Raw genomic sequence first — 57,671 nt, 5'->3', positions numbered from 1 at the left:
AAAATTACATTGAAATGCTACGGTTTAATTTAGCAAGTTCAAGATCAGCTTTATGTGGATTATTGACAATAATCTTACCGTCTTCTGTTAAACTAAACAAAGCACCTTCTTCTGCTGTGCCAAGGATTGGATTTTCAACCATTTGTTCGTTGCGAATACCAACCGCAACACCACCAATGCCCTTTTTAAGAAGGCTAACAGCATGAGCACCCATACGTGAAGCAAGAACACGGTCACGTGCAGTTGGTGAACCACCACGTTGAATATGTCCAAGTTCGGTTACACGAAGGTCGCTCAAATCACCAGCTTCTTTCAATTTCTTGCCAAACTCATTCGCCGACATGACACCTTCTGCAAGAACGATAATGTTATGCTTCTTTCCTTCTTCATAGCCACGTTTGATACTAGCTACGATGTCTTCAATTTTGAAGTTTTCTTCGGGAACGATGATTTCATCGGCACCTGTAGCAATACCAGCGCAGAGAGCGATGTCTCCAGCATTGCGTCCCATTACTTCAACAACAAAAGTACGACGGTGACTAGATGATGTGTCACGAATCTTATCAATGGCATCCATTGCAGTTGTGACAGCTGTATCAAAGCCGATTGTGAAGTCTGTACCAACAATATCATTGTCAATTGTACCAGGAAGTCCGACAGCTGGGAAACCATGTTCTGTCAGGCGCATAGCACCATGGTAAGAGCCGTCTCCACCGATAACCACAACTCCTTCGATGCCATGTTTTTTAAGTTGCTCAATCCCTTTTAATTGTCCTTCTAATTGGGCAAATTCTGGATAACGAGCTGAGTGAAGGAAAGTACCACCACGTGAAATAATATCTCCAACTGATGCAGCATCAAGTGGATAGATCTCACCAGCAACCATACCGGCATAACCGTCATAGATACCGTAAACTTCCATTCCTTCTGAAATTGCTTTACGAACAACTGCACGGATAGCAGCATTCATACCAGGGGCATCACCACCACTAGTCAAAACAGCAATACGTTTCATTCGTTTGTGCTCCTTTTTCTTTTTACATTCACCCTTGATTATACCACAATCAAAACCAAAATTCTTCTTTTTTCCTAATTTTTTATTGATAAATCGTTTTCATGGTTATTTTTTTCAATTCTTCTTGTAATTTCTCTGATTTTTGAACACGATATTGCGTAATTGCTACCGTCTTTCTTTCATTTTCATATCGAACAACGACCGGAATATCTCCTCGGAATTGCTGTAAAATAGCGGATATTTCGGCATCACTCTCATGATTTTCTACTTGTATCCAAAAACGTTCGGTGATAGCTTCCTGCAAATGATTTAAAATCAGCTGCAAACGATCCTCGCGTTTTTGAACCCGACCAGTCAGATAATAAAAGCCTTTTTCGTGCAAACCTTTGCCGAACTGTTTAAAAGCATCTGGAAAGACTGTCACTTCTATTTTTCTTTTAGCATCACTTACTTGCAAGAATGCCATATTTTCACCCGTTTTGGTACGAATGACACGAATAGACAAAATCTCTACTAAAATCGTCGCATGATTGTTTTCAACCAAGTCTTGAATAGGGGTAAAGGCTTGAGTAGCAGCTTTTGCAAGTTTTACCAAGGGATGCTCGCTCAAACCGACGCCGATAATTTCTTTTTCTAACTCAAATTTTTCTGCTTCAGTATAATCCTCTGCTTCTGTCCAGCTATAATTTGTATTTGCAAAAAGGCTACCCAGCTCGTCCGCAAAGACAAATAAATTCGGAAGATTTTGCAGGATTTTTTGACGATTTTTTTCAAATACATCAAATAAACCAACTTGCACTAAAGGAGTTAGCATCTGAACCTTATGATATTGTGTTGGCAACTTCAAAACGAAGTCTTCTACATTTGTAAATGGGCGGTTTTCAATAATCCAATAAGCAAAATCTCGTGGTAAACCTTTGATATTTTTCAGCCCTAAATAAATCTGCTTGTCTTGAAATTTATCTCTATAAGGTATGTTATTGATATTTAAAGAAGCGACTTGGAAGTCGAATTCTAACGCATCTGTGATGTAGTCACTGCTTGAATAATTCAACATAATATCAAAGAAAATGTCAGGATAATGCGCCTTAAAGTAAGCCAACTGAAAAGCAAGCGCAGAGTAAGCATAGGCGTGGCTGCGGTTAAATCCGTAACCTGCAAACTTTTCCATAACTGCAAACACTTCTTTTGCTTTGGCTTCAGAATGTCCAAGTTCAAGCGCTCCCGTGACAAACTCTGCTTCCATTTTGTGCATTTCGGCAACATTTTTCTTCCCCATAGCACGACGTAAAATATCAGCCTTTCCCAGTGAAAATCCTCCAAATCGTTGCGCCACTTGCATTACTTGCTCTTGGTAAAGCATAATACCGTAAGTTGGCGCCAAAATGTCTTCCAAACTTGGATCCAGCATTTCTACCTTTTCTTGTCCGTGTTTTCTTTTTACAAAATTATCTATGTAGTCACTAGCTCCCGGACGATTGAGCGAGGTTGTTGCGACAACTTCTTCAAAGTGGATAGGTTGTACACGCTTCAAAAGGTTAATAGCACCTGCTTGCTCAAATTGAAAAATTCCTTTGGTTCTACCGGCAGAAAAGAGCTGCAAGGTTGCCGTGTCCTCTAAGTCAATCTTTGCAATGTCAATAGCAACACCGTATTTCTCTAAAGCTGCTTCTTTCATTCGTTGGACAAAAGTCAGATTGCGCAAGCCAAGGAAATCCATCTTGAGCAGACCATTACTCTCAACACCATGCGCATCGTATTGCGTGATGTACATATCTTCCCCATATTTAAGTGGAATGTGAACTGTCAAATCATTATCACTCATCACGACACCTGCCGCATGAATAGAGGTCTGACGAGGGTTCCCTTCGATTTTTTTCGCAATTTCAAAAGCTTTTTGATATTCCAGCTTACTGTTGATAATCTGACGAAATGACATATTTTTTTCATAAGCCGATGTCAGATTGTCTCGAAAACTAATTTTACGGGTAATATTGGTCAATTCATACTCTGGAACACCGTAGCGTTTAAAAACATCACGAATTGCTTGCTTTGCCCCAAAAGTTGAATAGGTCACAATTTGAGCAGCATGCATGGTTCCATAACGATCGCGGACATAGCGGATAAATTCTGGACGATAGACATCAGGAATATCAATGTCAATATCGGGCATAGTATAACGTTCTACATTTAAAAAACGCTCAAAAAGGAGGTTCTTTTCGACAGGATCGATCCCTGTAATCTCTAGCGCATAGGCAACCAGGCTTCCAACGGCAGAACCACGTCCCATGCCCATATAATAGCCCTGACTGCGACCAAAGCGCAACAAATCCCAGACAATCAAAAAGTAGTCGTCAAAGCCCATTTGGTGGATGACAGACAGCTCCTGCTGCAATCGTTCTTTATAAGCAGAAGTCACTAAACCTTTTTTCTCTAATCCTATTTCTGCCCGTTCTCGTAATTCTTCTACCGCTGATCGTTCTGGATTAAAGCGCGGTAATTTTAACTCTGTATTGATTTCATAATGAATGCCTGCAACTAGCTCCTTCAAATTATCCAGACTTTCTGGAAAATTTTCTTGAAAGGCTTGTGTGAATTGCTCAGGTGATAAGAGGTACTCGTGATTTGGCAAATTTCCAACTTCCCGCAAACTGCTATTTTCACGAATAGCACGCAACATTTGAAGTGTTTCCAAATCCCCTGTGTCAAAATAGCGAACTGTGTGCAAAGGCAAGGTTGCATGAGAAAACGCCTGCTTGGGAGTATTAGGAAATACGCCAATATAAAATTCTTGTCCCAAGTCCAAGTCTTCAATCCCCTCAAACACGGGTACAATAATCGCTATTCCTTCTATTGACTGCTGAAATTCTTCCCACTTGCTTTTTCCAATCATTTTTAAAGTAGAAAGTTTCATTAAATTGCGATATCCTTGACTATCAAGAGCTAGGAAACGGAGATTAAGAGGAAATCCAGCATAATCCAAGGTCATTTCTATACCTAAAAGCGGCTGAATACCTTGCTCAGTCGCAGTTTCCATGAAATGATAAGCTCCATAGAGATTGTCAATATCCATCATCCCTAGAGTTTGATATCCTAAAATTTTAGCTGTTTCTACATATTTCTTTATAGAAATCAAACTATCCATAAAAGTATAAACAGTTTTGGTATCTAGTTGAGCAACCACGGCATTCTCCTTTGATTCATCTCTTTTCTATTATACTAAATTTCTGTTTTGCTTGCTAAAGAAAAAAATTATTGAAATTTTTTTAAAAAAAGCTTGCATTTTTCAAAAAGATATTGTATTATTTAATTAGTACAAAAATACAACAGAAAGGAGAAATTATGAGTTGGACTTTTGATAACAATCTACCCATTTATCTACAGATTATGGATAAGATTAAATTGCAAATCATCTCTAATCAATTACAGGCTGGAGAAAAATTACCTGCCGTTAGAGAATTGGCTGCTGAAGCGGGGGTCAATCCAAATACAATCCAACGGGCTTTATCTGACTTGGAACATGAAGGATTTGTCTACTCTCAACGCACAGCCGGACGCTTTGTTACAGATAATCATGATTTGATTTTAAAATCAAGACAAAAGCTTTCTGAAGAGGAAGTAAGAAACTTTGTGGAACATATGACTCGCTTCGGCTATCACAAAGAAGAATTACCAACTATTGTTGCAGATTATATAAAAGGAGTTTAGGAAATGGTATTACTTGCATTTAAAAATGTCTCAAAATCATACGGCAGCACACCTGCTTTAGAGCACATCAATTTTGAAATTGAAGCTGGAAAAATTATCGGATTGCTTGGTCCAAATGGCTCTGGAAAAACAACCCTGATTAAACTTATCAACGGTTTGCTCCAGCCAAATGATGGAAAAATCCTCATCAATGGACTTCAACCGTCTTCAGAAACCAAGAAAATCGTATCTTATTTGCCAGATACGACCTACCTGAATGAAAATATGAAAGTCAAAGATGCTTTGCAGTATTTTCAATCTTTCTATGCAGACTTTGAGATAGAGCGTGCACAGGCACTCTTGCAAGATCTTCATATTGACGAAAATCTGGCATTCAAAAAATTATCCAAAGGAAATAAAGAAAAAGTTCAGTTGATTTTGGTCATGAGCCGTCAAGCCAAACTTTATGTTCTGGATGAGCCAATTGGAGGGGTTGATCCAGCAGCGCGGGACTACATTTTAAAGACGATTATCAACAATTACTCACCTAGCGCTTCCGTTCTCATTTCAACGCATTTGATTTCAGATATTGAACCAATCCTAGATGAAATCATCTTTATTGATAACGGTAAGATTGTTCGACAAGGTAATGTAGATGATATTCGCTATGAGTCTGGTGAATCCATTGACCAGCTCTTCCGCCAAGAATTTAAAGCTTAAGCTAAAAGAAGGAGATTAACTATGTTTTGGAATTTATTAAAATACGAATTTAAAAATGTGAACAAGTGGTATTTAGGTTTATACGGAATCGTGCTATTTTTATCCGTTAGTATCGGGCTTTGGCTTGGACAGTTGGCAAATGGAAGGAATCTTCTCGATCGACTGCAGTCTTCAACGAGCGAAGCAAGCAGTGCAATGAATACTATATTTAGCTTTACAATGTTAGTGTTCTCAAGCCTCCTTGTAGCACTTGCCATTTCAACACTCTTTCTGATTATTCGTCGTTTTAAAAATAGTGTTTATGAAAGAGAAGGATATCTAACGCTCACTTTACCAGTTAACGAACATCAAATTATCCTCTCAAAATTACTCGGTGCTGTTATATGGACGATTCTTAGCACACTTGCACTGTTTCTTAGCTTTGGAATCATTGTTCTTATCGTAGGGGTAGCTTCTCATACACAATTTGAAATGGGAACAGTTCTACAATTATTCGGCAAGCACTTTTGGGAAATTACTAGTGAATTATTGAAATCATTTGGATACTATCTTGTAGCTCTTATTCCAAATATCCTATTGATTTATCTTTCTATCTCTATTGGTCAACTCTTCCAAGACCACCGCGCCGCTATAGCCTTTCTAGCTTATTTTGGAATTCAATTTGCTCTGATTATCGCTGCTAATCTATACGTTTCAGCCTTCCCATCACTTTCAACTTCTTTAGGTAGTTTGAGCGGAGTCATAACCTCTCTTCTTTTAGGGCTTATCTACTATGCCGGAACGTATTATATCCTCAAAAATAAAGTGAATTTGCAGTAGGTAACACAATCTGATAACCATACTTACATAAAAAGAAAGAGCTGGGCAAAAAGTGTCCCAGCTTCTATCAGATTTAGTAATAAACGAATAACGCAGTAGGTGATTGGACTCTTCATTCGCTTTTCAAGCTCGGAAGAGCACCTAATCACCCTTGCGGGGGTGGGACTACGAACTAAAAATTTTCGATTTTTAGTTCTGTCCCACTCCCTTTTCATTCTTCAATAAATTTTAGTCCGGCTCATAGCTTGACTACAAAAACTAACTCCTCAAAGCAGATAGTTCATCTGAAATTTAGTTTGAAAATTCATCTTTTTCTATCAGATAATCATAAATTTCCTGCACTGTTCCTAGAGCCATAAGCTCCTGCTCCTTGACTGTTTTCTTGAGTTCTTGATAAATATGGCTGTTTTCAATAGCCTTTTTTGCTGCTTTTTTGTTTACCTGCATCACTCCATCTTGAATCGTAACAAAGTCCAACTCTTCAAATATCTGAATCATCTTGATGAGTAAGATGGAGTCAATCTTGAGATAAGCAGCTAGTTCTTTGAGTTTATAACGGATGTCAAATTCTGGAAACTGATAAATCGTTTTATAGAGTTTAGCAAATTGGTCTCTCGTTCCGAAACCTGTCAGATAATAGGGCTGAGTAATCTCATTTTTAAAGTAAATTGCTTCAAAATGTCCTTGCTGAATGATTGCTTTGAGCTGATTTAGGTGCTCAGGTAAGTCATACACCACAACTGCTCTGCTCTTTTCCAAATTAGGCATTTCTTCTGAAAAACGCAGGACGGGCACATTTTCAGGCAAAGGAGCATTTTTACCTCGGATATTAAAAAGCTGAATCCCATTGACCCTAGCATCCACTAGCATAAGCTGGAGACTGGTTTGACCATTCCATTTGTTGACTGACAGAGTAACTGCCAACTCTAAGTTGTTAGTTTGGGAAAATTCTGTCGCAAGATTACCTAGACCAAAAGCTACGACTTCAAAAGTTGCGTCAGCCTGAGAAATTTTCAGCTTAAGGTGAGTATCCCCCGCCCCCATGGTGCGAGCATTTTCAACCTTAAAATCTTTCAAATAAAAAATAGGCTTTTTATTGTCCATGCCAAAGGGAGCTAATTTTTCAAAGTTTTTGAGGGTCTCTAGTGTCAAATCTGGCAAAGACAATTCTTCATCCAAAAAGAGCTCATTCTTAGTGGATAAATCTACTTGATTATCTTCAATATAAGCTGCCAAAACCTGACTGAGAACTTCTAACTTGCTGACCTCAAGAGTCATACCCGCTGCCCCTGCGTGTCCGCCAAAAGCCACAAATAAATCTCGATGAGAGTCTAAGGCTTCAAAAATATCGACTGCTTCAATGCTGCGAGCGCTGCCTTTTGCCAAATCATTTTCAATATTCAGGACAATGACTGGCTGATGCAATTCTTCTAAAAGTCGACCTGCCACAATTCCCAAAACACCTGGATTCCAATCTTTGCCAGCTAGAACCTGAATAGGTTTATTGAGATCAATCATGGTTTTTGCTTCATCATAGATCTTCTGAACAATCTCTTTGCGCTCTTCATTTTTCTGGTTGATCATCAGGGCAATGTCACGCGCTTCTTCCTCATCAAAGCCCGTCAGAAGTTCAATAGCAGGATTTGGATCATCAAGTCGACCTAGAGCATTGAGTCTAGGGGCTATCTGAAAACCAACCGTTTCTTCATCCACTTCGTTTTCCTGAATACCTGCAATCTTAAAAAGCTCCTGCAAGCCAACCCGCTGCGTATTTTTTAAAATGGATAAGCCATATTTGACCAGAATACGATTTTCATCCGTTAGGCTGACCATATCTGCGATAGTTCCAATAGCGACTAGATCCAGCAATTCTACTTGTACTTCCTCTAAAAGAGCAGTCGCTAGCTTAAAAGCTACACCGCAGCCAGCTAAATGCTTAAAAGGATAATCAGCTTCCGAATGTTCTGGGTGAATAATTGCATAAGCGTCGGGAAGTACCTCTGGCATAGAATGGTGATCCGTCACAATGACATCCACTCCCATAGACTGAGCTAGTTCGATTGCTTCATGCCCTGCAACGCCATTATCCACCGTGACGATGAGTGAAATTCCTTGATTTTCAATAAAATACTTGTAAACACTCGCGTTAGGACCATAACCATCTGTAAATCGATTGGGCAAATAGACCTGACACTCTGCTCCAAGTTGTTCTAACGCTTCTTTAACAATGGAAGCTGAAGTCATGCCATCCGCATCATAATCTCCATAAATTAAGATCTGCTCATAGTTTTCAATTGCTTGACGAATGCGCATCACTGCCTTTTCCATATCATGCAGTTCATAAGGATCATGCAGTTGGTCCAAACTAGGCTCTAGAAAATCTCGCAACGCTTCTTCTGTCTGGATTCCCCTCTGGTAAACCAAATTAGCTACCGAAGCCTCCAAGCCAAGTTTTTTAGCTTTTTTAATAAAGTCCTCATCTGAAAAATTTGTGGCAATCTGCCAATCATATTTTGATGTAATCATGCTTTTATCTTTCTGTTACAATATAAAGTCTATTATAACATGAAAAGACTAGCTTTCACTAGCCTAAACCTTCAATTTTACACACAAGCATTTATCTAATAGCTTTTACCACTATAAATCAAACCCGTGCAATTCAAATTCGACAGTTCTCGAAATCCTAAAGAGCGATAAAAGGCTAAATTTTTATCTGACTGCTCTGTTACTAGCTGAATCTGATAAACATCTGCAAATGTCTCCAGCGTTTGTCGAACCAATTCGCGACCGATACCTTGACGTTGATAAGACGGGAAAACTAACAAGTCCTGAATGAAAACACTAGAAAATCCGTCTCCGACTGCTCGAAGGAGACCAACTAGCTGTTCCTCATCATAGGCCGATACCGTAAACAGTGAGTGCTGAAATGCTTGCTCTAACATATCTGACCGTTCTGTATAGTTGGTCCAGCTAACAGATTGGTAAAGCGGAAGCAAGTCTTCAATAGCAATTTGTCTATTTGCAAAGTAACGAATCATTCTTGTCTCCTTTTTGCAACCAGATATGCTGAAAAGCCGCAATGTCCCGATAAGGAGACTGTTGGCAAACCGAAAGCTCTATCTCCAGCATCTTTTCTCGCCAAGCCGCTGCCGTCTTTACTGCATTGTCTTGCAGACCATAGAAAATTCGGATTCCTTGATAGTCTTGAACAGTCAGTTCAGTGTCAGCCTTTTGTAATACGTCTGTTATTTCATAACAGGTCGCTTGTCCCATTGAATGCGATTGATAGGACTTACCTGATAAGAAATCCAATGCTAAATTTGTATCATTTGCAAACACAACCGTCTGCATAATCCGCCCCACTTCATTGTGCTTGACGAGAGAAATCTGTCCGCCTTTTTTCAGCAATCTGCTAAATTCAGCTAGGTAAAGAGCTGGCTCATCCACATACTCCAGAACATTGTGGCAAACGATAAGGTCAAAACGAGCATGCGGAATATCTTTCAACATTTCCAGACTGCCTTGTAGTTGATGATAATGAAAATTCTGCTTTCGCTCTGCAATCATCTCGTCATTTGGCTCTATGGCTGTCACCTGATTGTTTTGTGCTAAAAAATCCGCTACCAGACCAAAACCACTACCGAAATCTAGTACTTCCTTATTTTTTATATGAGCTAGCTGAGCAAAAAGAATATCATAATAAAGTTTGCCCCAAGGTTGTTCAAGCTGTTCTTTATAGATTTGTAGATTTGCTGCCATGATTCTCCTTACTTATAATTAAACATTTTACTAGCTAGTTTATCACCAATGTTTGGAAAAAGCGTATAAAGTTTGTGGGCTGCTTTCAGAGCGAAGGGCATCGTCAGCTCCCGCTTCTTTTTTCCAAAATTGTCCACAATTTGCTTAGCAACGACATCCGCTTCTAAAATATACTTATCAACTGCCTTAACATAACTGCCGCCAGGGTCAGCTTTGTCGAAGAAAGCTGTCTTAATCGGACCCGGATTAACCGTGGTCACATAGACATTGTAAGTCATGAGCTCTAAGCGCAGGGCGTTGGAGAAACCAATCCCAGCAAACTTGGTAGCTGAGTAAAGACTGGATTTGGCGCTGGCAATCAGCCCAGCTGTGCTAACAAGATTGACAATATGCCCATGACCCGCTTGCTTCATCTGCTCTCCGAAAAGACGAGACAGATTCATAAGAGCAAATGTGTTGACTTCAAACATGGCATGAATATCCTCGTTACTAATCTTGTCAAATTCCTCAAAAATACCGTAACCGGCATTGTTGACTAAAACATCCACCTGAGTATATTTCCTATAAATTTCTTCAGTAAAAGTTTCTAAAGCTTTGTAATCTGTAATATCCAACTCAACTAACTCGCAATGTGCATGATTTGAATAAAGTTTTGTTAATTTTTCTTGACTGCGTCCCACTAAAATCAGCTGGTCATTTGGCAACAACTTCACCATTTCCTGAGCCACACCGCCACTAGCCCCTGTAATAACGATTGTTCGCATGTGTTCTCCTTATTTTTCTTCTAAAAAATCCGTTTGGTTTTCAACCTCAAAAACAAGCGTTTTTGTATTCAATAGACTGATGCTGCAATGTTTGACGTGGAATAGGTTGCTTTTATTCGTCCACTCTATCTGGTTCACCAAATGATAGATAATGTTGATTACTCCACCATGTGTGACCACAATTTGTGTCTCATCTGAATCGTCATTTTCCTGCAAGAAACGTTGAAACCAAGTTTTTATCCGTTGATAAAATTCTCTCGGACTTTCTCCATTTGGATAATGTTCGTCCATTGCGAGACTTCTAAAATAGAGATGAGGAAATTTTTGATCAGCTTCGCTATTTAACATTCCTGCTAAATCACCATTATTCGTTTCTCGTAAGGCACTTTCTTTCTCCAATGGCAGTTGAAGTGTCTCTGCTAAAATTGTTGCAGTTGTTTCGGCTCTTTTTAAATCACTCGTAATCATTTTCGTAAAATGATAGTCTTCTTTGTATCGGACTAAGTAATCTGCTAACGTTTTTGCTTCCCTTTTCCCTTCAGGAAGCAGATCGAGCTGACTCCAGCCACCTCTATGTTGATCAGAATCTTTCCCATGTCTGACAAATAATATGTTCATGAATTTCTTTCCTCTAGATAATTCTCGCTAAAATTTTATAGCTCAATTTCTTCTAAATCTTTGACCAAATGGACATTTTTAAAAATTGAGCCGGCATCTCTACGCATTTGACTAATATCTTTTGACAGAAAGCGTGCACTAATATGATTGAGAAGAAGACACTTGACACCAGCCTCTCTAGCTACTTCTGCAGCCTGCATATTAGTGGAGTGTCCGTGATTTTTAGCAATTTTTTCGTCCCCTTTACCATAAGTAGACTCGTGCACCAAAACATCTGCATTGACAGCAAGTCGCACACTGGCATGCGTTTTACGCGTATCCCCCAAAATAGTGATAATCTTGCCAGGTCGTGGAGCTGAAATGTAATCCGCTGCTATAATCTTCGTCCCGTCTTCTAGCACTACATCTTCCCCATTTTTCACCTTACCAAAGAGAGGCCCAAAAGGAAGACCAGCAGCTTTCAATTTCTCAGCATCTAACGTTCCTTCTAAGTCTTTCTGCATAATGCGATAACCCACACAAAAAATGCTGTGATCTAGCTTCTCGGCATAAACTGTAAATTTGTCAGTTTCCAAAATTTTCCCTAAACTTTTTTCGTCAAACTCATGAAAATGAATCCGATAAGGCAGGCGAGACCCCGACACACGCAGACTTGTCATGACAAAACTTTTGATGCCAACTGGTCCATAGATTTCAATATCAGTTTGCTCTTCATTGGCTTGAAATGCTCGACTGGAGAGAAAACCCGGCAGACCAAAAATATGATCCCCATGCAAATGAGTGATAAAAATCTTTCTAATCTTTCTGGGACGAATCGTCGTTTCTAAAATACGATTCTGGGTTCCTTCACCGCAATCAAACATCCAGATTTCGTTGATTTCATCCAATAGTTTCAAAACCAGACTGGAAACGTTGCGAGCCTTAGAAGGCTGACCAGCTCCTGTACCTAAAAATTGTAGTTGCATGTTTTTCTTTCTATTTTTCCTTAATATAAATCATAGCAGAGCGATTCTGCGAACGATAGTAAAACTGACCAGAATAGGCTTGAGCCAACTGAATCAGCTCTTCTTGATTGTATCCTTCCAGTTTTAGGCGACCATCTGCTAACTCATACAGATCTGTCAGAGTGGAGAGCGGCTGCTTTTGCACCACTTCTTCATGAGTAGCTGGCATCATCCGAATGACATTTTCCTCTTCATAAACCAGATAGTGAGGGAAAATCTGAGCAATTTCAAAAAGCAAATTGGGCTCAATTTTCTCTGGACGTTCTGGGAAAATCAAGCCAGTTTCGTCTTCATTTTCAAAGCAGAAACCATAAGACTTACCTGAAAGATTCAGGCGAATAAAAGGCTTCTCCTCCTCAAAACTAGGGTGGTCGTTAAAAAGAGCCAATTCTTTACTTAGTTCTAGAAAATAAGTTGTTGCAGCTTCCGGACTCTTTTTTTGATAAAGTTCCGAAAAATACGCATTGATAACACTTGGTGGTGGTGTGATAAAGGTCAACTTTTGCGAATCGGACAGCTTGTCCAGAACCTTTTCTAGATAAATACGGTCTAAGCTCGTAAAACCACCATATTTAAGCGCTAAATTGATATAATCAGTCATAAAATTCTTCTAGTCTCCATTTATTCTTTTCTGCTATATAGCCAGAAACTGTTTCACTTTCTTCCAGATACTCCCTCATATCAATAATCGCCAGACTTTCTAATTCATGTAACTTATAAGCCTTGCTAGGACTAACCTTGATACGAAAAGGGACAAAGAGTTCTCTCATCTTATTCAACAGGGCCTCCTGCAAGACTGCTCTGCTATTTTCCTTTTTCGCCGAAATCAGGACATAGGGAGTTAAAGTTGGAGTAAAGTTCTCTGCTTTGTCTGCTTTATTATAGAGGGTCAAGCGAGGAATGTCCAACATATCCAAATCCTTCATAATAGCCAAGACTGTTTTTTCATGTTCCTCGTGGTTAGGGTCGCTGGCGTCAATCACATGAACCAAAAGGTCCACATTTTTGCTCTCTTCCAAAGTGGACTTGAAGCTAGATATCAACTCCGTCGGCAAATCCTGAATAAAACCGACCGTATCCGTCAGTGTCACATTCAGCCTACCTGTCAAATTGACGCTTTTTGTTGTCGCATCTAAAGTGGCAAAAAGTTCGTCCGCCTCATATTGGCTCTTGTTGGTCAAGGCATTCATAATGGTAGACTTTCCAGCATTAGTATAACCAATCAGACCGATTTTAAAAACACTAGAATCCAAACGTTTTTCCCGTACAGTTGCGCGGTTTTTCTCTACAATTTTGAGTTGGCGCTCAATATCGTGGATCTGATTGCGAACACTACGACGATTGAGTTCCAACTGGCTTTCACCAGGACCGCGGGAACCAATTCCCCCAGCCTGACGACTGAGCATAATTCCCTGTCCAACCAGTCGTGGCAGTAAATACTTGAGCTGAGCCAAATGAACTTGAAGTTTTCCCTCATGACTCCTAGCCCGCATAGCAAAAATATCCAAAATTAACTGCATGCGGTCAATAACCTTAACCCCTAGAATTTCTTCCAAATTGATATTCTGGCGAGGTGTCAGACGATTGTTGACAATGACGGTAGAAATCTCATCTACTTCTACCATATGCTTGATTTCTTCTAATTTTCCAGCGCCAACAAAAGTCTTGCTGTCATACTTCTCTCGTTTCTGGGTGTAAGAGGAAACCACCTGAGCGCCAGCAGTCCTGGCTAAACTGGCTAATTCTTCCATAGACATAGGGAAGTTTTCTATTCCCTGCAACTCTACTCCGATGAGGATCACTCGTTCCTGCTGTTTTTCTGTTTCAATCATTCAAAAATTCCTCTATATCCTGCATAATCCGCTCTTTGACATTCGGATCTGAGACCTGATAAAAAGTAGCATTCATGCGATTTCTAAACCAGGTTAGCTGCCGTTTGGCAAAGCGACGAGTATTTTGTTTGAGTTTATTGATAGCTTCCTCCAAGGTCAACTCTTCAGCAAAGTAGGGGAAAAATTCCTTGTAGCCAATTCCCTTGCTGGCTTGGACATGTGGATAGTTATCATAAAGCCACTTCGCCTCTTCTAAAAGTCCAGCCTTCAGCATTAGATCCACTCGTTGATTGATACGCTCATAGAGAACTTCTCGGTCATCGTCCAGACAAATCAGCATTGCTTCATAGTCAGGCTGTTTGTTTTCAAGATCATTCCCAAAATGAGCAATTTCCAGCGATCGCATAGCTCTCCTACGATTAATCTGAGGAATTTCCAATCCCAACTCTGCTATTTTGCTAAATAGTTCCTCATCAGTCAAAGTATCTAGCTCTAATCGATAAGCCAAAATCTCCTCATGGGGAACTTGACCTCCTAGATGATAGCCCTCCAGCAAACTTTGAATATAAAGCCCTGTTCCGCCTGCAATAATCGGTAATTTCCCCTTTGCTACAATCATCTCAACAGCAGCCTCGGCCTCCTTTACAAAATCAAAAGCCGAATAAGACTCGGTCACTTCCCGTACATCTAGCAAATGGTGGGGAATCCCATCTTGCTCCTTTGGAGTAATCTTAGCGGTTCCAATATCCAACTTTTTGTACACTTGCTGACTATCACCGCTAATAATCTCACCATTAAAACGTTTTGCAATTTCTATACTGAGAGCTGTCTTTCCTACTGCTGTAGGTCCTACAATCACAATTATCTTCGTTTTCATCTTTTCCCTTGAAAAAAATTTAATTTTTCGTTACTATATATTATAACATAAATAAAGTTCAGAAAAGGAGAAATCTCATGGCTAAAGGATTTGTTAAAGGTGTTGTAACTGGCGTAGCTGGTACTGTTGCTGCTGTTGCAGGTGCAGTTTATACATTCAAGAAAAAAGTGATTGAACCTGAAGAAAAGAAAGCAGCTTTCATCGAAGAAAACCGTAAAAAGGCAGCTCGTAAACGCGTATCACACTAAAATAGCTTATACATCATAAAAACTCCAACAGACAACTCACTAAAAAATGAGTAGCTGTTGGAGTTTTTTATAAACGTTTTTTCTCTTACTGCAACGGTCAGTTTTTTATTCATACCGCAAAGATTCAATCGGATCCAATTTAGAAGCCTTATTAGCTGGCAAAATACCGAAAATAATCCCGATAGTTGCTGAGAAGAGGACACTTCCGACAGCAGATACCGTTGTAATGGTTGGAGGAGCTCCGAAAAATGCATCCAAACTATGACCGATAGACGCCACGATAAGAGCCGCTAAAGCAAGCCCAATCAAACCGCCAATTGCTGTCAATACCATTGACTCAATGACAAATTGCATCAAGATATTACCACGTGTGGCTCCAAGGGCTTTCCGAAGTCCAATTTCACGGGTTCGTTCTGTTACCGATACAAGCATAATATTCATGACCCCAATACCACCAACGAGAAGAGCTATACCGGCAATCGCTCCAAAAACAAGCTGCACAATGACAACCTGACTTTGGATAGAAGCCAATTGACCAGCTTGGTCGAACATTTGGTACTCGCCTTCCTTCACGCCAGACAGTTTTGTCATCAAGCGCGCTGCTGCACTTCCATCTTTCAGTACATCATCTAATTTTTTGACGTGTACCACAACATTCATAATCTCAGCGACATTGTATTCAATTGCCAACTGGGTGTTAGCCATTAGCAAATTTCCATTGTTCATATTGATTAAGCGATTTCGTGTTTCATTCGGGTCTTTATAAACACCGATTACACGGTAGTTATTGTTTCCCAGCTGAACAATCTGATTTGGGGCTTTATCTGCGCCTCCGAAAAGAATATCAGCCAATTTTGTATCTATCAAAACAACTCTTGCAAATGTTTGGTAATCATTTGCTGTCAGAGTCCGACCTGCAACGATTTGGTATTTCTTTACTGTAAAATAAGTGGAATTGATCCCCGTTATAGGAACATTATCCGCTTTTTTCTTACCATAATTTACCGTAGCATTTGTACTGTTTGTGACATAATAGTTGTCAATCCCGCTAATCTCATTTACCGCTTGTTTTACCCAGGCTTCTTGGATTTGAGGTTCTACTTCAGTTGAAACGGTCTCATCTCCATTTCCGCTTCCAGCATCGTCACGCACTTCTTGGTAAGTCAGGACACCATCACCATTTTTACTTCTCTTATGTGAGTAAAATAAGGAAACATCCTGCTGGGCACCACCTAGAACATCTGTGAAAGCATTTGACATACCACTTCCCAGAGCCACAATCACCACAACAGACATAACACCAATGATAATGCCCAACATCGTTAAGAAAGAGCGCATTTTATGTCCCATAATGGAGTTAATTGCAAACTTCCAATTCTGCATCATGCCCCTCCCTTCTTACTATCTGATGAGATGACACCATCACGAATAACGATTTGTCGCTTCGCAAAAGCTGCAATCTCAGGCTCATGAGTAACCATGATAATTGTTTTTCCTTCACGATTTAACTCCGTCAGCAATTCCATAATTTGCTGACCTGTCTTGGTATCCAAAGCACCAGTTGGCTCATCTGCTAAGATAATGGAAGGATGATTGACCAAGGCACGCGCAATGGCCACCCGCTGTTTTTGACCACCAGAAAGTTCTGACGGCAAATGGTGCATACGCGTTTCTAACTCAACTTTTTTAAGATATTGCTCTGCTAAAGCTTTGCGCTTAGATTGAGAAACTCCTGCATAAATCAAAGGAAGTTCAACATTTTGAAGAGCATTTAATTTTGACAAGAGGAAGAACTGTTGAAAAACAAAGCCAATCTGCTGATTGCGGACTTTAGCTAGTTTCTTTTCACCTAGCTTGGCGACGTCTTCCCCTTCTAAATAATACTCCCCACTTGTTGGACGATCCAACATGCCAATGATATTCATCAAAGTTGATTTTCCTGAACCAGAAGGTCCCATAATGGCAACAAACTCACCTTCTTCAACTTCCAAATATACATCTTTCAAAACTTGAAGTTCTTGATCTCCATTGCGGTAACTTTTGCTAACATGTTTTAAATCAATGAGTTTCTTCATACGATTTCACCTCTTGACCGTCTTTCAAGCTATCTGTTGGATTGGTGATAACTTTACTATCTTTTGTCAAACCAGATGAGATTTCTTGATTTTTAGCATCTGCATTTCCAAGCGTCACTTGCACTTTTTTCGCAGTTCCTTTTTCTATTGTCCAAACATAGTTTTTATTGCTTTCAGAAACGACACTGCTGACTGGAACAAGAATACCTCTTGTATTGTTTTTTACTTCAATATTAACAGAAAAGCCTTGCTTCAAATCACCAATTTCACTTGTAATATCAACTGTATATGGGTATTTTGCTCCTGAGCTCGCGTTCCCTGCACCAGCTGCTGCTGCATTTTGATTATCTTTCGGATAATTTGAGATATAGCTGATTTTTCCAGTCCATTTCTTATCTGGATAGACCTTAGACGTAATCGTCACTTCTTGTCCAACTGAAAGATTTGCCAGATTGTACTCGGATAACTCTCCCTTCACTTGAAGGTTACCGTTATTAACAATATGAACAAGAGTTTGATTTGCTCCCGTAGTCGACTTAGAAACATCGCGATTTACTTCTACTACTGTTCCATCATTCGTACTTGTTACAGTTGTTGCATCTAGTAACGCCTGCGCTTTATTGACATTAGCTTCTGCATCTGCGCGACTGTCTTGCAAATCTTTTAATTGGGAATCAACAGAACGTTGTGCGGACGCAGTTGTTTTATCATCTATAGCCGCATCACCTGTCACATCAACAGTTGTCCCATATGTTTTTAAATCATAAATTTGGCGATCAATCTTGTTTAAAGCACGAACAGCAGTATCATATGTAGCTTGTGCTTCAACACTCTTGTATTGAACTAAAGCTTGTCCCGCTGTAACTTGATCTCCAACATTTACAAGAACACTATCTAAATCGCCTTTAGTGCCATCATAATAGACGTACTGCTCGTTAGTAGCTGTAACATTCCCTGATAATAAAACAGATGAAGCAACTGAACCTTCTTGTGCTTTCTGTACTTGAATCGTTTTTTCTTGATCTTTGTCAGCAGAATTACTGCCATTAAATAGCAAAATTGTACCTATCGCTCCTAAAACAACAACTGCAGTTACACCAATCAGGCTAAATAACTGCCATTTTTTCAATTTTTTCATCTCTTTCTCCTCCTGATGAAATACGTCTATTATTTTTTATATTATTATAACATACACAATTAGAAATAAGAAAACATTTACAAACAATTTCTTGACTCTTTTATCATTTATCTACCCTCTATTCTTTTTGTATTAAATATATAATACAATAATACAACAAAATAATCAAGTCTTTTATCGATTTTTGTAGCAGATTTTTGCAAACATTTTTTAAAAACGTTACAATTATCCCATAATATAGATAAAAGGAGACTTGTATGAGAACTTTTGATATCCTTGCTATTGGTGGCGGGAGCGGTGGAATTGCAACCATGAATCGCGCTGGGGAACATGGAGCAAAAGCTGCCGTTATTGAAGAAAAGAAATTAGGGGGCACCTGTGTCAACGTCGGCTGTGTTCCCAAAAAAATCATGTGGTATGGTGCCCAGATTGCTGAAGCCATTCGAGACTATGGACCAGATTATGGTTTTACTTCAGACAATCAGCAGTTTGATTTTAAAACACTTCGGAAGAATCGTGAGGCTTATATTGATCGTGCCCGTCACTCTTACAACAATAGTTTCAATCGGAATGGCGTCGAGCTGATTGAAGGTCACGCCAAATTCATAGACAGTCATACGGTTGAAGTCAATGGTGAACTCATTCAAGCCAAACATATTGTCATTGCAACAGGTGCTCATCCGCACATTCCAGCTATTTCCGGAGCAGAATTAGGTGAAACCTCTGACGATATTTTTGCATGGGAAGAACTCCCTCAATCTGTTGCCATTCTTGGTGCTGGTTATATTGCAGTTGAAATGGCTGGGCTTCTACATACTTTAGGTGTAAAGACAGACCTCTTTGTCCGTCGAGATCGTCCTCTCCGCAATTTTGATTCTTATATCATTGATGGTCTTGTGGAAGAAATGAAGAAATCAGGTCCTACTCTACATACGCACAAAATACCAGAAAAGCTTGAAAAGCTTGAAAGCGGAGCAATTCGCATTACTTTCGAGGACGGAACGAGTCACACCGCCCAACACGTCATCTGGGCAACAGGACGCATTGCAAACACCAAAGGGTTGGATTTAGAAGTGGCTGGTGTTTCTCTCAATCCTCGTGGCTTTATCGCAGTTGACGAATTTCAAAATACAGCAACACCAGGTATTTATGCTCTAGGAGATGTTACGGGAGAAAAAGAATTAACCCCCGTTGCTATCAAAGCAGGGCGTACCTTAGCAGAGCGCTTGTTTAATGGAAAAACTGAAGCTAAAATGGATTATTCTAACATTCCAACTGTTGTCTTCTCTCACCCAGCGATTGGAACAGTTGGCTTGACCGAAGAGCAGGCGCTTCAACAATATGGAGCAGAAAACATCCATATTTATACCTCTAGTTTCACCTCCATGTATTCAGCTGTCACCCAACATCGACAACAAGCCAAGTTCAAGCTCATTACAATGGGAACAGATGAGAAAGTCATTGGTCTCCACGGAATTGGCTATGGAGTTGATGAGATGATTCAAGGCTTTGCAGTTGCTATCAAAATGGGAGCTACCAAAGCAGATTTTGATGCGACTGTCGCCATTCACCCAACCGGTTCAGAAGAGTTTGTCACCATGCGCTGAGCGTCATAAATGTCTTACTCCCCAAAATTTTCCAACTCTATCTCAATAGTCAAAATTGCAACCAGCGCTTCTGACTATTTTAGTTTACACGATAACTTTTTCTCATTCCATAACTTATTCTTTCATTTTATCCGCTAATCTTACATTTTTGTAAGATTCCTTTTTCCTGTGATTTTTTAGTTGATAAAGAGGTACATTTTGTTATGATAATATTAAAGCGATTTTACGAGGAGGTGCTTTTATGCAAAAGACAAAAACAATTCTGACAACCATCCTACTTATCTTTTTTAATGTCTTTGGACTAATTGCATTTTTGATATTATTCCTTCGCAGTAAACATAAAAGAAAAGCAATATCTCAGAAAAAGTAAACATTTTGACAAAAAGGTGAATTCAGTCTATGCTTTTGCCTTTTTATTTAACCCTTGACATTTTTCTTATTTGTTTTATAATAGTTACCATATTATAAAATAAAAGGTTACAATTATGAAAAAATCATTTACACTCGTTTTGCCAGCAATTGGCGCAGCTTTGATAGCAGTATTTGCTCAGATTACTATTCCTATCGGTCCAGTGCCTTTTGCTTTGCAAAATATGGCAATTGGCTTGGTGGCTACTATTTTTCATCGAAAAGAAGCTCTATTAGCAGTCGCTCTTTATCTTCTCTTAGGCGCTATCGGTCTTCCTGTCTTTGCAGGAGGAAGCGGTGGATTTCAAGCACTTGTCGGTCCAAATGCAGGTTATCTCTGGTTTTATTTGTTCTACGCCCTGGTAACAGCTAGTCTAACTTCCAAAAATAGCAGCTTTTTGACGCTATTCTTATCAAATCTACTCGGAGATGCTTTGGTTTTTGTTGGCGGTGTACTTGGTTTAATGTTTCTAGCAGGTTTTCAACTTGATAAAGCTATCACCGTCGGAGTCATTCCCTTCATCCTACCAGATTTCATAAAGCTTATCGTAATCAGCTTTATCAGTATACCTCTTTTCAGAAGTTTAAAAAATCATCCTTATTTTAAAAAATGATAAAGCCGTCTCACTCCTACTATTAGAACTCACGTGTTGTGGGTTCTTTTTACATTACTCAAAAAATTTTTGTATTTATTCTTGACAAAAATGACCAACAGTCATATAATATTTTATATAAAAATGACCAGCGGTCACAAAAGGAGTTCACTATGCCTATTAGAAAAGCAATTCCAAGCGATATTCCAGCACTCAATAATCTCTTAGAGCAAGTTTTGCTTGTTCATCACAAGGTCCGACCAGACATTTTCAAAGAGAGTGGTCGCAAATTCAACGATGAACAATTGAAAACGCTGATGTCTCAAGAACATACACCAATCTTTGTCTATGAAAATGAAGAAGGAAATATTTTAGGGCATCTCTTTTGCATCATTAAAGAACCACAAAGCCTCGTGTTAACACCTATCAAAACGCTTTTCATTGAAGATCTTTGTGTTGATGAAAATGCTCGTGGTCAAAAAATTGGTGAGCAACTCTGCCATTTTGCAGAAGAATTTGCCCAAGAAATTGGCTGTTACAACTTAACCCTTAATGTATGGAATGATAACGCTGGCGCCTTACGATTTTATGAACATCAGGGCTTTAAACCACAAGAAACCATCATGGAAAAAGTTTTTAAAAAATAGGAAAAGTTCATGAGTAAGAGAGAAGAGAAGAAAACAGCGACACGGCAAACATTGCTAGATACAGCTGATCAATTGATTGCCCAAAAAGGCTATGAACATCTTTCTGTGGAAGAAATTACCAAAGCAAGTGGCATTGCTAAAGGAACTTTTTACAATTATTTCAAGAAAAAAGAGGACCTCATTGCTGAATTAGGGCGACAACATTTCCGCCCATTAAATGATTCAATTGTAGAATTAGCTGCAAAATACGGCGTTCTCAAAAGTATTCAAATTTATCTAGAAAAGTATAGTCAAATTATTGAAGATTCTGGTCTTGAGCGGCTTCGATCTTGGCTGCAATTTATCATGAGCAATAAAAAAGTGGAAAGCAAATGGGAATTAGACATAAAAGTCCTACAAGACTCCCTGCAACAATTGCTTGAGCAAAAGAAATTAAAGCCAAACACTCCTACGCTTCTTCTTGCAACAAGCATCATGGAACACATCTACGGTCTGCTTCTGATTTGGACAATGAATCCTGAAACGAGATTGACCAGTCGTGTTCAAAGCTATACACATTTTGAATTGCCACTACTCTTAAACGATTACATTACCTTATAGAAAGTGGAGATGAGGATAAAAAGCTCTAGAATTTCTTTCAATCGCTACGTCTTGCACTAAAAACAGCTACAAAAGATTCGACTTCGGGAACTTTTCTCCCAAATTCTTTCTTGTAAAATTATGACTATCAGTCATTTTTAAAGGTATCAATATGTCAACCAACAAAACAAACTTATCTTTTATCATGATTTTGAGTGCCCTTATGGCCTTTACCTCTTTATCAACAGATATATATTTGCCAGCTATGCCAAGCATGCAGCATCAACTTGGCGGCAGGGCAGAACTTACTGTAACAGGCTTTCTAATCGGTTTTGCTATTGCTCAGTTAGTCTGGGGCCCAATTAGTGACCGCATTGGGCGTAAAATTCCACTCTATATCGGGCTTCTGCTTTTTATCATTGGTTCTATCGGTTGTGCTTGGTCGCCAACTATGGGATGGATTGTTTTTTGGCGAGTTTTCCAAGCAGTAGGTGCCTGCGTCTGACCCATGATTAGTCGTGCGATGATTCGAGAGCTTTTTGATAGCCGAGGTGCTGCACAAATGCTCTCAACCCTCATGATTATCATGGCTTTAGCTCCTATTATGGGACCTTTCATAGGAGGCTTTTTACTCACAATTGGAAGTTGGCGGCTCATTTTTGTATTGATGGCTATCATTGGAGCGCTCATGCTCTTAGCCTGCAGACAGCTCAAAGAATCCTTGCCAAAAGAAAAACGAAGCTCCCTCTCCCTTCGTCATACATTTCAAAACTATCGCACTTTATTTACTTCTAAATCTTTTATCATTTACACTCTTTGTGTGACTTTCTTTTATGTGGCAGCCTATGCTTTTATTACAGGTTCGTCTGAAATCTACATTTCTTATTTTCATATCAAAGCAGAACATTACGGTTTTTTCTTCGGTATCAATATTATCGGAGTTTCAATCATCAGTATGCTTAATCGTCGGTTAGTTGATCGTTTTTCTCTACGAAATCTCTTGCGCATTGCCACTAGCTGTGCTCTTGCTTTTGCTCTTTTACTACTACTGTTTAATATTGGAAATTTTCGTAGTCTTTGGGCAGTCGTCTTTCCTATGCTTCTCATTTTTAGTACCAATGGTATCGTTGCAGCATGTTCCAATGCAGCAGCTCTCAATAGCGTAGAGGATTCGATGACAGGTTCAGCCGCCGCTCTCCTTGGCTCTCTCCAATACGGAAGTGGGATCCTTTCTTCCTTGCTCCTCGCTCTTTTTTCAGATGGCACTCCTAAAGCCATGGTAGTCATTATTTTTCTAGCCATTCTAGCTTCTACCCTAATGGCTTGGATAGCACGAAAATAAACTATAAAATAAGAAGACAGAGGTGGTATGACCTCTATCTTCTTATTTTATCAGCAAATCCAACAAATCTTGATAGGACCGAAAATTATAAGTCGGTTTCGCTTGCGTATGATTACTCAAACTTTTAGGATTATACCAAGCCGTATCAATGCCTGCATTGTTTCCGCCCGCTATGTCTGCTGTCAAAGAATCCCCAATCATCAGAGTCCGATTTTTGTCAAAATTTGGTATTAGCTCTGCTATTTTTTCAAAAAATAGAGCATCGGGTTTTTGCGTATGGAGTTGCTCAGAGATGAAAATCTGATTAAAATAGGGGGAGATATCCGAGTGAGCCAGTCGACCAGTCTGAATGAAGCCGATACCATTGGTAGCAGCGTAAAGTTCATAATCTGCCTCTGTCAAGACATCCAAGAGCTCACTAGCTCCAGTATAGGTCTGACCCTGCCGGGCAATATGCTGCTGGTAATGGATAGCCAACTCGACACCGTCCTTATCCATACCAAAGTGGTTAAAAAGACGAGAAAAGCGCGTGTTAATCAGCTCAGATTTGGTCAGTTTTTCCTGTTCCAAGTCCCGCCAAAGAGCTTTATTCATAGGAATATAGTAGTCTTTATAAGCCTGAATGTCAGCCACACCCTGCTCTTTTAGAAAAGCAGTCAAAGCCAAATCCTCCGCCAAATCAAAATCTAACAAGGTGTGGTCAAGGTCAAATAGTAGAAATTTGTAATGCAATTTTGTCGTTTTCCTTTCTAGGGGATACAAACTATTTATAATTATTTGGAAAATATTCTTTTCCCAGCTGCCATAAATATTGGTCTATTTGTTTAAGATTGAATTGCTCTAATCCGTAATAACTTCTAAAGGTCAGAATTAGATTTTTGAATTGCTGGTAATCCTTTAAATCAGCATTCTTAAACTTTGCAAAGTGATCTGTTTCTCTAAAATGCTTCAAAACCTTTTCAACATAACTATCGTATATGGGATAGGCTAAAGGATTGTGATGCGAGCAATATTTAGTTGCAAAAGAATAGAATTTTCGCTGCACACCCTCCTTTATGGTGATATTTTGAATTTCATTTACTAGAAAAATATCACCACGCTTCAACCTCTCATCAATGTCAAGTGATAAAATATGTTTTGCTACAGGAAATATCGAAAAAATATTAGTACTATAAAAGTCATTTAGGGTTGCAACCTTTAACAGAATATCTGAAATATCTGTATTTGTCGGTGATAGTTCAAAAAACAGGCGATCTAATGCAGTTTCTTGTAATTTATAGCTTTCAAGGTTAGCCCACTCTTGCAAATACTTTTCAACTTCCATGACAGTTGGTCTAGGCACAAGCATGGTACTTTGCGAAGTCTGTGAAACAGAAAGAGCAGAATCTGTTAAAGAATCATAGGTATGTCTATCGTCATGACGAATGATAATTTCTTCTGTCTCTAGTTTTTTTAATTCATCTAAGATATTCAATGCGTGATTTTCCTCTCCGTAGATAGATTCAGCAAGTTCACGTTGTTTCATTGACCTACTTTTCAAGAGCTCAATAATTGTTTCCTTTTGTTCCATTGTTATCTTGAACTTCAACACTATTCCTAGTTATAATTTGCTAGATTTATTATATCATACAGTATCAACAAACAGTGTTTTCCGTAATCAGCTACTTTATCTTCAAATTTTGGACTTATTAGAAAAAAGCTGGAACAACACTCTCTTCATTTATAATCTAAATTGATTTGGAATGACAAGTGCACAAAGAGTGATAAGCACTGAAAATATTTCTGCAGCTGGGAAAATCGTGAGCGAAAGAATGATTCCTAAAATTTTAATTGCAATGTCCCACTTCATCCAATGCAAACGACTGATATTCAATTGTTCAATCTCTGCTGTTTGATTGACTTCAACCAATGTGTGATAATACCAAAGGACAGAGAATGAAATCAACAGAACAATTACTCCATAAAATACTTGCATCGTAGCATTGTTAAAATTTGAAGCAACTAATTTTGTCGTATAAGGGAAAAATGATGAAAAGAAAAGCATAACTATAGCAACCCAGACTGTTTTTTGACTAATCTTCTCCACTACCTGCGATGAAGAGTGAAAATTTACCCACATAGCTCCGAGCCAGAAAAAGGACAATCCATAGGCAAAAAAATTAGTTCTGAGGTCCCACAGGCCTTGTAAATCAAAGGTTTTCGGCTTTTCCAGTTCCAATACCAAAATGGTCATAATAATAGCAATCACCGCATCAATAAAAGCCCCTAAACGCTCTTTATCCATTACTTGACGATTCATTTTTCTCTCCTTTTAAATATTTCTTTAAAATATGTGACATTATACCACTTTTACAGTTGTAAATCAAAAACATTAAAAAAACAAAAACGGCTCAAGCCGTTTTTTAGTGCTCAACAACTCAATTTGCAGAGAACTTTATGATAAAATTTCTTCTAAATCATATATGTCTTTTTGACTATCTTTTTATATCTTCTCAAATGTCCGCAAAGCCTTATTTTATAGGCTCTACGGGCATTTTGCTTTTGTGGTAAACCTCACATATCTAGGTCTATCTTCTTATATTTTCGCTATCAAGCGTGGTTAAAATCGTGGTAAATACTTCTTATGCGATTAGACGCTGAACCTCTGATTTTGCGGTATCTATGGACGCATGAGCATACCAGTTCATTGTGATACTGATGTTTGAATGTCCCATGATATACTGTAAATCTTTCGGGTTCATGTTCTTGCTTGCCAGTCTTGTGCAGAACGTATGGCGTAGCGTATGTGGTGTGATATGTGGCAAGGGGTTATCCTTGTGGTGTTTGTTATATTTCTTTACCATACGGACAAATAAGGCGTTGTAATCAATCGCAACTTTAGGATTGCCTTTCGGATTGACGAACAGAAAATCTTTGTATCCGTCTATCTCTATCAGTTTCCCTTTTGTGCGTTTCCTTATGACCCGTTGAAATGCCTGTATCGTTTCTCTGCTTAATGGCACTTGCCTTGTTCCACTCTTTGTCTTAGGCGTTTCAATATAATAGCCCTGTTCCTTGCTCTTTAATAACTGGTGGTCGATAACCACAACCTCATTCTTGAAATCAATATCGGCTACTGTCAGTCCGCACAGTTCCGAGATACGAAGTCCTGTCTTTAACAGTATCAGCACATCATCATAATACTTGTGATACACGTTATCCGTCTTGATGAATGACAGTAAGGCTTGTTCCTGTTCCTCTGTCAATACTACTTTCTCTTTGGTATCATTTTCTATGATTTCACTTAACTTGAAATTAAAAGGGTTTTTCCTTACACAATCGTCTTGTATGGCGATATAGAATGACGCTTTTAACGAGCGTTTATGGTTGTTAATAGTGTTATAGGAAAAGCCTTTGTCTTTCATGCGTAACGCCCATTCTTTAGCGTCAGAGGGTTTTATCGTATCAATGCTCCTAGCACCTAACTTGTCCTCTTTCAATAACCGCATGAGTTGTTCCCGTTGTTTCTGTGTGCTTTTCTTCACATTTGCCCTCTGTGCGTTCTGTTTGGCGTAGAGTTGGCAAAGCGTCATTTTCTTGCCTGTGCTGTCGATACCGTCCTCAATATCCCGTCTTATCTGCTGTTCCAGTTCACGAAGTGAGGGTTTTTCCCGTTTTCCCTTTGGTGTCGGGTCTGTGGGTGTCAATCTCCAAGCATACACATATTTTGTGTTTCCAAATGCGTCTACATATTTATATAAGTATTTTCCGTCTGTTCGTTGGCTCTCTCCAGTATGCAGGATACGTTCTTTACTATCCCGTCTTTTTTCTTTCATGGTGTCTGCTCCTTTCCTTGTTGGAAAGAGCCTTGATATGACTTGTATTCATCATAACACATACAAGGCTCATTTGCATTAGATTGCGTCCAATTTATCAATGACCTTTTCAAACTGTCGGCGTTTAATCTGTATGCGGTTGCCATTCATAATGAGCCAGCCAGCGTCCTTGTTTTCCTCTGCCAAGCGTCTTAACTTGTTTTCTCCGATACGGAAATACTTTGACGCTTCTTCAATGGTAAGGGTGTATTTTTCCCATACGGGAATATCGTTGTTATTCATCAGATACCCCCTTTCCCATGTTTCGTGTCATACTGGATATAGGGGATAAGGTCGGTGCGGTCTATCCTCTGTAAGTGGGCGGTTAATTTACTGGAAAGGGAACTGCTGTATCTTGCCCTGTCAAGCATAGTTCCCACTTTTTCCAGTCCACCTAATGCATCATGTTCTTCTAAGAAATAAAAACTTTTGACAGCAGAAATCACGCCCCCCTCTGTGAGCCATTGCTGTGTTTCCTCAAGGGAATTATGTAGTTTCGGTACTTGCAGTTTCAAGACTTCCACAGCCCCTAAAAATCGTTCCCAAAACCGACACGTTTTCCATCTGCTTTTATTACTTTCGTTTCTGTTTGGTACGACAAAGCGTAGGTTGTTTGCCAGCAGTCCGAAAGCCAGTTCCCCAAGTTCCAGCGGTCTGTCTTTGAATGTCATGGCAAAAACATGAGCCTTATCATCACGCAGTTGCATTTCTGTCCGTTTCCAACTGCCAACTTCATCAAGTGTCTTATTATGTTTTGAACAGACTTCCTTATCCTTATCATAAAAGCGGTAGGACAATCCCGATTTTCCAGCACCGATATAAACGGTCTTTGCAGTGTCGAAATCATCAAACTTGCTTTCGTCAAAGTGGTAGCCCTCACTATTCGAGATAAATTCCTCTTTTTCACATTTCTTCTTTATCTGCTCTATGGTAAAGAATGGCTTTTCGTTCCTATCATCAATGGCAATATCAAGTCTTGTGAAATGGAAGTTATCCAGTCCGTATCTTCGCTCACAGCGTCGGAACATATCCCCAAAGGTATAATTCCTACTGTCGAGAATACGGAAAATATCATCACAACCTCTGCCAGTCATAACAAGATAACAGCCTAGCCCTTGTGGATTGTCCTCTGTCTTTCTTGCGTCCCCCGATACATAAATATCTCCAATCTGCCAGCGTGCCTGATAGGTCTTGAATTTAACGCTTGCCGGATAGACATTGAAAATGTCAGTCGGTAAACCTAAAATGTGCATGATTATATCTTCAGCGGTTGCCGTTTCAAATACAATGCTGATGTAATCAATCTTAACGGATAAATTTTTGTGTGTAGTTATAGTGCATTGCTCCTTTCGTATGCCCCGTTTTTTGCGGGTAAAAATCGTGTTTTTTCCTTTATTTATCACAGTTTCTAGGTACTATGACATGTATACGCAGGGCGGTGTTACATATACGCCCTTTATGAACGCCTAAAGGCGTTCCCTTTCTTCCTGTGTCTGATCCGTTCTTAACGCTCACGAGCCTTGTAAGACTCGTGGCTAAACGGAACAGCCCCAGTCAGAAACCTTATTTTCGGTCTGATAGTCCATGCTTATTCATGCTATCAAAATGAAAATACATCTTTTCTATGCTTACTCAAGCGTGTGATTGACCCTAGCGTGCTTAATCACCCTATCTAATACGATAATAACGCCATTAGAATTACTTGTCAAGAAGTTTTGATTGACTTTTTAATAAATATTAAGTATGATATGCTTATAAACACCGAGAAAAGCAACGAAAGGAGCGGTTATACTAAGTTATGGAACATTACGAAAAGAAAATCAGTTTCTTAGGAGAGAATATACAGACCATAAGAAAACACAGAGGAATGAAACAACAGGAACTTGCGGATAAAATCGGTATCAATATGCAGAGCCTTTCCAAGATTGAACGGGGTGTGAATTATCCTACCTTTGACACATTAGAAAAGATAATGGACGTGCTGGGAGTAACGCCCAATGAATTATTATCAGGAGAATGGAAGTATATTGACCACACCGAACCATATATCATGGATATTATCAAACGGGAACAGGACTTCAATGTTTCCTTAGATTATCTGTCTGAAAATGAATTTTTCAATGATGAAAAAGAATGCAGATTTTACATGGAAACCAAACTCATACAGTATATCCATAACTACATTACCAATGAGGTTACGGAGTTAGAAGAACTTATGGAAATCAAGCAGTTGATACAACGTCAAAAAATAGAACGCATGATGAAAGTACATAAGGAAATGCGAGGGTTAGACCGATACAGAGAACAGCCCAAAGAGTATAAATACCATGACCCTTATGATGACTGGATATTCCGTCAACTTGCGGACATAGACAGCAGAAATAACATTCCCGACACTTCGCCACAGTTAGATTTTGATGAAACGGACTATGAAGATTATCTGAAAGAGAAATGGAACAGAGGTCTTTAATTTTCCTCTTGAATGAAAGATACAGCAAACAAAAAGCCCAGTAAAGAGTGCAAAGCACCACCAATGGTGGCAAGGCTCTTGACAGGGCTTTTTCTTTTCTGTGGTTGGTAATCAAGAGGAAGAAAGAAAAAGTGTGTATTTTTCAAGACAGAAAAATGTCAAGGGGGGTGTGCTGATTTTTGTTGTGGCGGATATATGGAACTGTTATAATATGGATATGTTTAAATTACGTTATAAGCAAGAATATTCTGCTGATTTGTCAAAAAACATCATTGCAACTGCCAGTTGACATATTTCCATATCTAAATGGTGGCTATGCAACTGATAATATTGCTAAAATTACACCATGAAAGAAAGGAGTGTTAGCTAATGAATATGGCAGACAGAATACAATATTTAAGGAAATCAAAAGGAATATCACAAGAGGAACTTGCGGATAAAGTTGGAGTTTCAAGGCAGGCTGTTTCCAAATGGGAAAGTGAACAAAGTACGCCTGACTTAGAAAAAATAATTATAATGAGTGATTTTTTTGGAGTAACAACTGACTATATCCTAAAGGGAATTGAACCAGTAGCAGACAAAGAACAAAAAAATAAAGAGCTTACGAGTAAGGTACTTTATATATCATCAACAGCTTTTGTTGCTATTGGGCTGTTTTGTGCATTTGGTAATTGGTATGCAGAACAAACAATGGAAGCAGTTTGGGGTTCAATGATTATTCAAGCTATAGGGATTGTTGGATATTTTATAGCGAGAATACTATCGGAAGAAAAATCCCCCTTTTATGTAAATTGGCTTAATATAATCGGAGTTGCTTTTATGCCTATTTCTATGATTACAGGATATATTTCAGGATTGGTTTTCAAACTAGAAGGGTGGATTGCACCTTATCCGATAGGAATATTTCATACTTTAGTTTTCGTGTTAGTATTCTTTGTAGTTGTGATTGCAAGCTATATTATTCTAAAGAAACAAACAAAATAGTGATTACCTTTATTTTGCAAAAGCAGTTAGTCTTAGGATTGACTGCTTATTAATAAAAGACACCACTTCAATGTGTCAATGGTGTCTTTTTAGTGCTATTTTATCGTCATATCAAGGCTCGTTCAATCGTGGTATATTCGTGGTAAAATGAGTGTTTTTCTATACTTCGAAATGCTTGAAAGTGTAATATTTATAGGGATAATCAAAAATCAGATATAAAGTTTCTTAATAAATTTGCAATCATTTCTCTTAATTGTTTTTCAAGAATTTCGGGGCTAGCAGTAATGCTCATTAGTAAAGTATTTAAAGATTGCTCAAATTGATTAGGAAGAAGGCTCGCATGCGCTGCTGCATACGAAATCATTCTCTTCTCGCCAGGGTGGGTCAATTCATTAACTGCGAAAATGATGTCAAAATAGGATTCTAAAAAGGCTGCTACACGGTGATTGACATTGACAAAGTCTTTTCGTTTTGCTGCTTTTAAAATCTGCGTATCGTAGGACGGCAAATGTCCGGTTAACAAACTAAAATTTCGTGAAATAATGTTGTCTTTTAATTTCGGAGGAAATGGAACGTCAAATCGTTTTTTCAATTTTCCAAACTCTCCATTAGCATCGTAAAGAATCTTGCAGGTTTTTAAATTGTGCCAAAAGCAGGTGGTGTAGCCATTTCCTGCTTGGTGCTTTTCGACAACATTTTCAATATCTTGCGCAAAATCACGAATGTCCCTATAAAGAATATCAATATCAATGCCATTATTTAAGGTACAATCGTCTTCCAATTCCCAAAATTGATTGCCTATTTCCATATAAGAACAATATTGGGTCAAAATCAACTTCCGACTGTCTTCATCTGGAATGCTCGTGCAGTAAATACATAAATCATAGTCCGAAGTCTCATCATAAGTTTCTCCGCTGCGAGATCCGCCCAAAGCAATCGCTGCCACTTCTGGCAAATTGGAAAATGATTTCCAAAGTTGTGTAAAAACTGTCATTTTCTCCTCCGATATAAAACTTTTCCTTATTATACATTATATTACTACAAGAAAAAACTCCTAAACTTCAATTTAGGAGCTTTTCATGTCTTACCGCACTTCTGCACCAATCGTTTCTTCAAGAGATTTTTGGATTTTTTCCATATAGCGAGCTACTTCCTCATCTTCCAGAGTATCCTCTGGATTTTGGAAAGTTAAGGTATAAGCCATTGATTTCATACCGAGTCCGAGTTTTTCACCTGAGAAAACGTCGAATAATTTGATATCTGTCAAGCGTTTCACACCAGCAGCTTCAATAGTTGAAACTACTTCTTTGTGACTGATTTCTGCTTTAAGAAGCAGTGCTATATCACGTGTCACAGCTGGGAATTTGGTAATTTCTACAAATGGTTGTGCTGGCTGAATAGCTTGCTCAATCGCTGTTAAGCTGACTTCTGCTACATAAGTTTCTGGAATATTATAGGCTTTAGCAACTACTGGATGAGCTTGACCGACAAAGCCAATGACTTGTCCGTCTAGTGAAATAGTTGCTGTACGACCTGGATGCATGCTAGTGAATGCTTGCGTTGCTGTGTACTCTACTTTTAGACCTAGACGGTCAAAAAGTGCTTCCAGAATTCCTTTTGCATAAAAGAAATCAACTGGTACAGCAGGAGTTTGAAAATCCTTTTCAGCAACCAAACCTGTCAAAGCAAAGGCAAAGCTGTTGATTTCAGTTGGCAATTCTTCCTGTGGATTACCCGTTTGCTCGAAGACTTTTCCGATTTCATACAGAGCCAAGTCCTTATTTTTACGTGCTACATTATAGGCAACGGTATCCAAAATGCCAGCTACCATATTTTGACGAAGAACACTGCGATCTACTGTCATTGGCCACATCAACTCTGTCAAGTTACTTGGGTTGGTGCTAAATTGCACAGCTTTTTCAGGAGTGGTCAAAGCATAGGTGATAACTTCTGTCAGACCAGCACCTTCTGCTACTGTGCGAACCTTGCGGCGGAGTTTTTGGGTTTCTGTCAATTCACCGGCTGTTCCATCATCTTTAGGCAAGGTTGCCGGTAATTTATCATAACCATAGATACGCGCAATTTCCTCATAAAGGTCTGCTTCAATGTGAATGTCCCAACGACGGCGTGGTACGCTGACTGTGAATTTCTCTGCATTGCCAGTAAGACCAAAACCAAGACGGCGGAAAACATCTTCAATATCTGTATAAGTTAATTTCGTTCCAAGTACACGATTGACATCTGCCAATGTTGAAGCAACTTCAACATCTGATGTGTCCACTTGACCTGCTGAGACGATACCGGCTTGTATCGTTGCACCTGCAAGGTCTGCAATCATGCTAGCCGCAGCATCTAGAGCTTCTGTTACTGTCGCTAGGTTAATTCCTTTTTCAAAGCGGGAAGATGATTCTGAACGAAGATTGAGACGCCCGCTCGTCTTACGAATAGAAGTTCCGTCAAAAACTGCTGCTTCAAGCACTATACGCCTTGATTGAGGAGAAATTTCCGTTGCAGCTCCACCCATGACACCAGCAAGAGCGACTGGCTTATCTGCTACCGCAATCACAAGATCGCTCGTTTCTAATTCGCGCTCTTCGTCATCAAGAGTTACTAATTTTTCACCCGCACGCGCTTCGCGCACCACAATTTGATTGCCCTCAAAAGTATCTAAATCAAAGGCGTGCATTGGTTGACCAAAGTAAAGCAAAATATAATTTGTCACATCTACTACATTGTTGATGGGACGAATCCCTTCATTCATCAGCAGATTTTGCAGCCATTGCGGACTTGGAGCAATGGTGACATTTTCCAAAATACGTGCTGCATAAAAAGGAGCCTTGTCCGTTTCAATCGCAACAGAGAGTTGCTCTGCAGCCTGCCCTTGTGCCTCTAGCAACGAGAAATCTTTAAAATGAACTGACTTGTCGTAGATAGCTGCTACCTCATACGCTACTCCACGCATTGAAAGCGCATCTGCACGGTTCGGCGTGATAGAAAGCTCAATAATTTCATCATCCAAGTCAAGATAAGGAAAAACGGAATCCCCTGGTACAGCTTCTTCTGGCAAAATTTGAATGCCGTCAGAAAATTCTTTTGGAACAACCGAGTCCGAAATGCCTAATTCTCCAAGGGAACAAATCATTCCAAGGGATTCTAAACCACGGATTTTTCCTTTTTTAATCTTATAATTATCTGCAATACGAGCTCCTGGAAGAGCTACCATAACCTTGATTCCTGCTCGTACATTTGGAGCACCGCAAACAATTTGTCGAAGCGCCTCTTCTCCAACATTCACTTGACACACATGTAAGTGCGTCTCAGGAACCTCTTCACAGCTAACCACTTCACCAACTACAATTTTTGACAATCCCTCAGCAGGAGAGCTGACCCCTTCTACTTCAATCCCTGTCGTTGACATTTTTTCAGCTAATTCTTCACTCAGAACAGTTACGTCAACTAGTTCTTTTAACCATTTATAACTTACTAGCATAATTCATCTATATGAGTTCATAGAAATCTTTGAGAATTTTTGCTTCGTCTCAAAAATTTTGCCTCATACTATTTCCTTTCTTTTTGAGATTGGGACAGACGCCCAAGCCAAGTGCTTTTCCGCTTATTTTAATTTTTTCCGAATGAGCCAGTCAATATCAACTGTTTCACCAGTCGCATATTCATGCTCACTAAAACGTTCAAAGCCATATTTAAAGTAAAAGTTTTGCGCTTTGAAATTCTTTTCCCAAACACCTAACCAAACCCAGAAAAAGCCACGTTTAACAGCTTCTTGCATAGCAAAATCAAACATTTCCTTGCCAAAGCCTTGTCCTTGATGAGATTTCAAAACATAAATCCGGTGAACCTCAAAAGCATTCACCATTAGATATTCTGATTCTACTGGCTCAGTCTGTGCTTGCCCCCAGTTAAATTTGAGAAAACCAACTATCTTTTCTTTCTCATCTAGTGCAAAATAGGTCTCCGACTCTGCTTGCGCCAAATCCTTCTGAATTTGCTCAAGTGAGAGCTCATGAGTAAAATAATCTTGCATATCTTCCGCTTTGATATAAGGGCCGAAAGTTTCTTGATAGGTTTGCACTTCCAGTTCTCGTAGAACTTCAGCCTGTTCTTCTTTTACTTTTATTAACATAGCATTTATTTAAATTGTTCTGAAAAACGAACATCACCTTGATAGAAGCCACGAATGTCATTGATACCGTAGCGCAGCATAGCCACCCGTTCTTGACCCAGTCCAAAAGCAAAACCAGAATAAACATTAGCATCAATGCCGCTCATTTCAAGGACACGAGGGTGCACCATTCCAGCTCCCATAATTTCAATCCAGCCAGTCTTTTTGCAGACATTGCATCCTTGCCCACCACATTTAAAGCAAGAAACATCCACCTCAACAGACGGCTCTGTAAATGGGAAATAGGACGGACGCAGACGAATGCTGCGGTCTTCTCCAAACATCTTTTGCACAATGAGCTGCAATGTTCCTTGAAGGTCTGCCATAGAAATATTTTTGCCGACAACCAAACCTTCAATTTGATGAAATTGATGAGAATGCGTCGCATCGTCCGTATCCCGTCGGAACACACGCCCTGGCGAGATCATTTTCAGAGGCCCTTTCGAAAAATCATGAGCGTCCATAGCACGAGCTTGTACTGGACTGGTGTGAGTGCGCAGCAAAATTTCTTCTGTAATATAGAAAGTATCCTGCATGTCACGCGCTGGGTGATCTTTTGGCAAATTCATCCGCTCAAAGTTGTAATAGTCTGTTTCAACTTCAAAACCATCTACGACTTGATAGCCCATGCCGATAAAAATATCTTCAATTTCTTCACTTGTTTGGCTAAGAACATGACGATTCCCAGCAGGAATTTTCCGACCAGGAAGGGTGACATCTACTGACTCCCTCGTTAACTGATTAGCAACTTTTTGCTCTTCTAGTAGCTTTGCAGATTCTTCAAAAGCAGCGGTCAAAATATCCCGCGCTTCATTAACATGCTTCCCGATAATCGGACGCATATCAGCAGAGACGTCTTTCATGCCTTTTAAAATCTCTGTTAAAGAGCCTTTTTTCCCAAGAACAGAAACTCGTAGATTTTGCATTTCTTTTTCATTTTCAGTTGAGATTTTTTTCAACGACGCCAGTGTTTCTTCTCTAAGCTTATTTAATTGTTCTTCAATGGTTGACATAATTCCTCCAAATATAAAAACCGCATGCCAAACTCCATAAGCGGAGCGTTGACACGCGGTACCATCCGTTTTTATCTGGCTTCCCAGACCTTAATTCTCAATCCTTTTGCAAGTGAATTCACCTAGTTTTCATCTAAAGAGCTCTCAGTCTCTGGCTCTTCTCCCTGTCAAACTTCCCCTAAGCTACTAGTCTTGCGGATTCTTATTTAATTAGTTGATATTATACCAAATTTTATAGGACTTGTAAATAGACCTTGTTTAAAAATGTAATTGTACTCGATACACACAGCATGCGTTAGTCAATTCTATACTAACTCGCTCAAGTATTCGTAGCGCTCATATTTCTTCAAGAGTAAATCGTTTTTACCATCCAACTCTTTTTGGAGTTCAGCGAGTCGGCCGAAGTCCGAAGCATATTCCTGCATTTCCTGCTCAATAGCTGCAATTTTCTCCTCAAGCTTCTCTATATCTCCCTCAATAGACTCCCACTCCTGTTTTTCAAAGTAGCTTAAGCGCTTCTTTTCCTCTCGCACTTTAGCTACTTTTTCCTTTTCCGGCTTTTGGGAAATAGCAGAGCTCTCTAGCTCAAACGCTTTTTCATCCAAATAATCAGTATAATTACCGAAGTATTCTCTGATCGTTCCCTCTTCAAAGGCTAAAACCTTATCTGCTACTTTATCAAGGAAATACCGATCGTGACTAACAGTCATAACTGGTCCAGCAAAACCCTGCAAAAAATTCTCTAGCACCGTTAATGTCGCAATATCTAAGTCATTAGTCGGCTCATCCAACAGCAAAACATTCGGCTTTTCCAACAATAATTTCAGAAGGTAGAGCCGTTTTTTCTCTCCTCCGGACAATTTTTCAATCAAAGTTCCATGAGTGGAGCGAGGAAAGAGAAATTGTTCCAAGAGTTCAGCAATAGATGTCGTCCCCGCAGATGTCTTAACTTCTTCTGCGACTTCCTGCAAGAAATTGATAACGCGTTTGGATTCGTCCAACCCTTCAATTTGCTGTGAGAAATAAGCCACACGAACTGTCTCACCAATAATCAGTTGACCAGATTGAGGTGCTAATTTCCCAGCAATTAGATTGAGCAAAGTGGATTTTCCAACACCGTTATCCCCCACAATCCCAATCCGATCTTTATTTTGAACCAGCAAGTTAAAATGAGAAAGGAGCTTTTTGTTACCATAAGCAAAATCCACATCTTTAAATTCAATCACTTTTTTACCAATCCGACTGGTCTCGAAATTCATTTCTAAGTCTGTCTGAGTCGCTTGATCAGATAAATCCTTTTTCAAATCCTGAAAACGATTGATACGTGCTTGCTGCTTGGTTGCTCTGGCCTGTGGCTGGCGGCGCATCCAAGACAATTCCTGCTTATAAAGTTGCTGCTTTTTATGGAGAAGGGCAGCATCTTGCTCGTCTTGTTCCGCCTTCAAACGAACGTAATCTTGATAATTTCCTTGATATTCAAGCAAATCTCCGCTGTCCAATTCAAAAATCCGTGTCGAAACATGATCTAGAAAATAGCGGTCATGGGTAATGAAAAGAACCGTTTTTTTGGAATTCTTCAAAAAATTCGTCAGCCATTCGATACTATCAATATCCAAATGGTTGGTTGGCTCATCAAGGAGCAATAAGTCATCATCTCCTAACAAGACTTGCGCTAATTGCACGCGGCGTCGCAAACCACCCGACAGGTCGCCGACCTTAGCAGATAAATCGTTCAAACCCAACTTCGACAAAACAGTCTTAACTTGACTTTCAATTTCCCATGCTTGAAGAGCATCCATTTCAGCCATAACTTTCTCTAGACGAGATTGACTGCTTTCATCATAGTTAGACAGCAATAGCTCATACTCACGAATGAGCTGCATTTCTCGCAGATTGCTAGATAAAACCGTATCTAGTACCGTCTTGTCGTCATCAAAGCGTGGTTCTTGAGTTAAGTAACCAATCTTATAGCCCGAATGTGCAGAAAAGGGATTGACATCCCCATCAAATCCTGATTTTCCAGACAGGACATTCAAAAGAGTCGTTTTTCCAGTTCCATTAACCCCAATCAAGCCAATCCGATCCAAACCATGAAGAATAAAGGAAATGTTTTTAAAAACAGTCTTATCTCCCACCGTTTTAGTCAACTTTTCAACAATAAAGTCACTCATCTTCTCTCCTCTACAAAAGCTAAAATAGCTTCAAGACGGTTGTCCAAGACACCATTCACAATAGCCGTCTCAATCTCAGTCAAGAGCTGTCCTAAAGCAGGTCCCGGCTTAAAGCCAAATTCTTTGATTAACAGACCACCATTGACAACAATTTCATGTTTATCATGAATCGTTAGTGAATCATAAGTAGAATGAATGTTTTCAAAATCAACCGCTAGTCCCTGTGCTTGACGAATTTCTTCTGCTTGTATCATTAGGTCCAGTTCAAAACGATAGCATTCTTCTTTATCCAGAAAATGCTTTTGGCGAATATTATAAATCGTGACAATTTGCTCTACGCGCTTTTGAAATTCATTTGAAGTTTTCCAATGCTTGAGGAATTTTTTAACATTTTTTACTTGAAGAGCCATTAAGAGAGCAGCCCAGGCTTGCTCTGAACTCGTAAATTGAAAATCTGTTTTAACATCAAACATCGTTTCCAATTGTAATTGACTGCTGCGCATGTCAGGCAAATAGTCTGTTGCACCACTGGCAAGCAAACTTTTCAATCCTTTACGCCAATAAGACGCTGTCAATAATTTGTCAAATTCAATGAAAGTCCGCTCTACAGAAATTTTTTCTAATAGTGGCGCACACATTTTCATAGCCTGAAATGTGTCTGTATCTAATGAAAAGCCTAAGGATGCCTGAAAACGAAAACCTCGCATAATGCGCAAGGCGTCTTCGTTGAAGCGTTCCGAAGGTATTCCTACAGCACGTAAGATCTGCTGTTTCAGATCATCCAACCCTTCAAATAAATCAATCACATTCCCCGCTTCATCCAAAGCCAAAGCATTGATTGTAAAATCACGCCGTTTTAAATCTTCTTCGAGAGAACGAACAAACGTGACATGGCTAGGTCTGCGATAATCTACATAGATATCCTCTGTCCGAAAAGTCGTCACTTCGTACTCATGATCATCTTCTAACACCAAAACTGTCCCATGCTCAATCCCAACATCAATCGTTCGCTCAAAAATACGCTTGGTTTCTTCTGGATAACTGGAACTTGCAATATCCACATCATGAATCGGTCGATTCAATAAAGCATCGCGGACTGAACCGCCGACAAAATACGCCTCAAAACCGGCATCCTTAATCTTCTTTAATACTGGTAAAGCCTCCTGAAATTCAGAAGGCAGATTTTCTAATCTCATAATAAATATTCCAATCCGTAGACAAGTTCTTTTTTCTTGACCACTTCCTTAATACCTAAATTCACCCCCGTCATGAAAGACTTACGATCGTACGAATCATGACGCAGCGTCAACCCTTCACCTTGACCGCCAAAGATGACTTCTTGATGCGCCACCAAGCCTGGTAAACGAACCGAGTGAATGCGCATACCGTCCATTTCTGCGCCGCGCGCTCCTGCCAATATTTCTTTTTCATCCATTGCACCCTGATGCTTCTTTGGGCGAACTTTGCTGATCAATTCAGCTGTTTTAATCGCAGTGCCGCTCGGCGCATCCTTTTTCTGATCATGATGTAGTTCAATGATTTCCACATCTGGAAAATATTTAGCTGCTTGTGCTGCAAATTGCATCAAGAGAACCGCTCCCACAGCAAAATTAGGAGCAATCAAGCCTCCTAGCTCTTTTTGCCGAGAAAACTCAACTAACTCTTTAATTTCATCCGATGTAAATCCAGTCGTTCCGACCACAGGTGCAAAGCCATGCTCTAATGCAAAACGAGTATTTTCATACGCCACTTTAGGAGTTGTAAAATCAACCCATACATCCGCTTCTACGCCACTCAAATCTTCTTTCTGATTAAAAACGGGAACACCAGCTACTTCTTTTTCTGGAGTGAGCGGGTCAAGCAATCCAACGAGCTCTAATGCAGGATCTTCTGTCACCATTTTATAAGCAGCTTGTCCCATTTTTCCTTTGAAACCAGCAATAATGACCTTTATACTCATGGAATTCTCCTTAAACAATCGGAATATAAGCTAAGGCAATACTTCCAGCACCCAAGTGAGTCCCAATCACACTGCCAAATGTCGCAATCGGAATCTCTCCGGAAACACCATCTTCTAACAATAATTGATGTAAATGTTCTGCTTTTTCCAGTGCATTTCCATGAATAATCATCACTTGGTAATTTCCTTGTGCAGTCTGCTCTTTGACAATCTCAATCAGACGTTTCGTAGCTTTTTTCTCGGTACGAATCTTTTCATAAACCTCAATGACTCCCTCATCATTAAAGTAAAGAATTGGTTTGATACTGAGCAAGTTTCCTAGAATTGCAGCACCATTCGACAAACGACCGCCTTTCACCAAATGATTTAAGTCATCTACCATGATAAAAGCGCCAATTCCCTTGATTTGAACGTCAAGATTGCTTAAAATTTGCTCAAACGCTAACCCTTGTTCAGCCCAGTTCAAAATATGCTCCACCATCATTCCAAGTGGCGCACTTGTGATTTTTGAATCTGGAAAAACAATTTCTAAGCTTGGAAATTCATCTTTCAAATATTGGATATTTTGATAAAAACCAGAAATGCCACTTGATAAAAACAGACCAATGACATGTGTATAACCTTGCTCTTCTACTAAAGAAAGGACATTTACTAAGCTGGCAATACTCGGTTGGCTAGTCTTTGGTAATTCACTAGAAGCTGCCATTTTTTGATAAAATTCACTAGCAGAAAGATTCTTTCCTTCAATATACTCAACCCCATCAATACTAACGGGAATATCTAAGACAAATAAATGCTCATTTTCGATGACTCTGCTGTCCAAATATGCTGACGAATCAGTGATTACGGCTAATTTCATGCATTAAAACTCCAAATTGATACCTGGTAAATCCAAGGCGATTTCTGTTACTTCATAGGTCAAACGATTTAAGACGGACAAACTTGGACGAGCTAATTGTTCTACTTCGTCCTGCTCAAATTCACTTGGCTCATTGACAATTCGTCCCATAATATGATTGACTTGTGAGATGGTTCCACTAATGACAAAAGCATCAAAGACAATCATAAAACTCACAATTACAACGATAGAAGTCACTTGTCCCTCTTGATCTTGATTTAACAATTGAAAATTGACATCCACTTTCGTTTCTGGCGTTCCGTTTTCTTTTTCCCATTCTAGATTACGTGCGTCATAATGATATTGACTAACAAATTCTTTTTCACGTTGTAATTCCATTTCGTTTCTCCTCAAAATATGCGTTATTAAAATTATAACATATTTTCCAGCGCCTGACTATTTTAATCAGTATGAAAATCATCTCCTTTCAATCTTTCTTTTAGATTAAAAAAAGGAGCTAGAGAATTTTTCTCCAACTCCTAGAACGATGAAACTCATCATTATTTATTCAATGGTTTGCGAAGCGCTCCGAATAACACACCACTTACAATTGCGCCAATCAAGATGAAGATGATATAGAGAAGGGCATTTGAAGTAAGTGCAATAACGAAGATACCTCCGTGTGGTGCCATGAGTTTAATACCAGCCATGCCGACAAGTGCACCTGCTAAAGCTGAACCAACCATAAAGCTTGGAATGGCACGGGCAGGGTCAGCAGCACCAAATGGAATGGCACCTTCCGTGATGAATGAGAGACCCATAACAATGTTTGTCAAACCTGAATTGCGTTCTTCTTCGGTGAATTTATCTTTGAATAGAAGGGTTGCAACAAAGACTGCAAGAGGTGGAACCATACCACCAGCCATAACTGCTGCCATTACAACTGAACCACCTGTTGAAACAGTTGCTGCAAGAGTTCCTGTACCAAAGATATAGGCTGCTTTGTTGAAAGGACCACCCATATCGATAGCCATCATACCACCTACAACGAGTCCAAGGAGGACAGCTGAACTACCAGATAAGCCTTCTAGGAAACTATTCAAGCCAGTATTGATAGCTGCCATTGGAATATTCACCAACAGCATCAAGAAACCAGTTAGCAAGGTTCCCAACAGCGGGTAAAGTAGAATGGACTTGATACCTTCAAGTGATTTTGGAAGACCACTCAAGGCTTTTTTAAGGAAGTTTACAACGTAACCTGCAAGGAAACCACCCACTAGGGCTCCAAGGAAACCAGAAGGTACACCAGCAAGAGCAAGAGTAGCTTTCCCACCTTCTGCAAATGGAATTTTACCAAAAGCAAGACCTGCTGAAGCCATACTACCTGCTACAAAACCTGGTGCTAAACCTGGCTTTTCAGCAATAGAATAAGCGATATAACCAGCAAGTACAGGAAGCATAAAGCCAAAGGCCAAGCCACCAATATTCTTAAACATAGCTGCAAGTTCATGATAACTACCAAGATTTGCTAATTGATCTTTTGGTACTCCCATTGCTTGGTCAATCAAGAATGCTACTGCAATCATGATCCCACCACCGATAACGAATGGAAGCATTTGACTAACACCGCTCATCAAATGTTTATAGAAACCGCCTGCTGCATTCGTTGAAGAGGAGGTAGCTTCTTTATTGGCTGCATGATACACCTCTGCTTTTCCTGACAATGCTAAGTTAATCAATTCCTCTGTTTTACGAATGCCGTCAGCAACCGGACGGTTAATCAATGGCTTGCCGTCAAATCGATCCATTTCCACAGCTTTATCAGCCGCAATAATAACCGCTTTTGCTTTTTGAATATCTTCTGCGGTCAGTTTGTTTCCGATACCACTAGCACCGTTGGTTTCGACCTTGATACCAACGCCCATTTCAGCAGCTACCTTTTGGAGTGCTTCTTGTGCCATATAAGTATGTGCAATACCTGTTGTACATGCTGTTACCGCAACAAGGAAATCACCGCCTTCAGTTGCTGGTGCTACCGTTGCGGGCTCTGCTGCTTTTTCAGACGCTTGGTCAAATAATGCAATCACTTCATCTGGCGAAGTTACTTGACGAAGTTTGTCTGCAAATCCATCTTTCATCAGATATTGTGACAATTCTGCAAGTGCAGCCAAGTGAGTATCGTTCGCTCCTTCCGGTGCAGCAATCATGAAGAACAAATCTGTTGGTTGCCCGTCTAAACTTTCATAATCCACACCCTTGTTTGATTTTGCAAACAGAACAGTTGCTTCTTTGACTGCCGCATTTTTACTGTGTGGCATGGCAATCCCGTCACCCAAGCCTGTTGACGTTAAAGCTTCACGAGCCAAGATTCCTTCTTTGAATGTTTCAAAATCTGTCACATAACCGTGGTCAACTAAACTGCGAATCATTTCATCAATAACAGCTGTTTTTTCAGTTGCTTGTAAATCAAGCAACATCACATCTTTTCTCAGTAAATCCTGAATTTTCATATTTTTTCTACCTCTACTTTTTCATACGTTTCGTTAATAAAAGCGGCTGTTGCCAAGTCATCAGAGAAAGTCGTTGCCGTTCCGCAAGCTACTCCCCATTTGAAGGCTTCAACAGCATTTCCTGAACGAACAAATTCGCCAGTAAAGCCTGCAACCATTGAATCACCAGCTCCGACAGAATTTTTTACGATTCCCTTGATTGGTTTTGCAAAATAAGCTCCGTCCTTTGTTACCAAAAGTGCACCGTCGCCTGCCATAGAAATAATGACATGTTGCGCACCTTTAGCTAGAATTTCACGAGCATATTTTTCAATCTCATCTAAATTTTCTAGTTTTACTCCAAAAATATCACCCAACTCATGATTATTTGGTTTTACCAATAATGGCTGAAACTCTAGTGAATCAATAAGTGTTTGTCCCTCGAAATCACAAACGACTTGTGCTCCAGTTTGTCTCGTCAGGCTAATCAGCTCTTTGTAGACAACATTGCCTAAATTTTTATTGCTTGACCCTGCAAAGACAACTGTATCTTTCTCTGAAAGCCCTGAAAGAATATCTTTTAAGGCTACCAATTGCTCTGGTGAGACAGTCGGACCCGTTCCATTGATTTCTGTCTCAGCGTCTGCTTTAATCTTAACGTTGATACGCGTATCCTCTGACACTTGGACAAATTTGGTCGCAATCGCTTCATTTTCCAAAGTATCAGTAATAAATTTTCCTGTAAAACCACCGATAAAGCCAGTCGCTGTATTGTCAATTCCCAAACGTTTGAGTACACGACTGACATTGATGCCTTTGCCACCAGCAAATTTATCATCGCTCTCCATACGATTCACGCTTCCAACATTGACCTTATCCAAACGGACAATATAGTCAATAGAAGGATTAAGCGTAACAGTATAAATCATACTTCAATAACCTCCGTTTTTTCTTTTATCTTCTCCAATTGCTCATTGGCACAAGCACTAGTAATAATGCTTGCACGTTTGATAGGTGCGACTTTCACGAAAGAGGTCTGACCAATTTTTGAGGCGTCAGCTAAGATATAAGTCTGCTTGGCATTTTCAAGAATCGCTCGCTTGACTGCTCCTTCTTCCATATCAGGCGTTGTATAGAAATTTTCATCAATTCCATTCATACCAATAAAAGCTTTATTGAAATTCAACTGACCGATTTGGTTCAAGGCAACACCACCGATACTAGCATCTGTTGAGCTTTTGACAACTCCTCCGATAATAACCGTTGGAATGTTTTTCTCAACTAATTTTGTAGCATGGTGAATGGAGTTGGTCACAACCGTCATATGTTTGCTTGAAAGCTCATTGACTAACAATTCATTTGTCGTTCCAGCATCAATAAAAATGACATCCTGTTCTTGTATCAATTCCGCTGCTTTTTGCGCAATTCGTAATTTATCTTGAACGTTTTTGATAGATTTTTCTTGATTGCTTTCTTCCTCTTGAAGAAAATGAATGCTTTCTGCCCCACCGTGAATTCGGCGCAGTTTTCTTTCATCTTCCAATTCATCTAAATCTCTACGAACTGTTGACTCAGATGTATTTAATAAACGAACCAAGATATCTAGAGAGACAACTTGATGACGATTGACTTCCTCTAAAATCACCTGTTTGCGTTCTGATTTTAAGATAGACCTCACTCCTTCCTGCAATCGTTTACAGATTTATTATACACCAATTTATTTCAAAGTCAAGCATTTTCTTTCAAAAACTATCACTTTTTTTAATAAAACAGCAAAATGCAATAAGAAAAGGCTGACATTATCATTCAACCTTTTCTCTTTTATACTGTCATACTGCTGCTTTGATTGCTGCTTCAACAGCTGCTTTTTCTTTGTCAATCAAGTCAATACGAGCAGAAATCTCTTTGATTCCCATGCTAATGTTACGGCTAATTGCCAAATCAGATAATTGTGGCTCAAAGAAGGCTTTGTATTCTGCCAAACGTTCACGCGTCTTGAAAGTACTTGCTGGACAAATGACAAATTTATCAAAACTCATATCTCCACCAAGAGCTGCCTTAATCCAATCCCAATTGTCACGCGCCCAAGTCCAGACAGTTCCTTGTGTGAAATCGTGTTGCAAGAAAGTAAAGTACCAGCTCATTGCTAAATCTTGCGGTTTTACAACATCCTTATTTTTCCATTCTTCTAAAAGATGAGTGAGTGTTGTTTCGTCCTTGGTATAAGAAAGAGCCGAAGCCAATTGATATCGGAAGTTGCCGTCAACCGTTGCAATGTAAGTTGCTAAATATTGATCGGTCAATTCTTTTGTCTCATGGTGTTTGATTTGGTTAATCAAAATTTGCAAGCGAGTGGCTGCTGGAAGTTTTTCCATGTTTTCTTGGTAGGTTTCAAAGATTTGACTCGCTTTTTGGCTCGCTTGTTCATCATCAGATGCAATCATATTTGCCACAACGATTTGACGAACCAATTCATCTTCATCTGTTTCACCGTCTTGCGCCTCAAAGCCAAGTCGGTCAAAATTAGCTTGATTCAGCTTAACGAGTAATTTCTTAAAGGCAGCTTCTGTTTCTGTCCCTTCGTCCACAAAAGTCTTCAAACCATTTAGCACAGCCTTCACAGCAGATACTACAAGATAAGATTTTTCATTGGTTAATTTTTCGATAACTGGAATCAAGTCTGCAAATGAAACGGAACTTGCTTCCGCCAACAGACGACGTTCTTGCACCACCTGCAACTTGCTTGTATTGTCTAAGTCCGTAATAGTCGCCAAAATATTATCTAGAAGCTCACCTTGGTAATCGGTAATGTAATGCGCCGTATTTTCTGTATTAAATCGAAGGGCTCCTTCATTTTGGGCTGCAAGAGCTGCATAATTTGGAATTTCAAGCGTCTCTGTTTCTAGCGTATCTGGAATACCAGTCCAATTGCTATTCAACGGTACAACCCATAGACGACCTTTTTCTTCTTTTTCTCCAATAAAGAATTGTTTTTGAGAAATTTTGAGAGTGTCATTTTCCACAACCGCTGTCAAAACAGGATAACCTGGTTGTTCTAACCACGAATCCATAAAGGCTGCTACATCACGTCCTGAAGCTGCACCGAGAGCATTCCATAAGTCACGACCAATCGTATTACTGTATTGGTGTTTTGCAAAATAAGCATTCAAACCTTTTGCAAAGGCTTCATCTCCTAACCAACGACGAAGCATGTGCATGAGACGGCTTCCTTTGGCATAAACAATCGCTGGATCAAACAAAGTATTGATTTCATCTGGGTGTTTAACTTCCACATGAACAGATTGAACACCGTCAGTTGCATCTCGTTTTAGAGCCAGTGGAACGCCACCTGTCTGGAAATCCTCAAAGATGTTCCATGTTGGTTCAATGGCATTCACACAGACATATTCCATCATATTGGCAAAACTTTCATTGAGCCAAAGGTCATCCCACCATTTCATTGTAACCAGGTTACCAAACCATTGGTGAGCCAATTCGTGAGCAATCACAAGAGCTACTTGCTGACGGCTTGTAACGGTTGAATTTTCATCTACTAAAAGACAAACTTCACGGTAAGTAACCAAGCCCCAATTTTCCATAGCTCCTGCAGAAAAGTCTGGCAAAGCTACATGCAGAGATTGAGGAATCGGATATTTTATTCCGTAGTATTCTTCATAAAAATCAATAGAGCGAACTGCAATATCTAAGGCAAACTCCAAATTTGAAGCAGGGTGAGCTTTGGTAGAGTACACGCCGACCAAAGTACCATTCTTCGTTTTTGCTGTAACGCCCTGCAAATCACCAGCCGCGAACGCCAAAAGATAAGACGACATGCGAGGAGTTGTTGCAAACTTCCAGATGCCAGTTGCTTTTCGATTTTCTACATCAACTTCTGGCATGTTTGAAAGTGCAATTTCTCCTGCTTCTTGGTCAAATTTCAAAGAAAGATCAAACGTAGCTTTTGCTTCTGGCTCATCCACACTTGGAAATGCTTCACGCGCAAAATGACTTTCAAATTGAGTAGAAAGAACTTCTTTTTTGACACCATTGACAGTATAGTAAGATGGATAAATCCCCGTCATATTATCTGTAATTTTACCTGTATAAGTAAGCGTTACTTCAACAGCTCCCGCTTGACCAAGTTCAACGTAAACTGCTTCATTTTCATTATCCACAGAAAAAGGACGCGCTTCGCCAGCTACTTCAACAGATTGGATTGTCAAATCCTTTTGATGAAGAGAGATTTTTTCTCCTTTCGCTTCCCCGCTAATGCTGACCTTACCTGTAAATGTTTTTTGCTCCCGATTCAAATCTAAAAAGATCGTATAATGTTCTGGAACAAATGTTTCAATAAAATGTGCAACTGCTTGCATGTATTTCTCCTTAATAAATAATATAATCTGTAACTATTGTATCATAATTCATGTATCCTAACACAATTTCTCTATCGTTTTCCTCATTTTGTGATAGAATAGAAATACGTTATCATTTTAAGGAGAAATCATGTCTGAAATTTTTGATATTACAATTATTGGTGGAGGGCCTGTGGGGCTTTTTGCTGCTTTTTATGCTCACATGCGTCAAGCAAAAGTGAATTTGATTGATTCACTGCCTCAGCTCGGTGGACAGCCAGCCATTCTCTATCCCGAAAAGAAAATTCTGGATGTTCCTGGTTTTACCAATCTAACAGGTGAAGAATTGATTGAGCGTTTGATTGATCAAGTAAAAACATTTGAAACAAGCATACATCTCAATGAGACCGTATTAGATATTGAAAAAAACGATGAATTGTTCACTTTAACAACCAGTAAAGGAAAACACATCTCAAGAGCCATTTTGATTGCCATGGGAGGCGGAGCCTTTAAACCACGTCCGCTTGAGCTAGAAAATGTAGACCAATTTGAAAACATTCACTATCATGTTTCTAATCTCAACCAATACGCTGGACAAAATATTGTTGTTCTAGGAGGCGGTGATTCTGCTGTTGATTGGGCATTGGCTTTTGATAAGATTGCACCAACCAGTATCATTCACCGCAGGGACAACTTCCGATCTTTGGAGCATAGCGTCAATGAATTAAAAGCTTCAAATGTGACGATTAAAACACCATTTGTACCAAGCAAGCTTATCGGAGAGGGAAACAAACTGACTCATCTTGAAATCACTAAAGTGAAAAGCGAGGAGACGGGGCTCTTACCACTTGATCAACTCTTTGTCAATTATGGCTTCAAGTCATCTGTCGGAAACTTAAAAAAATGGGGGCTGGAGCTCAATCGCCACAAGATTATTGTCAATAGTAAACAAGAAACTTCTGTCGCAGGTATCTATGCTGCGGGAGATTGCTGTAGCTACGATGGAAAGATTGATTTGATTGCCACAGGACTAGGCGAAGCACCTACGGCTATCAACAACGCCATAAATTATATCTATCCTGACCAAAAAATACAGCCAAAGCATTCGACTAGTCTTTAAAAAGCAAAAAACTTGAAGTTCTCTTTTGAGAACTTCAAGTTTTTATATACGCTTATTTCACACTGTCCATTTTTTCTCGGCAAGCTTTTTCGATGAGGTCAAGTTTTTCAACACTTTCCTTTTCATCTTTACCAATTGTATAGATGTACAATTTGATTTTAGGTTCTGTACCTGACGGTCTAAGTGCATACCACGAACCATCGTTAAAGTAATATTTCAAGCAATTTTGTTTTGGAAAATCAAGATAACCATCTTTAAAGTCAATCACTTTTTCCAGCTTCATTGCTCCGACTGTTGTCAAAGGATGCTCTCTAAAATCTTCCATCATGCGACCGATTCTCTCTTGACCTTCTACACCTTCTAACTCCAGCGAAACTTGTCTTTCATTATAGAAGCCAAACTCTGCATAAATATCATTTAAAACACCTAACAAAGTCTTACCTTGCTTCTTAAAGTAAGCAGCCATTTCCACAATCATCATAGAAGCACTGACAGCATCCTTGTCTCTGACAAAAGTTCCATAGCAGAAACCAATGCTTTCTTCGTAACCGAACACATAAGTCTTTTCTTTAGTGCGATCATATTCGTTGGCTTTTCCACAAATATTTTTGAATCCAGTTAAGGTTTCAACTGTTTCAATACCATATTTCTTCGCAATGGCTCTAGATAAATCACCTGTAACGATAGATTTCACCATGACAGGATTTTCAGGCAAGTTATTGAGAGCATGTCGTTGTGAGAAAATGTAATAAGAAAGCAAAGCACCAATCTTATTTCCATTTAAAAAGACATAATCACCATTTGCGTCTCTTACTTCCAAAGCAACACGGTCACAATCTGGATCATTAGCAATCAAAATATCACAATCATTTTCTTTTCCAAGCTTTTCAGAGTAAGCAAATGCTTTTGGAAATTCTGGATTTGGATAACCAACCGTTGTAAAATCTGGATCAGGGAATTCTTGTTCTTTTACGACAAAGATATTTTCAAATCCTCTTCTTTTCAGAATTTCTCTGACAGGAATATTTCCCGTACCATTCAAAGGAGTGTAGCCAACTTTGATAGATTTATCAACATCTTCATTGATTGTTAAATCAAGAACTTCCTTGTAGTAATCTTCTTCGACAGATGCATCAATGTAATTTGCAAGACCGCTTTCCAAAGCTTCTTCAAAAGGAATGGACTTAATGTCTTCAAAGTTCACAATTTCATCCATATGACCTGCAATTTGTCCTGCAATGTCATCTAAAATTTGTGAACCTTCTTCCCAATACGCTTTATAGCCATTGTATTCTTGTGGATTATGGCTAGCTGTCACCATGACCCCTGCTTTACAGTGCAATTTTCTAATTGCATATGAGCACATTGGCGTAGGATGAATCCCATTGTAAATATAAGTTTTGATGCCGTGAGCAGCCATGATAGAGCAGGTTAATTCAGCAAATTCTTTTGATTTATATCTGACATCATAGCTGATTGCAACGCCTCTTTTAATCGCTTCTTCACCATGGTCTTTCAAGGTTTCAGCCAATGCTTGGGCTGCTTTTCCCACCATGTATTTATTCATGCGGTTGGTACCAGCACCCAATTTCCCACGAAGACCAGCGGTCCCAAACTCAAGACCTTTGTAAAATCGATCTTCAATTTCAGCTTCATCGTCCTTAATAGACAGCAAATCAGCTTTTGTTTCTTCATCGAAGAAATTATTGTTTAGCCATTGTTCATAAACTTCTTTATAGTTCATATAACAACTCCTTTTATTATATTTTTTCTCAATAATTCCATTCTATACCACCTTTTCATTTTTAGCAATCCTTTTTCAAATTTTTGTCTAAAACGCTTGCAGTTTTTATTTTAATGGAAGAATTTACAATACTTTTAGAAGAAATAGAAGATTTCTCTTATCCAAATGATTGGTTTTTGACATTTTTGTATTCAGTTTTGAGGAAATCAGCATCAAAAATAGGCTCTATAATTTCTGAAGCGGTAGATCTACTTCAGAGATTATAGAACCTCTATTATTCTTTCTGCCATTACTTATCTCATGGTCAATCTTTCATGAAAAATAAACTCCGATATCTTAATCACGCCACAAATCCATAGCTTTCAAAAAGTCATCCGATACAGTAATATTTTGCGGATTAGTCGCTTCACGTTCTTCTCGCTTCGCTTCGACTTGCGCTACTGTTGTAATGCCTTCACGGCGCCAATTTCGCAAGATTGCTTGGATATATTTCCAATTTGCTTTACCGTTAAAAACAGCTTCGCGAAGAGCAGCTGTGACGAGTTCTGGACTAGTCTGATCATCTTGAATTGTTTTTGTTAAATCTTCAATTTCAAACGGTGTCAAGAGACGGCCTAATTCTTGCTGAAAAGTTTCGACCAAGTCTTTTAAAACATTTTGAGAAACAGCTTGCGCAACAGTTGAGCGACTTTCTACAATTTCATCCAATCGTTCAAGCGCTGGCAGCGCATCAAAAACTGCCTCAATTTCACCATTGAGTGCAATTGTTTTGTACTGCAACAATCCCTTTTCTGTCAGATTTGACATAGAGCGATTGACCTCTGCAACGGATTTCCCAATACTTTCCGCAATCTGAACAGGAGAAATCTCTTCTAGCGACGTTGTATTTTGCAAATAGAAAAATTGCCAGACCAAAAAGTCATCACTATTATCAAATATCTCATGAAAATGAAAAAGAAGCTCAGTTGGCAATACTAAATTGCCCGTCTTATACGCTGATAAATAAGTCATAGCACCTCTTATAAATAAGCAAACAAGGAAACATCATTCGCTGCATTTTCCCAGTCAAATGGCGTTTCTTGGTAAACAGCATAGTTGATCCAATTGTTGAAAAACAGCGCCGCAGCTAGATTCCATCGCAAACACGGAGTTGAAGTAACATCATCATTTTTGAAATAATTTTCTGGAACATGCGGATTCAATCCTTCATCTATATCTCGAAAATATTCTTTTGCCAACGTATCGCGATCATATTCTAAATGTCCAAAACTATATACCTCGCGAAGATCACGGCTTGCCACAACAGAGACACCGACCTCTTTTCCACAAGCTAAAATTTCCAAATTACTCTTATTTAGAATGTCTTCTTTGCAAACTTCTGTATAGCGCGAATGAGGTGCCGCATACTCATCATCAAAGCCGCGAAACAATAGACTTGGTTTTTCTGGTGTGGATTGACTGTAAATGCCAGACAACTTACGGTTCATCTGGTGTTTGGCGATACCATAGCGAGCATAGAGACCCGCTTGCGCTCCCCAACAAATATGCAAAGTAGAGTAAACATGCGATTTAGACCAGTCAATAACTTGATGAAATTCTTCCCAGTAATCTACTGCTTCAAAAGATAAATGTTCAACTGGCGCTCCAGTGACAATCAAACCATCAAAATAACGATCTTTTATCTCATCAAAAGTCTTATAAAAAGTCTCCAAATAATCTGCATGCGTCGTTTTAAACGTATGAGAAGTCATGTAAAGAAATTCAATACGAAGTTGCAATGGCGTATTTGCTAAATGACGCAACAACTGTGTTTCTGTCACTGTCTTTTGCGGCATTAAATTCAAAATCAAGATATTCAGAGGACGAATATCTTGGTGTTCTGCACGCTCGTCATCCATGACAAAGATATTCTCAGATCTTAAAATGTCAACAGCTGGTAATTTCTTATCAATTTTAATGGGCATGAAAATATCTCCTTTTACTTTCTGCTTTTATTATACTGAAAGGAGATATAGTTTTCAATTATACTTTTTCTTCAACAAGATATAGCTTTTATTTATACCTTAATAATGCATGAGAACTTTGTAATCGTAGTCACCAATAGCTTCGCGGCCTTTTAGCTCGTCTAATTCAATAAGGAAAGCACAACCTGCAACGATACCGCCTAGTCGTTCAATCATTTCGATTGTTGCTTTAACCGTTCCACCCGTTGCAAGGAGATCATCAACGATCAGTACACGCTGTCCAGGTTTGATAGAGTCTGCGTGCATTGTTAATGTATCTACACCATACTCTTTTTCATAACTAGCTGAGATAACCTCACGAGGCAATTTCCCAGGCTTACGTACTGGAGCAAAACCAATTCCAAGTTCATAAGCTACCGGACACCCAACAATAAATCCACGCGCTTCTGGTCCGACAATCATGTCAATTTTCTTGTCCGTAGCATATTGGACAATTTCACGAATGGCATAGCTATAAGCATTTCCATCTGCCATCAATGGGCTAATGTCGCGAAATAAAATCCCTTCTTGTGGGTAGTTTTCAATGGTTGCAATATAATCTTTTAAATCCATAGCTATCTTTCTATCAAAAAGTTTTTACTCTCTATTATATCATGTTTTTTAGGAAATGGGGCAGAAAACATATTGAGCACATGATTTTGTGCTATTTTAAAATAATACTTGCAACAATTGGACTGACAATCACATACATAATCCCTGTCACACCAATAGCAAGACCAGCCATAGCTCCTGCAACCTGTCCGTATTTAAAGGCTGTTCCTGTTCCAACAGCATGTCCCGTTCCTCCAAGAGCTAAACCTACTGCAACAGGATCTTTAATTTTTAAAATTCTTAAAACAGTCGGTCCGATCACACTTGTCAAGATTCCTGTTGCTACTACGACCACCAACGTCACCGTCGTCAGCCCTTGCATTTTATCCGTAATTCCAACCGCCATAGCTGTTGTCACTGATTTGGGAAAGAGTGAAATTGCTAAGAAAAAATCCATTCCAAAAGCCTTAGCGACCAAGGCCGTAAAACTGGTGTTCACTACCACTGCTACAAAAGTACCAATCAAAATGCTTCTGGCATGGTGTTTCATGAGATGAAATGTTTTATACAAAGGAATTCCCAGCGCAACCGTTGACGGCACAATGAGATTATTCAAATACGTTCCACCTACATAGTAATGTTTATAAGAAATTCCTGTCAATTTTAAAAATACAATGACAAATATGGTGGCTAGCAACAAAGGTGTTGTCAGAGGATGTGGAAACCTACGAAAAATCAACATTCCTACCAAATAAGCAAAGATTGATAAAGCCAAACCAAATAAAGGATTGCCCCACAAATTAGACATTTCTTGTTTCTCCTTCTCCGTAATTTCCTTCAAAGCGGTTTTTGATAAAATGAACGACTAATGCAATGACAATCACATTGATCACAATCGCTCCAATAATAATCAAAACAATTGGCAGCAGATAAGGCGCAATGACATGAAATTTATCCATAATTCCGACCGCTGGCGGCAAAAATAGAATCGTCATATTGGCTAATAAAAAATTTCCCACCATACTCACATGCCGTAATCTGAGAATTTTAAATTGCAAAGCCAAGAAAAGAAGAACGAGTCCAATAATGCTTCCTGGAATTGGCAAATGAAAAAGATAGGAAATCCCTTCTCCTATCAAAGAAATCGAAAAAATAATCATCAACTGTACATATAATTTCACGAGAAACCTCCAAACTTTCTAGTAACAGTCTACTACTTTTCAGAAAAAATTCAATGCTTTTCAAAAAATAAATGAGTGAATCCGTTCTCTTCACTCATTTTATCTTCTAGCAAGAAAAAAACGCCACTAACGAGCGTTTTGTAACAAAACGGAAGACATGGGATTCGAACCCACGCACGCTTTCACACGCCTACTGCGTTTCCAACACAGCCTCTTAAGCCTCTTGAGTAATCTTCCATATTTAATAATGGAGCCGGTGGGAATTGAACCCACGTCCAAACACCTGCCAACACATTTGTCTACAACCATAGGTTATGTATTGGATTTAACTTCGCTTTGACACATAACTCAAGCCCAAGCTAAGCGAGTCTATCAGTCTCTTATCAAGCCCCTAGACAAGGCTTAATCGTATCTCGCTGTTATTAAGACCAATCATCGAACACGAGCGATCCGAATCTGGTCACGCTGGCTGTTTTTTAGGCAGCTAAAGCGTAAGAATTATTATTTTTTGCAGTTATATTTAACTGGCGCTTTACATCCGCTCGATGAGTCGCAAAATGTGCCTCATAATGCCTGTCGAATCCGTAACGACCCCAAGACATAAAAATATTATACCATATTTCTAAATAATATTTCAATTTTTAAGTCCATTGTTTTTTAAATCTACTTTTTGCAGGAACTTTTATGCTATACTAAAAAGGAATCTGTTTGAAAGGATTGTTATCACATTATGGTCTTGCATCTTATTTGGCTTCTTCCTGCTCTTCTTTTTCTTGTCTTGTTTTATATAGAACCAAGGCGACTCTTCAATGCGTATTTGCTTAGTATCGTTTTAATTTTATTTGCCGCTATCGTTTCTGGTTTGTTTGTGATTCATATGGAACAACTTGTCAATAGAAATCTGGCAATGCTTTCTTTGCTTATCTTGGCACTTTTCATTCCTTTGAGTGTCATAATTTCAACCATTTATCTCATTTTTAATGGCAAACAGATGATGACCTTTGAAGGCAGGCGTTTAGCAAACCTCCTCTCCTTCTTTTATGGGCTCGCTATTGCTCTTTCCCTAGCGCTTACTTTTTTCTTTCCTCATTTTATCTTTCTTCATAGAATTCTATCTCTTACAAATGGACTTCTAATTTATGGTAGCTATCTTTATGTGACCTATATCCTTTACGGTTTTGTTTATAATGTATTGCCCGTTATAAAACATCCAGACTACATCATCATCTTAGGGTCTGGTTTGATAGGAGACAAGGTTCCACCTCTTCTCGCTCAACGGCTTGAAAAAGGAAAGACGATATATGAAAAATTTAATAACAGTCCTAAAATTGTCGTGTCTGGCGGGCAAGGTACGGACGAAAAATTAGCCGAAGCAGATGCTATGGCACAGTATTTAAGGCAAGCTGGTATTTCAGAGGAAGATATTATTGTGGAACGGAAATCAACAACTACCTTAGAAAATTTGCGTTTTAGCAAAGCTATTTTGGATGAGAAACGTGAGAAAAATTATCGTTGTCTAGTTGTTACCAATTCTTTCCACTCCTTGCGAGCAGGTATTTACATGCGAAAGCTTGGTTTGAAAGGACGTAGTATAGGTTCCCGAACTGCTCTTTATTTTCTCCCATCGGCTTGGATACGTGAAACAATCGGACTAATCGTGCTGTATTGGAAATGGCATGCTGTTTTTCTTGGATTGTATTTCATTGTCTGGCTCTTTCATTAGTCTTATTTGATAAAACCAAACTAGTTTTTTAGTGTGATTTTTGGTAAAATAAAACCGCTCCAACTTCATATAAGAAAGGAACATCTCATGTCTCAACACAAATCTAAGAGAGTATCTAACTATGAACTCTTTTTTGATTTAGCTTTTGTAATAGCTATTAGCCAATTAACCTCTGCTATCCATGTTAGCACAGTTGGATTCAATGAAATCTTATCTTTTATCGCTGGCAGTATCATCATGCTCAACATCTGGAATAACGAAGCATTCTACTACAATAAATACGGTGATTCACGTCGTGGAGATATTTTCACTATCATCATTTTAATGCTTCTAGTTGGAAATCTTGCTCTCAACTACAATTTTGATATTGAGCGTTTAAGACAAGATTATTCAAGTGTTATCGCCTTTAATATTTTTCTTGCGCTTGTCTACGGAGTGATTGCTATTCAGTATTACCTAAAAGGACGCGCGCTGGGTTTTAATAAAGATATCAAACTCAGTATCGTTTTGCTAGGTATTTATATTCTTTCTGTTCTTCCCGTAGCAATGGGACTCATTCCATACAGCCATTTCATCCTCCCATTTTATCTTTTGCCGCTCATTCTGCCGATTTTTATCAGATCTTACAGCCAATCTCATTTTATGAATTTTCCTCACGCACTAGAGCGAAATCAATTACTGACGATTATTACTTTTGGTGAAACGGTGATTGCTATCATCAAAACTTACCCTTTGGCAAAATCACCATTAGAAGGGGCAGCACTCTTTTTTGGTATGGCAGGACTCTTTATGTTTTATATGTCGCAGACTTTCTTAAATATCAATCATCATCGAGTTGGTTCGACCATGCAACTTTTCTATGCTCATGCCATTATTGTTATCAGTCTTCTTTTCTTTACTGTAGGGCTGGAATTTCTCGTCGATCATCATCACCACGAACAGGGTGCTATTTTCCTCATCGTTGCAATCATTGGCTTTTATTTAGGGGTTTTAATGACATCTGCTTATAACCATGAATTGTATCGTCTAAATGGAGCTGTTCTGATGCGCTTTGCAAGCATTTTAACCCTTGAAGTACTGGCCTTTTATCTTTTGCGCAATCATGTCGCTCTTCTTGGTCTAGCTATGATGTTGATGAACTATCTGATGAATCGCACTGCTATGCTTTATAGAAGAGAATGTCGGGAGCGTCAAAACGTGCCTCACCCAGATCCAAGGCAAAATTTGTGAGATTTTTCATAAGATAGTAAACCCGTGAAGTGAGGAACTCGCGGGTCTTCTATTTGTTATAAACCGAATCAAAAC

The 57,671-nt window shown here is 39.2% G+C and carries 53 protein-coding genes, 1 tRNA gene, 1 other RNA gene and 1 pseudogene; 15 read left to right on the top strand and 41 right to left on the bottom strand.

Annotation, left to right across the window (positions count from 1 at the left end; genetic code table 11):
* Positions 1 to 4 precede the first annotated feature (4 nt).
* Together pfkA and FQ204_RS02430 are read right to left on the bottom strand one after the other, a co-directional pair.
* Complete coding sequence (gene pfkA / locus FQ204_RS02435; RefSeq protein ID WP_144208174.1) at positions 5 to 1,015, bottom strand: 6-phosphofructokinase; 1,011 nt, start codon at positions 1,013 to 1,015, stop codon at positions 5 to 7.
* 82 nt (positions 1,016 to 1,097) lie between these two features.
* The gene (locus FQ204_RS02430) at positions 1,098 to 4,199 is read right to left on the bottom strand and encodes a DNA polymerase III subunit alpha (RefSeq protein ID WP_144208171.1); all 3,102 of its coding nucleotides are present in this window, start codon (positions 4,197 to 4,199) and stop codon (positions 1,098 to 1,100) included.
* A 158-nt stretch (positions 4,200 to 4,357) separates the two neighbouring features.
* On the opposite strand from FQ204_RS02430, the gene FQ204_RS02425 reads away from it, so the two are divergent.
* The 3 genes from FQ204_RS02425 to FQ204_RS02415 are packed head-to-tail and all read left to right on the top strand — an operon-like array spanning position 4,358 to position 6,241.
* Positions 4,358 to 4,723 carry a GntR family transcriptional regulator gene (locus tag FQ204_RS02425; protein WP_144208168.1) on the top strand — a complete coding sequence of 122 codons (366 nt, stop codon included), beginning with the start codon at positions 4,358 to 4,360 and terminating at the stop codon, positions 4,721 to 4,723.
* Between the two features lie 3 nt (positions 4,724 to 4,726).
* Positions 4,727 to 5,422, top strand: coding sequence for an ABC transporter ATP-binding protein (locus tag FQ204_RS02420; RefSeq protein WP_144208165.1), 696 nt, complete (start codon positions 4,727 to 4,729; stop codon positions 5,420 to 5,422).
* Between the two features lie 21 nt (positions 5,423 to 5,443).
* Positions 5,444 to 6,241 carry an ABC transporter ATP-binding protein gene (locus FQ204_RS02415; RefSeq protein WP_144208162.1) on the top strand — a complete coding sequence of 266 codons (798 nt, stop codon included), beginning with the start codon at positions 5,444 to 5,446 and terminating at the stop codon, positions 6,239 to 6,241.
* Positions 6,242 to 6,532: 291 nt separating this feature from the next.
* Here the strand turns inward: FQ204_RS02415 and recJ are convergent, their stop codons facing one another.
* From recJ to miaA, 9 genes are all read right to left on the bottom strand, one after another.
* Positions 6,533 to 8,767, bottom strand: a complete 2,235-nt coding sequence (gene recJ, locus FQ204_RS02410; RefSeq protein WP_144208159.1) for a single-stranded-DNA-specific exonuclease RecJ — start codon at positions 8,765 to 8,767, stop codon at positions 6,533 to 6,535.
* Between the two features lie 95 nt (positions 8,768 to 8,862).
* The gene (locus tag FQ204_RS02405) at positions 8,863 to 9,279 is read right to left on the bottom strand and encodes a GNAT family N-acetyltransferase (protein WP_144208156.1); all 417 of its coding nucleotides are present in this window, start codon (positions 9,277 to 9,279) and stop codon (positions 8,863 to 8,865) included.
* A complete protein-coding gene (locus FQ204_RS02400) occupies positions 9,257 to 10,000 on the bottom strand; it encodes a class I SAM-dependent methyltransferase (RefSeq protein ID WP_144208153.1) in 744 nt (247 codons plus the stop codon). The genes FQ204_RS02405 and FQ204_RS02400 overlap by 23 nt, the downstream gene beginning before the upstream one ends.
* 8 nt (positions 10,001 to 10,008) lie before the next feature.
* The gene (locus FQ204_RS02395) at positions 10,009 to 10,764 is read right to left on the bottom strand and encodes an SDR family NAD(P)-dependent oxidoreductase (protein ID WP_144208150.1); all 756 of its coding nucleotides are present in this window, start codon (positions 10,762 to 10,764) and stop codon (positions 10,009 to 10,011) included.
* A gap of 9 nt (positions 10,765 to 10,773) precedes the next feature.
* Positions 10,774 to 11,382, bottom strand: a complete 609-nt coding sequence (locus FQ204_RS02390) for a histidine phosphatase family protein (RefSeq protein WP_144208147.1) — start codon at positions 11,380 to 11,382, stop codon at positions 10,774 to 10,776.
* 35 nt (positions 11,383 to 11,417) lie between these two features.
* Positions 11,418 to 12,347, bottom strand: a complete 930-nt coding sequence (rnz, locus tag FQ204_RS02385; RefSeq protein ID WP_144208144.1) for a ribonuclease Z — start codon at positions 12,345 to 12,347, stop codon at positions 11,418 to 11,420.
* A 10-nt stretch (positions 12,348 to 12,357) separates the two neighbouring features.
* A complete protein-coding gene (locus tag FQ204_RS02380; protein ID WP_144208141.1) occupies positions 12,358 to 12,987 on the bottom strand; it encodes a cystathionine beta-lyase in 630 nt (209 codons plus the stop codon).
* A complete protein-coding gene (gene hflX, locus FQ204_RS02375) occupies positions 12,980 to 14,218 on the bottom strand; it encodes a GTPase HflX (protein WP_144208138.1) in 1,239 nt (412 codons plus the stop codon). The genes FQ204_RS02380 and hflX overlap by 8 nt, the downstream gene beginning before the upstream one ends.
* Positions 14,211 to 15,095 carry a tRNA (adenosine(37)-N6)-dimethylallyltransferase MiaA gene (gene miaA, locus FQ204_RS02370; protein WP_144208134.1) on the bottom strand — a complete coding sequence of 295 codons (885 nt, stop codon included), beginning with the start codon at positions 15,093 to 15,095 and terminating at the stop codon, positions 14,211 to 14,213. The genes hflX and miaA overlap by 8 nt, the downstream gene beginning before the upstream one ends.
* A 77-nt stretch (positions 15,096 to 15,172) precedes the next feature.
* Here miaA and FQ204_RS02365 point away from each other — a divergent pair, with 77 nt between their 5' ends.
* Positions 15,173 to 15,343 carry a DUF3042 family protein gene (locus FQ204_RS02365; RefSeq protein ID WP_003024081.1) on the top strand — a complete coding sequence of 57 codons (171 nt, stop codon included), beginning with the start codon at positions 15,173 to 15,175 and terminating at the stop codon, positions 15,341 to 15,343.
* A 105-nt stretch (positions 15,344 to 15,448) separates the two neighbouring features.
* Here the strand turns inward: FQ204_RS02365 and FQ204_RS02360 are convergent, their stop codons facing one another.
* The 3 genes from FQ204_RS02360 to FQ204_RS02350 are packed head-to-tail and all read right to left on the bottom strand — an operon-like array spanning position 15,449 to position 18,556.
* Positions 15,449 to 16,726, bottom strand: coding sequence for an ABC transporter permease (locus FQ204_RS02360; protein WP_144208131.1), 1,278 nt, complete (start codon positions 16,724 to 16,726; stop codon positions 15,449 to 15,451).
* A complete protein-coding gene (locus FQ204_RS02355; protein ID WP_144208128.1) occupies positions 16,726 to 17,418 on the bottom strand; it encodes an ABC transporter ATP-binding protein in 693 nt (230 codons plus the stop codon). Before FQ204_RS02355 ends, FQ204_RS02360 begins: the two co-directional genes overlap by 1 nt.
* The gene (locus tag FQ204_RS02350) at positions 17,402 to 18,556 is read right to left on the bottom strand and encodes an efflux RND transporter periplasmic adaptor subunit (protein ID WP_144208125.1); all 1,155 of its coding nucleotides are present in this window, start codon (positions 18,554 to 18,556) and stop codon (positions 17,402 to 17,404) included. Before FQ204_RS02350 ends, FQ204_RS02355 begins: the two co-directional genes overlap by 17 nt.
* Before the next feature lie 257 nt (positions 18,557 to 18,813).
* Here FQ204_RS02350 and gorA point away from each other — a divergent pair, with 257 nt between their 5' ends.
* From gorA to FQ204_RS02325, 5 genes and pseudogenes are all read left to right on the top strand, one after another.
* Positions 18,814 to 20,163, top strand: a complete 1,350-nt coding sequence (gene gorA, locus FQ204_RS02345; protein WP_144208122.1) for a glutathione-disulfide reductase — start codon at positions 18,814 to 18,816, stop codon at positions 20,161 to 20,163.
* A gap of 485 nt (positions 20,164 to 20,648) precedes the next feature.
* Positions 20,649 to 21,185 (top strand): biotin transporter BioY, encoded by a 537-nt coding sequence (locus tag FQ204_RS02340; RefSeq protein ID WP_144208119.1) that lies wholly within the window; start codon positions 20,649 to 20,651, stop codon positions 21,183 to 21,185.
* Between the two features lie 152 nt (positions 21,186 to 21,337).
* The gene (locus tag FQ204_RS02335; protein ID WP_144208116.1) at positions 21,338 to 21,811 is read left to right on the top strand and encodes a GNAT family N-acetyltransferase; all 474 of its coding nucleotides are present in this window, start codon (positions 21,338 to 21,340) and stop codon (positions 21,809 to 21,811) included.
* Positions 21,812 to 21,820: 9 nt separating this feature from the next.
* Positions 21,821 to 22,411 carry a TetR/AcrR family transcriptional regulator gene (locus tag FQ204_RS02330; protein WP_144208113.1) on the top strand — a complete coding sequence of 197 codons (591 nt, stop codon included), beginning with the start codon at positions 21,821 to 21,823 and terminating at the stop codon, positions 22,409 to 22,411.
* Positions 22,412 to 22,562: 151 nt separating this feature from the next.
* Positions 22,563 to 23,732: pseudogene (locus FQ204_RS02325) on the top strand (multidrug effflux MFS transporter).
* Positions 23,733 to 23,774: 42 nt separating this feature from the next.
* Here FQ204_RS02325 and FQ204_RS02320 read toward each other — a convergent pair.
* From FQ204_RS02320 to FQ204_RS02290, 6 genes are all read right to left on the bottom strand, one after another.
* Positions 23,775 to 24,464, bottom strand: coding sequence for a YjjG family noncanonical pyrimidine nucleotidase (locus tag FQ204_RS02320; RefSeq protein WP_144208110.1), 690 nt, complete (start codon positions 24,462 to 24,464; stop codon positions 23,775 to 23,777).
* Positions 24,465 to 24,495: 31 nt separating this feature from the next.
* Positions 24,496 to 25,080 carry a hypothetical protein gene (locus tag FQ204_RS02315; protein ID WP_186286764.1) on the bottom strand — a complete coding sequence of 195 codons (585 nt, stop codon included), beginning with the start codon at positions 25,078 to 25,080 and terminating at the stop codon, positions 24,496 to 24,498.
* Positions 25,081 to 25,452: 372 nt separating this feature from the next.
* The gene (locus FQ204_RS02310; protein ID WP_186286761.1) at positions 25,453 to 26,016 is read right to left on the bottom strand and encodes a TMEM175 family protein; all 564 of its coding nucleotides are present in this window, start codon (positions 26,014 to 26,016) and stop codon (positions 25,453 to 25,455) included.
* Between the two features lie 337 nt (positions 26,017 to 26,353).
* A complete protein-coding gene (locus FQ204_RS02300) occupies positions 26,354 to 27,547 on the bottom strand; it encodes a site-specific integrase (protein ID WP_144208100.1) in 1,194 nt (397 codons plus the stop codon).
* A 78-nt stretch (positions 27,548 to 27,625) separates the two neighbouring features.
* Complete coding sequence (locus FQ204_RS02295; protein ID WP_002610247.1) at positions 27,626 to 27,829, bottom strand: excisionase; 204 nt, start codon at positions 27,827 to 27,829, stop codon at positions 27,626 to 27,628.
* On the bottom strand, positions 27,829 to 28,989 hold the full coding sequence (locus tag FQ204_RS02290; protein WP_186286755.1) for a replication initiation factor domain-containing protein: 1,161 nt from the start codon (positions 28,987 to 28,989) through the stop codon (positions 27,829 to 27,831). The genes FQ204_RS02295 and FQ204_RS02290 overlap by 1 nt, the downstream gene beginning before the upstream one ends.
* Positions 28,990 to 29,384: 395 nt before the next feature.
* On the opposite strand from FQ204_RS02290, the gene FQ204_RS02285 reads away from it, so the two are divergent.
* The 3 genes from FQ204_RS02285 (at position 29,385) to FQ204_RS02275 (ending at position 31,040) form a co-directional block, all read left to right on the top strand.
* On the top strand, positions 29,385 to 30,056 hold the full coding sequence (locus tag FQ204_RS02285; protein ID WP_008393244.1) for a helix-turn-helix domain-containing protein: 672 nt from the start codon (positions 29,385 to 29,387) through the stop codon (positions 30,054 to 30,056).
* Between the two features lie 133 nt (positions 30,057 to 30,189).
* Positions 30,190 to 30,345 (top strand): hypothetical protein, encoded by a 156-nt coding sequence (locus FQ204_RS02280; protein ID WP_243132358.1) that lies wholly within the window; start codon positions 30,190 to 30,192, stop codon positions 30,343 to 30,345.
* Positions 30,346 to 30,425: 80 nt separating this feature from the next.
* Positions 30,426 to 31,040: a helix-turn-helix domain-containing protein gene (locus FQ204_RS02275; RefSeq protein ID WP_008393242.1), complete on the top strand. Its 615-nt coding sequence runs from the start codon at positions 30,426 to 30,428 to the stop codon at positions 31,038 to 31,040.
* Positions 31,041 to 31,242: 202 nt separating this feature from the next.
* On the opposite strand, the gene FQ204_RS02270 is transcribed toward FQ204_RS02275, so the two are convergent.
* The 13 genes from FQ204_RS02270 to FQ204_RS02210 form a co-directional block, all read right to left on the bottom strand.
* Positions 31,243 to 32,034, bottom strand: coding sequence for a nucleotidyltransferase domain-containing protein (locus FQ204_RS02270; RefSeq protein WP_144208093.1), 792 nt, complete (start codon positions 32,032 to 32,034; stop codon positions 31,243 to 31,245).
* A 90-nt stretch (positions 32,035 to 32,124) separates the two neighbouring features.
* Positions 32,125 to 34,530 carry a phenylalanine--tRNA ligase subunit beta gene (gene pheT, locus FQ204_RS02265; RefSeq protein WP_144208090.1) on the bottom strand — a complete coding sequence of 802 codons (2,406 nt, stop codon included), beginning with the start codon at positions 34,528 to 34,530 and terminating at the stop codon, positions 32,125 to 32,127.
* Between the two features lie 123 nt (positions 34,531 to 34,653).
* The gene (locus tag FQ204_RS02260) at positions 34,654 to 35,181 is read right to left on the bottom strand and encodes a GNAT family N-acetyltransferase (protein ID WP_144208087.1); all 528 of its coding nucleotides are present in this window, start codon (positions 35,179 to 35,181) and stop codon (positions 34,654 to 34,656) included.
* Positions 35,182 to 35,186: 5 nt separating this feature from the next.
* Positions 35,187 to 36,233, bottom strand: a complete 1,047-nt coding sequence (gene pheS, locus FQ204_RS02255) for a phenylalanine--tRNA ligase subunit alpha (RefSeq protein ID WP_144208084.1) — start codon at positions 36,231 to 36,233, stop codon at positions 35,187 to 35,189.
* 305 nt (positions 36,234 to 36,538) lie between these two features.
* Positions 36,539 to 38,404 (bottom strand): ABC-F family ATP-binding cassette domain-containing protein, encoded by a 1,866-nt coding sequence (locus tag FQ204_RS02250; protein WP_144208081.1) that lies wholly within the window; start codon positions 38,402 to 38,404, stop codon positions 36,539 to 36,541.
* On the bottom strand, positions 38,401 to 39,600 hold the full coding sequence (locus FQ204_RS02245) for a CCA tRNA nucleotidyltransferase (protein WP_144208078.1): 1,200 nt from the start codon (positions 39,598 to 39,600) through the stop codon (positions 38,401 to 38,403). Before FQ204_RS02245 ends, FQ204_RS02250 begins: the two co-directional genes overlap by 4 nt.
* Positions 39,597 to 40,364: a 4-hydroxy-tetrahydrodipicolinate reductase gene (dapB, locus tag FQ204_RS02240; protein WP_144208075.1), complete on the bottom strand. Its 768-nt coding sequence runs from the start codon at positions 40,362 to 40,364 to the stop codon at positions 39,597 to 39,599. Before dapB ends, FQ204_RS02245 begins: the two co-directional genes overlap by 4 nt.
* Before the next feature lie 10 nt (positions 40,365 to 40,374).
* On the bottom strand, positions 40,375 to 41,223 hold the full coding sequence (locus FQ204_RS02235; RefSeq protein ID WP_144208072.1) for a DegV family protein: 849 nt from the start codon (positions 41,221 to 41,223) through the stop codon (positions 40,375 to 40,377).
* 3 nt (positions 41,224 to 41,226) lie between these two features.
* Positions 41,227 to 41,601 (bottom strand): DUF1149 family protein, encoded by a 375-nt coding sequence (locus tag FQ204_RS02230; protein ID WP_144208069.1) that lies wholly within the window; start codon positions 41,599 to 41,601, stop codon positions 41,227 to 41,229.
* Between the two features lie 161 nt (positions 41,602 to 41,762).
* Positions 41,763 to 43,712, bottom strand: a complete 1,950-nt coding sequence (locus tag FQ204_RS02225) for a fructose-specific PTS transporter subunit EIIC (protein ID WP_144208066.1) — start codon at positions 43,710 to 43,712, stop codon at positions 41,763 to 41,765.
* On the bottom strand, positions 43,709 to 44,620 hold the full coding sequence (pfkB, locus tag FQ204_RS02220; RefSeq protein ID WP_144208063.1) for a 1-phosphofructokinase: 912 nt from the start codon (positions 44,618 to 44,620) through the stop codon (positions 43,709 to 43,711). Before pfkB ends, FQ204_RS02225 begins: the two co-directional genes overlap by 4 nt.
* Positions 44,617 to 45,360 (bottom strand): DeoR/GlpR family DNA-binding transcription regulator, encoded by a 744-nt coding sequence (locus FQ204_RS02215; protein WP_144208410.1) that lies wholly within the window; start codon positions 45,358 to 45,360, stop codon positions 44,617 to 44,619. Before FQ204_RS02215 ends, pfkB begins: the two co-directional genes overlap by 4 nt.
* A gap of 160 nt (positions 45,361 to 45,520) precedes the next feature.
* Positions 45,521 to 48,064, bottom strand: coding sequence for a M1 family metallopeptidase (locus tag FQ204_RS02210; RefSeq protein ID WP_144208060.1), 2,544 nt, complete (start codon positions 48,062 to 48,064; stop codon positions 45,521 to 45,523).
* A gap of 130 nt (positions 48,065 to 48,194) precedes the next feature.
* On the opposite strand from FQ204_RS02210, the gene FQ204_RS02205 reads away from it, so the two are divergent.
* Positions 48,195 to 49,163 carry an NAD(P)/FAD-dependent oxidoreductase gene (locus tag FQ204_RS02205; protein ID WP_144208057.1) on the top strand — a complete coding sequence of 323 codons (969 nt, stop codon included), beginning with the start codon at positions 48,195 to 48,197 and terminating at the stop codon, positions 49,161 to 49,163.
* A 52-nt stretch (positions 49,164 to 49,215) separates the two neighbouring features.
* Here FQ204_RS02205 and FQ204_RS02200 read toward each other — a convergent pair whose 3' ends face one another.
* From FQ204_RS02200 to ssrA, 8 genes are all read right to left on the bottom strand, one after another.
* On the bottom strand, positions 49,216 to 50,907 hold the full coding sequence (locus FQ204_RS02200) for a phospho-sugar mutase (RefSeq protein ID WP_144208054.1): 1,692 nt from the start codon (positions 50,905 to 50,907) through the stop codon (positions 49,216 to 49,218).
* 336 nt (positions 50,908 to 51,243) lie between these two features.
* A complete protein-coding gene (locus tag FQ204_RS02195) occupies positions 51,244 to 51,918 on the bottom strand; it encodes a DnaD domain-containing protein (RefSeq protein WP_144208051.1) in 675 nt (224 codons plus the stop codon).
* Positions 51,919 to 51,926: 8 nt separating this feature from the next.
* The gene (gene metA, locus FQ204_RS02190; protein ID WP_144208048.1) at positions 51,927 to 52,871 is read right to left on the bottom strand and encodes a homoserine O-acetyltransferase MetA; all 945 of its coding nucleotides are present in this window, start codon (positions 52,869 to 52,871) and stop codon (positions 51,927 to 51,929) included.
* Positions 52,872 to 52,970: 99 nt separating this feature from the next.
* Positions 52,971 to 53,483, bottom strand: coding sequence for an adenine phosphoribosyltransferase (locus tag FQ204_RS02185; RefSeq protein ID WP_144208044.1), 513 nt, complete (start codon positions 53,481 to 53,483; stop codon positions 52,971 to 52,973).
* Between the two features lie 91 nt (positions 53,484 to 53,574).
* The gene (locus FQ204_RS02180; RefSeq protein ID WP_144208041.1) at positions 53,575 to 54,270 is read right to left on the bottom strand and encodes an LrgB family protein; all 696 of its coding nucleotides are present in this window, start codon (positions 54,268 to 54,270) and stop codon (positions 53,575 to 53,577) included.
* Positions 54,263 to 54,643 (bottom strand): CidA/LrgA family protein, encoded by a 381-nt coding sequence (locus FQ204_RS02175; RefSeq protein WP_144208038.1) that lies wholly within the window; start codon positions 54,641 to 54,643, stop codon positions 54,263 to 54,265. Before FQ204_RS02175 ends, FQ204_RS02180 begins: the two co-directional genes overlap by 8 nt.
* A gap of 149 nt (positions 54,644 to 54,792) precedes the next feature.
* A tRNA-Ser gene (locus FQ204_RS02170) sits at positions 54,793 to 54,880 on the bottom strand.
* Positions 54,881 to 54,888: 8 nt separating this feature from the next.
* Positions 54,889 to 55,238, bottom strand: a transfer-messenger RNA (tmRNA) gene (gene ssrA / locus FQ204_RS02165).
* 135 nt (positions 55,239 to 55,373) lie between these two features.
* Between ssrA and FQ204_RS02160 the strand changes: the two genes are divergently transcribed.
* Both FQ204_RS02160 and FQ204_RS02155 read left to right on the top strand, forming a co-directional pair.
* Positions 55,374 to 56,366 (top strand): YdcF family protein, encoded by a 993-nt coding sequence (locus FQ204_RS02160; RefSeq protein WP_144208035.1) that lies wholly within the window; start codon positions 55,374 to 55,376, stop codon positions 56,364 to 56,366.
* A gap of 87 nt (positions 56,367 to 56,453) precedes the next feature.
* Entirely contained in the window at positions 56,454 to 57,596 is a 1,143-nt protein-coding gene (locus tag FQ204_RS02155; protein ID WP_144208032.1) for a low temperature requirement protein A, read from the top strand.
* Positions 57,597 to 57,671: the final 75 nt, after the last annotated feature.

It is taken from the genome of Streptococcus constellatus, assembly GCF_902167705.1.
GTDB classification, from domain to species: domain Bacteria; phylum Bacillota; class Bacilli; order Lactobacillales; family Streptococcaceae; genus Streptococcus; species Streptococcus constellatus_A.
This window is presented reverse-complemented; position numbering and strand designations above follow the sequence as displayed.

Excerpts from the sequence above, each read along its gene's own strand:
- pfkA (WP_144208174.1), bottom strand. The coding sequence starts at position 1,015 with ATGAAACGTATTGCTGTTTTGACTAGTGGTGGTGATGCCCCTGGTATG.
- FQ204_RS02425 (WP_144208168.1), top strand. The coding sequence starts at position 4,358 with ATGAGTTGGACTTTTGATAACAATCTACCCATTTATCTACAGATTATG.
- FQ204_RS02420 (WP_144208165.1), top strand. The coding sequence starts at position 4,727 with ATGGTATTACTTGCATTTAAAAATGTCTCAAAATCATACGGCAGCACA.
- FQ204_RS02415 (WP_144208162.1), top strand. The coding sequence starts at position 5,444 with ATGTTTTGGAATTTATTAAAATACGAATTTAAAAATGTGAACAAGTGG.
- recJ (WP_144208159.1), bottom strand. The coding sequence starts at position 8,767 with ATGATTACATCAAAATATGATTGGCAGATTGCCACAAATTTTTCAGAT.
- FQ204_RS02405 (WP_144208156.1), bottom strand. The coding sequence starts at position 9,279 with ATGATTCGTTACTTTGCAAATAGACAAATTGCTATTGAAGACTTGCTT.
- FQ204_RS02400 (WP_144208153.1), bottom strand. The coding sequence starts at position 10,000 with ATGGCAGCAAATCTACAAATCTATAAAGAACAGCTTGAACAACCTTGG.
- FQ204_RS02395 (WP_144208150.1), bottom strand. The coding sequence starts at position 10,764 with ATGCGAACAATCGTTATTACAGGGGCTAGTGGCGGTGTGGCTCAGGAA.
- FQ204_RS02390 (WP_144208147.1), bottom strand. The coding sequence starts at position 11,382 with ATGAACATATTATTTGTCAGACATGGGAAAGATTCTGATCAACATAGA.
- rnz (WP_144208144.1), bottom strand. The coding sequence starts at position 12,347 with ATGCAACTACAATTTTTAGGTACAGGAGCTGGTCAGCCTTCTAAGGCT.
- FQ204_RS02380 (WP_144208141.1), bottom strand. The coding sequence starts at position 12,987 with ATGACTGATTATATCAATTTAGCGCTTAAATATGGTGGTTTTACGAGC.
- hflX (WP_144208138.1), bottom strand. The coding sequence starts at position 14,218 with ATGATTGAAACAGAAAAACAGCAGGAACGAGTGATCCTCATCGGAGTA.
- miaA (WP_144208134.1), bottom strand. The coding sequence starts at position 15,095 with ATGAAAACGAAGATAATTGTGATTGTAGGACCTACAGCAGTAGGAAAG.
- FQ204_RS02365 (WP_003024081.1), top strand. The coding sequence starts at position 15,173 with ATGGCTAAAGGATTTGTTAAAGGTGTTGTAACTGGCGTAGCTGGTACT.
- FQ204_RS02360 (WP_144208131.1), bottom strand. The coding sequence starts at position 16,726 with ATGCAGAATTGGAAGTTTGCAATTAACTCCATTATGGGACATAAAATG.
- FQ204_RS02355 (WP_144208128.1), bottom strand. The coding sequence starts at position 17,418 with ATGAAGAAACTCATTGATTTAAAACATGTTAGCAAAAGTTACCGCAAT.
- FQ204_RS02350 (WP_144208125.1), bottom strand. The coding sequence starts at position 18,556 with ATGAAAAAATTGAAAAAATGGCAGTTATTTAGCCTGATTGGTGTAACT.
- gorA (WP_144208122.1), top strand. The coding sequence starts at position 18,814 with ATGAGAACTTTTGATATCCTTGCTATTGGTGGCGGGAGCGGTGGAATT.
- FQ204_RS02340 (WP_144208119.1), top strand. The coding sequence starts at position 20,649 with ATGAAAAAATCATTTACACTCGTTTTGCCAGCAATTGGCGCAGCTTTG.
- FQ204_RS02335 (WP_144208116.1), top strand. The coding sequence starts at position 21,338 with ATGCCTATTAGAAAAGCAATTCCAAGCGATATTCCAGCACTCAATAAT.
- FQ204_RS02330 (WP_144208113.1), top strand. The coding sequence starts at position 21,821 with ATGAGTAAGAGAGAAGAGAAGAAAACAGCGACACGGCAAACATTGCTA.
- FQ204_RS02315 (WP_186286764.1), bottom strand. The coding sequence starts at position 25,080 with ATGCTTGTGCCTAGACCAACTGTCATGGAAGTTGAAAAGTATTTGCAA.
- FQ204_RS02310 (WP_186286761.1), bottom strand. The coding sequence starts at position 26,016 with ATGGATAAAGAGCGTTTAGGGGCTTTTATTGATGCGGTGATTGCTATT.
- FQ204_RS02300 (WP_144208100.1), bottom strand. The coding sequence starts at position 27,547 with ATGAAAGAAAAAAGACGGGATAGTAAAGAACGTATCCTGCATACTGGA.
- FQ204_RS02295 (WP_002610247.1), bottom strand. The coding sequence starts at position 27,829 with ATGAATAACAACGATATTCCCGTATGGGAAAAATACACCCTTACCATT.
- FQ204_RS02285 (WP_008393244.1), top strand. The coding sequence starts at position 29,385 with ATGGAACATTACGAAAAGAAAATCAGTTTCTTAGGAGAGAATATACAG.
- FQ204_RS02275 (WP_008393242.1), top strand. The coding sequence starts at position 30,426 with ATGAATATGGCAGACAGAATACAATATTTAAGGAAATCAAAAGGAATA.
- FQ204_RS02270 (WP_144208093.1), bottom strand. The coding sequence starts at position 32,034 with ATGACAGTTTTTACACAACTTTGGAAATCATTTTCCAATTTGCCAGAA.
- pheT (WP_144208090.1), bottom strand. The coding sequence starts at position 34,530 with ATGCTAGTAAGTTATAAATGGTTAAAAGAACTAGTTGACGTAACTGTT.
- FQ204_RS02260 (WP_144208087.1), bottom strand. The coding sequence starts at position 35,181 with ATGTTAATAAAAGTAAAAGAAGAACAGGCTGAAGTTCTACGAGAACTG.
- pheS (WP_144208084.1), bottom strand. The coding sequence starts at position 36,233 with ATGTCAACCATTGAAGAACAATTAAATAAGCTTAGAGAAGAAACACTG.
- FQ204_RS02250 (WP_144208081.1), bottom strand. The coding sequence starts at position 38,404 with ATGAGTGACTTTATTGTTGAAAAGTTGACTAAAACGGTGGGAGATAAG.
- FQ204_RS02245 (WP_144208078.1), bottom strand. The coding sequence starts at position 39,600 with ATGAGATTAGAAAATCTGCCTTCTGAATTTCAGGAGGCTTTACCAGTA.
- dapB (WP_144208075.1), bottom strand. The coding sequence starts at position 40,364 with ATGAGTATAAAGGTCATTATTGCTGGTTTCAAAGGAAAAATGGGACAA.
- FQ204_RS02235 (WP_144208072.1), bottom strand. The coding sequence starts at position 41,223 with ATGAAATTAGCCGTAATCACTGATTCGTCAGCATATTTGGACAGCAGA.
- FQ204_RS02230 (WP_144208069.1), bottom strand. The coding sequence starts at position 41,601 with ATGGAATTACAACGTGAAAAAGAATTTGTTAGTCAATATCATTATGAC.
- FQ204_RS02225 (WP_144208066.1), bottom strand. The coding sequence starts at position 43,712 with ATGAAAATTCAGGATTTACTGAGAAAAGATGTGATGTTGCTTGATTTA.
- pfkB (WP_144208063.1), bottom strand. The coding sequence starts at position 44,620 with ATGATTTATACTGTTACGCTTAATCCTTCTATTGACTATATTGTCCGT.
- FQ204_RS02210 (WP_144208060.1), bottom strand. The coding sequence starts at position 48,064 with ATGCAAGCAGTTGCACATTTTATTGAAACATTTGTTCCAGAACATTAT.
- FQ204_RS02205 (WP_144208057.1), top strand. The coding sequence starts at position 48,195 with ATGTCTGAAATTTTTGATATTACAATTATTGGTGGAGGGCCTGTGGGG.
- FQ204_RS02200 (WP_144208054.1), bottom strand. The coding sequence starts at position 50,907 with ATGAACTATAAAGAAGTTTATGAACAATGGCTAAACAATAATTTCTTC.
- FQ204_RS02195 (WP_144208051.1), bottom strand. The coding sequence starts at position 51,918 with ATGACTTATTTATCAGCGTATAAGACGGGCAATTTAGTATTGCCAACT.
- metA (WP_144208048.1), bottom strand. The coding sequence starts at position 52,871 with ATGCCCATTAAAATTGATAAGAAATTACCAGCTGTTGACATTTTAAGA.
- FQ204_RS02185 (WP_144208044.1), bottom strand. The coding sequence starts at position 53,483 with ATGGATTTAAAAGATTATATTGCAACCATTGAAAACTACCCACAAGAA.
- FQ204_RS02180 (WP_144208041.1), bottom strand. The coding sequence starts at position 54,270 with ATGTCTAATTTGTGGGGCAATCCTTTATTTGGTTTGGCTTTATCAATC.
- FQ204_RS02160 (WP_144208035.1), top strand. The coding sequence starts at position 55,374 with ATGGTCTTGCATCTTATTTGGCTTCTTCCTGCTCTTCTTTTTCTTGTC.
- FQ204_RS02155 (WP_144208032.1), top strand. The coding sequence starts at position 56,454 with ATGTCTCAACACAAATCTAAGAGAGTATCTAACTATGAACTCTTTTTT.